The organism is Nostoc foliaceum FACHB-393, from assembly GCF_014698505.1.
Classification (GTDB): Bacteria; Cyanobacteriota; Cyanobacteriia; order Cyanobacteriales; family Nostocaceae; genus Nostoc; species Nostoc foliaceum_A.
Genome location: NZ_JACJTD010000052.1, coordinates 1 through 48228, shown reverse-complemented (window position 1 = coordinate 48228; position 48228 = coordinate 1). Strand labels below are relative to the sequence as shown.

The 48228-nt window shown below is 41.9% G+C and carries 42 protein-coding genes and 1 pseudogene; 20 read left to right on the top strand and 23 right to left on the bottom strand.

Going from position 1 to position 48228, the window contains the following annotated elements:
* Positions 1-274 precede the first annotated feature (274 nt).
* The 5 genes from H6G92_RS29290 to mobV all read right to left on the bottom strand — a co-directional run bounded on the left by H6G92_RS29290 (position 275) and on the right by mobV (position 6362).
* On the bottom strand, positions 275-505 hold the full coding sequence (locus H6G92_RS29290) for a hypothetical protein (RefSeq protein WP_190899030.1): 231 nt from the start codon (positions 503-505) through the stop codon (positions 275-277).
* A 143-nt stretch (positions 506-648) separates the two neighbouring features.
* Positions 649-753 (bottom strand): hypothetical protein, encoded by a 105-nt coding sequence (locus H6G92_RS29285; RefSeq protein WP_242059354.1) that lies wholly within the window; start codon positions 751-753, stop codon positions 649-651.
* A gap of 80 nt (positions 754-833) precedes the next feature.
* Entirely contained in the window at positions 834-3827 is a 2994-nt protein-coding gene (locus tag H6G92_RS29280) for a bifunctional diguanylate cyclase/phosphodiesterase (RefSeq protein WP_190899028.1), read from the bottom strand.
* Positions 3828-4142: 315 nt separating this feature from the next.
* Positions 4143-4553: a toprim domain-containing protein gene (locus tag H6G92_RS29275; RefSeq protein ID WP_199345024.1), complete on the bottom strand. Its 411-nt coding sequence runs from the start codon at positions 4551-4553 to the stop codon at positions 4143-4145.
* A gap of 390 nt (positions 4554-4943) precedes the next feature.
* Positions 4944-6362: a MobV family relaxase gene (mobV, locus tag H6G92_RS29270; protein ID WP_242059353.1), complete on the bottom strand. Its 1419-nt coding sequence runs from the start codon at positions 6360-6362 to the stop codon at positions 4944-4946.
* Positions 6363-6771: 409 nt separating this feature from the next.
* On the opposite strand from mobV, the gene H6G92_RS29265 reads away from it, so the two are divergent.
* From H6G92_RS29265 to H6G92_RS29235, 8 genes are all read left to right on the top strand, one after another.
* Positions 6772-7038 carry a hypothetical protein gene (locus H6G92_RS29265; protein WP_242059352.1) on the top strand — a complete coding sequence of 89 codons (267 nt, stop codon included), beginning with the start codon at positions 6772-6774 and terminating at the stop codon, positions 7036-7038.
* A gap of 673 nt (positions 7039-7711) precedes the next feature.
* Positions 7712-7966 carry a hypothetical protein gene (locus H6G92_RS29260; RefSeq protein WP_190899027.1) on the top strand — a complete coding sequence of 85 codons (255 nt, stop codon included), beginning with the start codon at positions 7712-7714 and terminating at the stop codon, positions 7964-7966.
* Positions 7967-8744: 778 nt separating this feature from the next.
* Complete coding sequence (locus H6G92_RS29255; RefSeq protein ID WP_190899025.1) at positions 8745-9053, top strand: hypothetical protein; 309 nt, start codon at positions 8745-8747, stop codon at positions 9051-9053.
* A 603-nt stretch (positions 9054-9656) separates the two neighbouring features.
* Positions 9657-11348 carry a group II intron reverse transcriptase/maturase gene (ltrA, locus tag H6G92_RS29250; protein WP_199345023.1) on the top strand — a complete coding sequence of 564 codons (1692 nt, stop codon included), beginning with the start codon at positions 9657-9659 and terminating at the stop codon, positions 11346-11348.
* Between the two features lie 30 nt (positions 11349-11378).
* Positions 11379-11537 carry a hypothetical protein gene (locus H6G92_RS38925; RefSeq protein WP_199345022.1) on the top strand — a complete coding sequence of 53 codons (159 nt, stop codon included), beginning with the start codon at positions 11379-11381 and terminating at the stop codon, positions 11535-11537.
* An 88-nt stretch (positions 11538-11625) separates the two neighbouring features.
* Entirely contained in the window at positions 11626-14265 is a 2640-nt protein-coding gene (locus H6G92_RS29245; RefSeq protein ID WP_190899023.1) for an MASE1 domain-containing protein, read from the top strand.
* 418 nt (positions 14266-14683) lie between these two features.
* The gene (locus tag H6G92_RS29240; RefSeq protein WP_190899021.1) at positions 14684-15163 is read left to right on the top strand and encodes a hypothetical protein; all 480 of its coding nucleotides are present in this window, start codon (positions 14684-14686) and stop codon (positions 15161-15163) included.
* Between the two features lie 270 nt (positions 15164-15433).
* Positions 15434-16021, top strand: coding sequence for a hypothetical protein (locus H6G92_RS29235; protein WP_190899019.1), 588 nt, complete (start codon positions 15434-15436; stop codon positions 16019-16021).
* Positions 16022-16086: 65 nt separating this feature from the next.
* Here the strand turns inward: H6G92_RS29235 and H6G92_RS29230 are convergent, their stop codons facing one another.
* Positions 16087-16464 (bottom strand): hypothetical protein, encoded by a 378-nt coding sequence (locus tag H6G92_RS29230; protein WP_190899017.1) that lies wholly within the window; start codon positions 16462-16464, stop codon positions 16087-16089.
* A 332-nt stretch (positions 16465-16796) separates the two neighbouring features.
* Here H6G92_RS29230 and H6G92_RS29225 point away from each other — a divergent pair, with 332 nt between their 5' ends.
* The 5 genes from H6G92_RS29225 to H6G92_RS29205 all read left to right on the top strand — a co-directional run bounded on the left by H6G92_RS29225 (position 16797) and on the right by H6G92_RS29205 (position 19581).
* Positions 16797-17402, top strand: a complete 606-nt coding sequence (locus H6G92_RS29225) for a GIY-YIG nuclease family protein (protein ID WP_190899015.1) — start codon at positions 16797-16799, stop codon at positions 17400-17402.
* A 369-nt stretch (positions 17403-17771) separates the two neighbouring features.
* Positions 17772-18365, top strand: a complete 594-nt coding sequence (locus H6G92_RS29220) for a ParA family protein (protein WP_190899013.1) — start codon at positions 17772-17774, stop codon at positions 18363-18365.
* The gene (locus H6G92_RS29215) at positions 18362-18760 is read left to right on the top strand and encodes a hypothetical protein (RefSeq protein WP_190899012.1); all 399 of its coding nucleotides are present in this window, start codon (positions 18362-18364) and stop codon (positions 18758-18760) included. Before H6G92_RS29220 ends, H6G92_RS29215 begins: the two co-directional genes overlap by 4 nt.
* A 135-nt stretch (positions 18761-18895) precedes the next feature.
* Positions 18896-19135 carry a DUF2281 domain-containing protein gene (locus H6G92_RS29210; protein WP_190899011.1) on the top strand — a complete coding sequence of 80 codons (240 nt, stop codon included), beginning with the start codon at positions 18896-18898 and terminating at the stop codon, positions 19133-19135.
* A gap of 2 nt (positions 19136-19137) precedes the next feature.
* Positions 19138-19581 (top strand): type II toxin-antitoxin system VapC family toxin, encoded by a 444-nt coding sequence (locus H6G92_RS29205; RefSeq protein ID WP_190899010.1) that lies wholly within the window; start codon positions 19138-19140, stop codon positions 19579-19581.
* An 88-nt stretch (positions 19582-19669) separates the two neighbouring features.
* Here the strand turns inward: H6G92_RS29205 and H6G92_RS29200 are convergent, their stop codons facing one another.
* Entirely contained in the window at positions 19670-20662 is a 993-nt protein-coding gene (locus H6G92_RS29200; RefSeq protein ID WP_190899009.1) for a tyrosine-type recombinase/integrase, read from the bottom strand.
* A 145-nt stretch (positions 20663-20807) separates the two neighbouring features.
* Positions 20808-21215 carry a four helix bundle protein gene (locus tag H6G92_RS29195; RefSeq protein ID WP_190899008.1) on the bottom strand — a complete coding sequence of 136 codons (408 nt, stop codon included), beginning with the start codon at positions 21213-21215 and terminating at the stop codon, positions 20808-20810.
* A 527-nt stretch (positions 21216-21742) separates the two neighbouring features.
* Here H6G92_RS29195 and H6G92_RS29190 point away from each other — a divergent pair.
* Together H6G92_RS29190 and H6G92_RS29185 are read left to right on the top strand one after the other, a co-directional pair.
* A complete protein-coding gene (locus H6G92_RS29190) occupies positions 21743-23470 on the top strand; it encodes a pentapeptide repeat-containing protein (RefSeq protein ID WP_190899007.1) in 1728 nt (575 codons plus the stop codon).
* 89 nt (positions 23471-23559) lie between these two features.
* Positions 23560-23751 (top strand): annotated as a pseudogene (locus tag H6G92_RS29185) (tyrosine-type recombinase/integrase); the annotation flags it as partial.
* A gap of 23 nt (positions 23752-23774) precedes the next feature.
* Here H6G92_RS29185 and H6G92_RS29180 read toward each other — a convergent pair.
* From H6G92_RS29180 to H6G92_RS29115, 15 genes are all read right to left on the bottom strand, one after another.
* Complete coding sequence (locus H6G92_RS29180) at positions 23775-28457, bottom strand: hypothetical protein (RefSeq protein ID WP_190899006.1); 4683 nt, start codon at positions 28455-28457, stop codon at positions 23775-23777.
* Positions 28458-28469: 12 nt separating this feature from the next.
* On the bottom strand, positions 28470-28904 hold the full coding sequence (locus tag H6G92_RS29175; RefSeq protein ID WP_010994163.1) for a hypothetical protein: 435 nt from the start codon (positions 28902-28904) through the stop codon (positions 28470-28472).
* Between the two features lie 172 nt (positions 28905-29076).
* Complete coding sequence (locus H6G92_RS29170; RefSeq protein ID WP_190899004.1) at positions 29077-31032, bottom strand: NACHT domain-containing protein; 1956 nt, start codon at positions 31030-31032, stop codon at positions 29077-29079.
* Between the two features lie 98 nt (positions 31033-31130).
* Positions 31131-33113 (bottom strand): pentapeptide repeat-containing protein, encoded by a 1983-nt coding sequence (locus tag H6G92_RS29165; RefSeq protein ID WP_190899001.1) that lies wholly within the window; start codon positions 33111-33113, stop codon positions 31131-31133.
* A 150-nt stretch (positions 33114-33263) separates the two neighbouring features.
* Positions 33264-33485, bottom strand: a complete 222-nt coding sequence (locus H6G92_RS39760; protein ID WP_242059351.1) for a response regulator transcription factor — start codon at positions 33483-33485, stop codon at positions 33264-33266.
* A complete protein-coding gene (locus H6G92_RS29160) occupies positions 33425-33934 on the bottom strand; it encodes a response regulator (RefSeq protein WP_242059350.1) in 510 nt (169 codons plus the stop codon). Before H6G92_RS29160 ends, H6G92_RS39760 begins: the two co-directional genes overlap by 61 nt.
* A 209-nt stretch (positions 33935-34143) precedes the next feature.
* Entirely contained in the window at positions 34144-35967 is a 1824-nt protein-coding gene (locus tag H6G92_RS29155; RefSeq protein ID WP_190898999.1) for a hypothetical protein, read from the bottom strand.
* Complete coding sequence (locus tag H6G92_RS29150) at positions 35964-36542, bottom strand: hypothetical protein (RefSeq protein ID WP_199345021.1); 579 nt, start codon at positions 36540-36542, stop codon at positions 35964-35966. Before H6G92_RS29150 ends, H6G92_RS29155 begins: the two co-directional genes overlap by 4 nt.
* Before the next feature lie 72 nt (positions 36543-36614).
* Positions 36615-37286 carry a hypothetical protein gene (locus H6G92_RS29145; RefSeq protein WP_190898997.1) on the bottom strand — a complete coding sequence of 224 codons (672 nt, stop codon included), beginning with the start codon at positions 37284-37286 and terminating at the stop codon, positions 36615-36617.
* Between the two features lie 8 nt (positions 37287-37294).
* Positions 37295-37834 (bottom strand): hypothetical protein, encoded by a 540-nt coding sequence (locus H6G92_RS29140; protein ID WP_242059349.1) that lies wholly within the window; start codon positions 37832-37834, stop codon positions 37295-37297.
* Positions 37834-38028 carry a hypothetical protein gene (locus tag H6G92_RS29135; RefSeq protein ID WP_190898995.1) on the bottom strand — a complete coding sequence of 65 codons (195 nt, stop codon included), beginning with the start codon at positions 38026-38028 and terminating at the stop codon, positions 37834-37836. The genes H6G92_RS29140 and H6G92_RS29135 overlap by 1 nt, the downstream gene beginning before the upstream one ends.
* Positions 38000-38275: a hypothetical protein gene (locus H6G92_RS29130; RefSeq protein ID WP_190898993.1), complete on the bottom strand. Its 276-nt coding sequence runs from the start codon at positions 38273-38275 to the stop codon at positions 38000-38002. Before H6G92_RS29130 ends, H6G92_RS29135 begins: the two co-directional genes overlap by 29 nt.
* Positions 38272-38517: a hypothetical protein gene (locus H6G92_RS29125; protein WP_190898991.1), complete on the bottom strand. Its 246-nt coding sequence runs from the start codon at positions 38515-38517 to the stop codon at positions 38272-38274. The genes H6G92_RS29130 and H6G92_RS29125 overlap by 4 nt, the downstream gene beginning before the upstream one ends.
* Positions 38514-38747: a hypothetical protein gene (locus H6G92_RS29120; RefSeq protein WP_190898990.1), complete on the bottom strand. Its 234-nt coding sequence runs from the start codon at positions 38745-38747 to the stop codon at positions 38514-38516. The genes H6G92_RS29125 and H6G92_RS29120 overlap by 4 nt, the downstream gene beginning before the upstream one ends.
* A gap of 3 nt (positions 38748-38750) precedes the next feature.
* A complete protein-coding gene (locus H6G92_RS29115; protein ID WP_190898989.1) occupies positions 38751-39866 on the bottom strand; it encodes a ParM/StbA family protein in 1116 nt (371 codons plus the stop codon).
* A gap of 239 nt (positions 39867-40105) precedes the next feature.
* Between H6G92_RS29115 and H6G92_RS29110 the strand changes: the two genes are divergently transcribed.
* From H6G92_RS29110 to H6G92_RS29090, 5 genes are all read left to right on the top strand, one after another.
* Positions 40106-40285, top strand: a complete 180-nt coding sequence (locus H6G92_RS29110; protein WP_179076071.1) for a hypothetical protein — start codon at positions 40106-40108, stop codon at positions 40283-40285.
* A gap of 224 nt (positions 40286-40509) precedes the next feature.
* On the top strand, positions 40510-41232 hold the full coding sequence (locus H6G92_RS29105; protein ID WP_190884685.1) for a hypothetical protein: 723 nt from the start codon (positions 40510-40512) through the stop codon (positions 41230-41232).
* Between the two features lie 276 nt (positions 41233-41508).
* Positions 41509-41748 (top strand): hypothetical protein, encoded by a 240-nt coding sequence (locus H6G92_RS29100; protein ID WP_190898988.1) that lies wholly within the window; start codon positions 41509-41511, stop codon positions 41746-41748.
* Positions 41748-44738 (top strand): DUF5906 domain-containing protein, encoded by a 2991-nt coding sequence (locus tag H6G92_RS29095; protein ID WP_190898987.1) that lies wholly within the window; start codon positions 41748-41750, stop codon positions 44736-44738. Before H6G92_RS29100 ends, H6G92_RS29095 begins: the two co-directional genes overlap by 1 nt.
* Positions 44739-45951: 1213 nt before the next feature.
* Positions 45952-47376 carry a calcium-binding protein gene (locus H6G92_RS29090; RefSeq protein WP_190898986.1) on the top strand — a complete coding sequence of 475 codons (1425 nt, stop codon included), beginning with the start codon at positions 45952-45954 and terminating at the stop codon, positions 47374-47376.
* Positions 47377-48228: the final 852 nt, after the last annotated feature.

The window sequence follows — 48228 nt, the reverse complement described above, 5'->3', positions numbered from 1 at the left end:
CCTTTCTACCAAATCATCCAAACTTTCTTTAACTTCTATTGAGGTGACACCAACCATCGGTAGAGGTATCTTAACAACGATTCTCAGTTTACCTTATCTGCCCTGTATCCCATTTAAATTGGTATCAGTACTACATAAAGAATACAAAAGAGACTGAATGGGTTACAATTCCAACGTCAGACCTGAGTTTTTGTAGTTTATTGAGTGACAAGAAATGACATCCAGGGTACTTGCAAGACCTGGGATTTAAAAAAAGCCTCTTTCTGTTAAAAACTCAAGTCCTGCTCCAAGTTGCGCTGTTGCTTATGTTCGTGTAGATAATCGAGTAGCTGCTGATTCCAATCTGTCGCTTTGCACTTGAGCCGCTTGGACTGTAGCAGTAGTTTCTTGACAACTCGTGCAGCAACTTAACTTCTCCTTCTTCCGAAGGCTCAAACGCCACCTGTACAGTAGGAATATTCTGCAATTGGTTCACTGGCAAGCTATTGGGGTTGTCTAGTGGCATATAATATACACCGATCACGCTTTTGGTATCGCGCCTGTGACCTGATACTCTAGCATGACAAAAGACATGGCATCGATAGGAGAAAAACACAGCACCACTTTATAGACTTGGTTTGTTGGCTGTCCGCCCAAGTGGAAGTAAAACTAGATATCATGGCGACGAGTTCCTTTCTCATCTCTCTTGAAGTTGTTTTCTCCCCATGTCCCCCTCAAAAATGCACCCCTGACTTTACTAACTATATTCTTCATGCCAAATACAGCGTTTGCCTTTGCATCAGCGTAAACTAAATAAGAAAAAAAGAGTGGAATTATTTGAATTTATCAAAACCTCACCATTGAGGATTTGCCATAATTAATGCTGACGCATCTGAGGTACCCAATGGAGGCGAGAAAAAATATCCTTGAGCATATTCACAGTTTAACTTTCTAATAAAAGCTAGTTGGTCTTTTGTCTCTACTCCTTCGACGGTCACGTTTATACCCAGTTTGTGTGCTAGGGTGACAATGATCTCAATAATTTCTAAATTTCTGCTATTAGTATCCATCGGATTGAGGAAGGATTTGTCAATCTTCAACACACTAATCGGAAAGCTAGAAAGACGGGCCAATGAAGAGTAGCCTGTACCAAAGTCATCAATTGATATTTCAACGCCCAACTCCCGAATTTGTGAGAGAGTAGCAGTTGTTTCATCGCCATTTTCCATAATTACGCTTTCAGTAATCTCTAGAATTAGAATGTTGGGGTCAAGACCAGTTGAGTGTAAAATATGCTCAATCTGCTTAATCAAATCCGATTGAGAAAACTGCTTAATAGAGAGATTAACAATAATTTTCTCTAGCAAGGTGGGATGCTCGTTGAGTCGCCAAGTTTGCATCTGGAGGCACGCCTTATGCAGTGTCCAGTAGCCAATCTCGATAATTAGTCCAGTTTCTTCTGCTAAAGGAATAAAATCTGCCGGATTCAGCAAACCACGTTCTGGGTGTTGCCAGCGCAGCAGAGCTTCAAAACCTATAATAGAGCCACTAGTGAGCGAAACAATCGGTTGATAATAAACTCGGAATTCTCGACGTTCAATTGCACGGCGCAAATCGGTTTCTAAATGCAATCTGGCTATAGCCGACGCATACATATCTAAGTTGAATAGCTCATAGCGCGCTCTGCCCAATGCCTTGGCTTGATACATCGCTGTATCAGCATCTCTAAGCAGGTCTTCTGGTTGGTCATAGTCTACTGTTGAACTTAAAGCGATGCCAATACTGGCCGTCGTGAACACTTCTTGCCCATCAAGCTCAATAGGTAACACCAGTTCCTGTTGAATACGTTCAGCTACTTTGATAGCGTCTGAGGCATCTTGAATTTGCTCAAGTAAAATAGTAAATTCATCTCCCCCAAGCCTTGCCGCTAGATCGGTGGGTCGCAGACATACTTCTAGCCTACTGGCGATAGCAAGCAAGAATTGGTCTCCAATTATGTGTCCAAGACTGTCATTAATTACCTTAAATCTATCCAGGTCAATAAACAGCACAGCAAATAAATAGTTCTCCTGTAGTTTAGCTTGCTGGAGTGCATATTGTAAGCGTTCTATAAACAAAGCTCGGTTTGGTAAACCTGTCAGTGCATCATGAAAAGCATTATGCAACAATCGTTCTTCTACTCGTTTGCGCTCGGTAATATCATAAGTATGCGCGAGAATTTGATAAATTTCCCCATGTTCATTCAACAGTGGAACGTAAGTAACAACTATAGTAAAAGTCCCATCAGGCAAGTGAATCTTACACTCTTTAGTTTGTAAGGTGCATGTCTCTACAGTTTTTTGAAGCAGTGGTAAATAAGTATTTGTAACTTCAGGCGGGAATAATTCTTCATCTGTATGACCAATAAGTGCTTCCTCAGAATAACCACTGCGGTTAACGCCAAAAGCATTGACAAACTGCAACCGCCGCTCGGCATCATAAATTACAAATGGATGGGGGATATTATCAATTGCCAATCGGAATCGCTGTTCGCTCAGACGCAAAGCTTCCTCTACCTGCCTACGCTCGACAATCTCAGTTTCTAGTTGCTTGTTAGTCTCTAATAGTTCAGCAAATGACTCTTGTAATTGAGTAGCCATTTGGTTATGAGCCTGAGCAAGAACTCTTAGTTCTTTAATACCCTCTACTGCAACAGTTTGGTCTAATCTTCCATTAGCAATTTCCTTAGAAGCTGAACTTAAGCGGATAATTGGTTGGGTAATCCAATGAGAAGTAATCACTCCCGTTACTGTAGTCAGTATTAATGTTCCTAAGCACAGCAAAATAGTGATTCGTGTATTGGCTTCGATATGTTCCATAAAGTCGGCTTCTGGAACCACTACGACAATTACCCAATTTAGTCCGTAGCCATCTGTGAACGGCATTAGCTGTATGAATTGCCGCTTACCGTCAATTTCAAAGTCGAGCTGCTGGCTAGAATGAATGTTGTTAAAGTTAACAAAGCGTGCATTCAAATATTTTGCTGTCAAATGAGTTACACGATCTCTACTGGCGAGAGGTGTAAGGCGTCTGTGCTTCCCCTTGACTTCCCGATTGTTAAGTATAAAAAGTGGCTCAATTGTTGAACTTGCTACCAAGTTTCCAGAGCGCTCGATAATAAATGTCTTTCCTGAACGTCCGATTTTTAAACTATGCAAAAACTTACTTAGTTGAGATAGAGGTAATGTTGCATTTGTCACGCCAAGCAAAGTGTTTTTCTGTCCATAAAGAGGTCGGGTAGCGCTGATTGCTAGCCCTGATGAAGAAAAATACGGATAAATTTGAGTCCAAGTAGTTTTACCTGCTTTTACAGCTTCTATGTACCAAGGACGAGTGCGAGGATCAAAGGTTGTGCTAACTTGAATTAAATTAGTGCGATTACCTTGGCTATCAGTGGTATAGGTATGGTATTTACCACCTGTTAATTGATTTTGGATTCGGATTACTAGTGAACCATCATTCAGGCGATCTACTGAATAAATTTCTCCCTGTTCACTTGCAAAAGCGATCGGGCTGAGAGATTTGAATAATTGCATTTGGTGCCAAAAATGGCGTTCTAGACTTTTGGGTTCTTTCAAATTCAGCTCACCAAAACGAATGGCATTGGCGTTAATTTGAGTGAGGAGTTGGGGTTTCTCCATGTAATCTGTGACATATTGATGAATCCGATTTGCTAGTTCATTTCTCAAAGGAATAGCAACCTCATCAACAGATTTCTGCCCATTTTTTAACGAAAAGAATGCTGTTAGTCCTACAGATGCAAAAATTTGCAGTACAAAAGGTACTATCACCACTACACGGAGCGGCATTCTCATAAACCCAATAAAAATTGGAGACGAGAAATTTCGCCATGTCATCAGCGGACAAATCCAAAAATTATTTTATTAAAGATGAATTCTTGAGAAGTTTTCCTATTTAACATAGCGATGTCTCCATTCTAATTAAGCTTATTCGACAAGCGGTAGTTCGTACACCATGCTCATAAAAAAGGAGAAAATCAGCCCTATGCTACCCCCTAAAGATAGAGGTTTAAACTATTAGGTTGGCATGATGTGATGGAAGACAGATATTTTTCGTCATATCTCAGCAATCACTAGCAATTTTTGAGATAAGCATTATAACTATTAAAGACTCAAATCCTGTTCTTGTCTTAGCTGTTGCTTTTTCTGTTTCAAATAATCTATAAGCTGCTGATTCCAATCGTCAGCCTTGCATTTGAGCCGCTTGGACTGTGGCAGTAGTTCCTTAACAACTCGTGCAGCTGCATTACCCTCATCGTCCGAGTCAAACGCCACTTGTAAATTAGGAATATGCTGCAATTGCTCTACTGGCAAGCTTTTGGGATTATCAAGAGCCATGTACAAAGTTCTATTGGGTGGCACGTCGCCTCTAAGCTGATACTCCAGCATGGCAAAAGACACGGCATCGATGGGCGATTTCAAAAGCACCACTTTCTCTACAGGATCAGTTGGCTGTCCGCCCAAGTGAAAGTAAAACCAGCCCTCACGCCGCTTAGGTATTGAGCCGAGATACAAGTAAAAAGCAGCAATATGGTCTGAGAAAGCTTGCTGTATATAAGTTTGAGCGTTTTTGAAGCGAAAGTAGGATTTTGCTTGAAGATACTTGCAGTCTGAGGGTCAATAATTGCTTTTCGCCTACCAAAGAGAATTATAAATACTCTGTGGTAGAAGGCTAATATTTTGGGCTATAATCCTTTGCCTGTAGGAGTTACAGACAATTCTTTGCGAAAGATACTCAAAGTCCTTGCTGTAAAACCTGTAAATAAAATTAATAAATACTCCAGTTTTTGTAGCGATACATACCCAAGATTTGCGCTCTCCTGTCAATTTTACTTATAAATGGCTGAACCCTATATATAGTAGGAGTTTCCAGACTATCTTGCAGGTTTTTACTCATATCTCGGCTCAATACCGCTTAGTCCCAAACTCGTAGCCTTTGAAAGTGTTGTTTTCTCCCCGTGTTCCCCGCAGGAATGCTCCTATTGCCTGGGGTTCTTCGCTAAGATTCCGCATGACGAACACAGCGTTTTGCTGGTCATCAGCGTAAACTAACCCCCTTTTATGCAGAAGTTCCACAAAATTTGATGGTATTCCCCGTTTCTGGGTGAGGTAGTTGCAGACAGAAGACCACTTGCTTTTTTCCTCAACAGGTAGCTGAAACGGGGTTCGCGGTTCTAACTCTATAATCTCAGCCGCCACTTGACGAGTTTTTGCGATCGCTGCACGTTCTGCCCCAGCTTCACCAAAACGCTCATGCAACCAGACGACCGCCTGCCGTAGATTGCAATAGTTAACGTGCATTACCAAGTCAATCGCACCACCGCCACCCTTTTGTTGATCGGGTGCGAAGTCGTAAAATTTGGGCCCATCTATATTAATGATGTGTCCGTGACCCTTCCATCTGCTCTGATGAGTGCGATCGCAATTTAGCCCCAACTCCCAGGCGACATCCTCCAGGGGCAAATCGCGCAGTTGTTGGGTTTTCAATTCCAGCGTTCGCACAATTTCTTCTAGCCGTTGTCGCTCCTTCTCGCTGGCTCTCGCCCGTTGCTCTGCCCTCTCCAATCGCTCTGCCATGAAGGAACGGTCAGCCAGTTGGTGGTTGATCGCTTGGAAGTGTTCATCAGACTGAATCCTGGTTACATAACTACTAGCTGATTCAAATGGTGTCGGTGCTAATTGGTTATTTGTAATGACTGCGGTGAGTGGTTCACTGTTAACCGCTTGGTAATATTCCTTTACTTTGGTGTGGGTTGCCTTACTGCCCTTGACCCCTCGTTCAATGCCCAAAGGAGCAAGTGCACCAGCATAACTGTCTTGGAGTTTGGATAACTTAATTCTTCCCTGTCCACCTCTGCCGCCGAACATCGCGTCATGGCTTACTCTGCCAGTTTTTTCATTCACTGGCACGATGTAGGCGTGGATGTGTGGGGTACTTTCATCTAGGTGAAGCTCTGCCCTGACGCACTTTGACCCATAGTTTTGATCTAGCCAGTCACGAGATGCGATCGCCCATTGCTGCATCAGTGAATCAGACCACTGCCCAGAAAGAGATGGATCAACGGGACGAAAATATTCAGGTGATGCCGAGAGAAACATTTCCGTGCATAACACCGCATCATGCCGAGGGCGATGCTTGAGCGTAGAGATTTTTTCTTTAACTATTTCCTCTAATGCGCGGTCGTCTTCCCCAATTAACCGGACATTCTCTTTAGTTGGATCTGCGTTGGGTGTTTCTCTATTCCTGGTAACATGGTCATCACTTCCCGCAACGTTGCCGAATGTTTTTAGTTTTTCAATTCTGAGAATTGTTAGTGGCGACATAAAAAAATTATGCTACAAATGCAGTATTTTTGTATTACGAAAAAAACCCTCCAAGCGAACGGCGGTTTCATGTCATGAGCGCAGCGAGAGATGGCGCAGCCACCCGCAGGGCATGAAACCATAGTGAGTATGGTATCACTTATACAAAACCCTGAAATCCACTTTTTGGGGAGAAATCGCGCTTACTGCCGACTGTCAAAATACGCCCAAAAGCACCTCTAGGGGACATAACGACAGTCGTTTGACAGTCATCGGGTTTTTGGGCAATGACTGTCAAACGACTGTCATTTGGTACAGTAGAGGGGTACTAGGGGTAGTTTACGGCGCATTTTGACAGTCATTGGAATTTGGTATCAATCAACACGATGCCTTACACACAATCTCCTTTAATTCGGTAGGAATGCAGGACATGGAGCAACCTAATTTAGAAGTGCTTTCGATTAAGCGCAGTCACGACAGTAGCGATGGCCAGTTGCTGCAATTTTTACGAGAGCGTGAGCGTCGAATGTCGGGCAGAGGTCTGACTAAAATTGTTTTGAGTACTTTAAGGATGTGCTGGGGGCCTTTTGTCATAAAGCGCATTGGTGCTGACAGCGACACTCTCAAGACTGCTGTGATTTACTCTATCTCACAGTTGGAATTACAGATTTACTTGCTTAAGCAGTTACTTGAGTAGACACTTGCTTTAACAAAGTCGCAAGTGAAGAACTCTCAAACGGTTCAGTTTAAGTCCCAGGCTTCTATCAAGCCGCAAGTATGTGTTTGCGGGGTCTAAATCCCCGTTACAAAACTTACTTGCGACTGCGAAAAAGTCACTTGCGACTTGAGTTTGATGGTGAGAGCGATTTGCAGTCTATCTCGAATGCTGGGTTGGCAAGTTGAAGTTAGGGAGAGGGATTTTTGAAGTATAAGTGCAACACAGCCGTAATATAGAAAAACCGCCCGAAATTGGGCGAAAAAGTAGCTCCAAGCTAGTGGCAACAAGGATTATAGGCTTTTTTCTAAGAAATAGCAGATGCTTTTGGCTTAGTGCAGACTAAGCCCAGGCTTAGTCTACAACAACTTTTTTGAATGACAAACAGAAATTACTCAAACCCTAGAATTAGTCTAGGCTTAGTCTACGACTATCCTGGACTAAGCCTAGACTAAGCCAAAAGAAATTGTGATTGGATATACAATTTGGTGATTTAAAGACCACTAATTGCATAGACTTAGTGGTGATTATAAATGTGTAGCTAGTGTCCACTGATAATGACCAAACCTGGGATGAGGACAGTGACGGTTTGATCGATTTAGAACTGTCATCGGAAATGAAACAGAAATACAAGCTGTTTGGTGTCGAGTAGTAGTTGAGAAAAAGCTCATTTCTTCAATTCCCTTGGACATTTCCTCAAACACCCCTGGGTGTGTTGCTGAGGAGCAACTTGATTCAATACGAGAAGATGCTGCACATTGGGCATGATTTTCTTTCACTGGTTATCGAGTCGCGCTTCAATAGCGAAGAACTAGAGAAGAATCGCCCCAGTTTTCAGAGGGGTGAACTCATTGGGGGAGACCGCTTTCACTCCTATACCAGCCGTGTTTCGAGTTTATTCGTTGTGTAGCGTGGATCTTGGTTGTGACGGCTGGTATCTTTTTTCAAGGCTTGTGCCTTGGTGGCTTTTGTCGTGACTGTGTAGTTCTTCAGTAGTATTTTTTGATGGCTATTGCTTATGCTTCTGCTTTTCAATTTTGGCTCTCAAAAACTTTCCGCCAAATATGGCGTACTGTGCGTCAGAAAAAGATGGATTAGCGGGCTTAAAAGCTTTTAAGTGATTTTCAGGGTAATTGACCAATTATTGGGAGCAAATGGGAGACTTCTTATAAGTATTGGGAACTGTTCGGATTTATTGGGAATTTTTGAGCTAATGAGAATTCCGTTACTGGATGATGTAAAAGGTGTAAAAAGGTAAGAAAAAATTGGAGATTTGGGAGATATTGTCTAGATATTGGGAGATGTTGAATGTAGTTGCTAAGAATTGGGAAAATGGATGTTTTGTGGAGGTTTTATCTCAGACGCACGAATTTAGTCAAATCAATCAACTAGTGCCAAAACTGTAATATTTCTTGATAAATGTGTCAAAAATCACGGTTTGGGCGGTTTATCTTGAGAGTAATTATCAATTAGATAGACGAAAAAAGGGTCAAAAACAGGGGTAAATTTTTTTTGTGGATTTTGTTTTTTAATGTTGAGTCTTGGTTCTCGTTCAAGCCGAATGCTCAACGTTCAATTTGTTTGTGATCAACTACGATAGTCAAGCGATCGCGCATCTTGTGGTCAACCTAATCCAAGATAAAATCAGGAACGAAAAAATGAAATTGATGATGAGCTAGGGGTAAGCGATGGAAGCCAAAAGTGAAGTGACAATAAAATTTAGCGGCTCACTACCAACAGCCACACCAGCAGAGAATAAGAAAGTTGCAATCGAGTTGACTGATCAGAACGGCATAGTCTTTACCGCTCAAGTTAATGCCAAAAGCTGGCGCAAGGCTGAAACTAGCGCCTCAGAATTTGCAGACTGGGCCGGGGCCGTTTCGGGCAAGCTTGGTCAACGAACAGAAAACGGTTTTGAAGTGATTGACGCGGGAATTCAGATTTTTGAAAAGAAAGTGCGATCCGTTGACGAGAAATCAAGCCAAGTCCCGGCTTGAGGGATTCGTCGCTAGGTTAAAAAAAAAAAAAAAAAATTTTTTTTTTTTTTTTACAGAACCTAGACAACTGTAAATCCGTGCAAGTGTAATTCTTGCCCTCCTTGGTGAGGGAGTGAAAGCAATACCCCTGAGGTAGCGACTAGTCATCAATCCTCAAAGCGGGGTGTAATGGAGGTAACTGGGAACCTAACCTAGAATCCCTTCTAGCACAGATGTGTATGGGTAAAGTGAGTGAAGGCGGTTTACTGTCGTAACGAATAACCAGCGAAATTAGGTTGAGACGCTGGAGCCAAAAGGCAATGGTTATAAGAAAGTCCATTTCTGCGACATTCAAGGGCTGGTCATATTTCTTGTGACAAGCAATCACCCCACAGATAATCCGGCAGGGTACGCCACCCTAAATACATCGCCAAACGGATATACGGAACGGAGTAAACCTTGAAATGCTCTCAGGCAAAAGGTCGATGACCTGAGCAGGTGCTAACCGTATGCAATCAAGGTGAAGATTGAGTCAGAAGCTAAAGCCCCGTTGTAATAACGAGGATATGCTGACGGACTCACGGTTGATTGAAAGAAATAGCTACTAAGTAGAGTGGAAATGTTATGGACACGGTGTCACCACCGATGTATAGATGGAATACAATCCCTTGGCGTAAGCTAGAAAGGACAGTATTTAAGCTCCAAAAGCGGATATTTCAAGCCTCTCAACGTGGAGATGTCCGAGCAATCCACAGGCTACAACGTCTTCTAATACACTCCAAAGCAGCTAAATACTTAGCGGTAAGAAGGGTAACACAGGATAATCAAGGTAAGAAAACCGCAGGTGTGGATGGAGTAAAATCTCTAACCCCAGAAGCGCGTTTGAAACTGGTAAATAACCTGAAATTGAAACCCTCCGGTAAAGCAACGCGACGCGTTTGGATTCCCAAGCCAGGCAAAAACGAAAAACGCCCATTAGGAATACCAACCATGTATGACCGGGCATTACAAGCATTGGTCAAAATGGCAATGGAACCCGAATGGGAAGCTAAGTTTGAAGCAAAAAGCTATGGTTTTAGACCCGGACGTTCAGCCCATGATGCAATACAAGCAATATTTTCGAGTATTAAGCAATGTCCAAAGTACGTTTTGGATGCTGATATATCGAAATGCTTCGACCGCATTAACCACTCGAAACTGCTCCAAAAAACTGAGACATTTCCAAAACTCAAACGAATTCTCAGTCAATGGCTCAAAGCAGGCGTAAAGGATGGAAACAATTGGTTGACAACAGAAGAAGGCACTCCACAAGGAGGTGTCATCTCACCTTTACTAGCGAATATAGCCCTTCATGGACTGGAAACAGCAGTGAGGGCAGCTATCCCTGGTTCAATTACCGTTAATGGTAAACGCCAACACAATTGGAAACCAGAAGTTGTTAGGTATGCCGATGACTTTGTAATCCTACATAGAGATGTACAAGTTCTCAAAAAGTGCCAACAAGTAGCACAAGAGTGGTTAAAACAAATTGGGTTGGAAATTAATTGGGAGAAAACACAAATTGTTCACTCCCTGGAATCCGGCAAGGGCTATCAAACAGGTTTTGACTTCTTAGGGTTTGAAATCCGGCAATATCACACTGATAAACATAATTCAGCCAGAAATTACCAGAACGAACCTTTAGGGTTTAAAACCATCATAAAACCTAGCTTCCAAGCCATACAAAGGCATTATGAACACTTAGCCACAATCGTAGATCAACATCGCTCGACACCTCAATATGTCTTAATACAGCGACTCAACTCAGTGATAACGGGATGGACTAACTACTATAGAACTGCTTGTAGTGGAAAAACTTTCCGTAAGCTGGATGAACTGATCTACAAGAAATTGCTGGCATGGGCAATCAGAAGACATCAAAATATAGGAATCAGGGAAGTAGTCAATAAGTATTGGCGACAAATTGGTAAGGCGAAATGGACTTTTGCAACTACAGAAGGACTATATCTGGGAAGGCATTCAGCTACACCCAAAATCCGACATTTAATTGTCAAAGGTTCATCATCCCCATTCGACGGTAATTGGCAATACTGGACTACTCGATTAAGAAAACACCCTGAAATAAATCCAAAAGTAGCAAAATTACTTAAACTCCAGAAAGGAGTTTGTGTACATTGTGGATTGCTCTTCAAATCGGGAGATTTAATTGAAGTCCATCATCAGGACGGTTGTACCTCAAACAACCACGTCAATAATCTCATGGCTTTACACCGTCACTGTCACGACCAAATTCACGGACAGAAGGTTTATAAATAGAAGCCAAATCTCAACCAACCAGAGGTATACATGACAGGTATCAATCGACTGAGGAGCCGTGTGAGTTGGAAACTCTCATGCACGGTTTTGAAGACCAGTGAGGTTGGCGACAGCCTCACTGAGTTTAATGCGAAGGAGGTAAAACCAGATGTAGGATCTGCGGTGGCTGAAGCTGGCGCTTCTTCATAGACAGATTTTCTGTCGCGTTTCGGTTTTCTTTAAAAGCGATCACAATAGTATGGTTAGTGTTTTCAATACACCTTGATGGGAGCAACGCATGATAGACTCCAGGAAAATTGCCACCATGCGTCGATGGGTGATGATTTCACTGTTGGGCTTACTTGCCCTGATCATCGGTCATGGGATGGCATTGATTTACCGCATTCAGCCTGGAGTCTCGCTGTGGTTCCCCCCATCAGGGGTAGCGATCGCCTTAACTTTCTGGTTTGGCCCTTTTGGTATTATTCTCACCGGACTAGCATCTTTTTTGATGTCCCCCGCTTGGGGGTTTCATGGTTGGGAGCGATTAAGTGCTTTGGCGGATATGATAGAACCTCTAGTTGCCTGGTTGCTTTACCGTCGTTTTTGGAGAGGTTCTCGAACACTAAATACCCTCAAAGATGCTGCCGTTTTTATTGTCAGTGTACCTCTGATTGCCAGTGCTACCTTGGCGATCATTGGTAACTTAACTTTTTTCGCAATAGGTAAAATGCCTATTAGCAGCTTAGGTACTAATATTCCCCATTGGTGGTTAGGCAATGCAATGGGAGTCATGGCTATTGCACCTACTGCCTTGTTAGTCATCACCCCTTATCTCCAGTCTCAGGGCTGGTTATTAAATGCTGAACCATTAAACTCTTCATTTGTTTCGCCCATTTTTCCACGTTCTCGTCGCTTTATACTAGAATTCAGCACTATAATACTGCTTTGTGTAGTAATAGCAACCATCACTGTTGCCGAAACTAATCAGAATGGCTTTAGATTTCAGCAATTATCTTTTTTGAGTTTTGTGCCTGTAATTTGGGCAGCAACTCGCTTTGGTGTCACCTGTGGGATGTTAACCTCCACTTTTTGTGTACTGGTGACGTTGTTTTCCTATCTAGTTGCATACCCCAACGCTATATCCTTGTCCACGTTTCCCTTAGAGGCGGAAGTACTGCACGTTCACAAGTTGAGTTTATTGGTACAGTGTATTGTTAGTTTATTAGTGGGCATTGCCATTACAGAACGGTCAAAAATTCAAGTAGAGTTAGCAGTAGAAAGAGTCAGACTGGGGGAATATCAGTCCCGTGCTGAATTATCAGAACAACTTATCCAACTCAATAAATCACTGGCGCAAACCAATACTTCCTTAGAAGAATCCCACCAAGAAAAAGATGAATTAATCAAGCGCGAACAAGCCCTCCGCAGCCGTTTGAGTAATATTTTGTCAAGCATGACTGATGCTTTTATTGCCGTGAATCGAAATTGGGAGATTACCTATGCTAATCACCAAGCGGCAAAAATTCATAATTTAGCACCAGCAGACTTGATTGGTAAAAATTACTGGGAACAGTGGACTGGGGCTAGAGGTACAGAGTTTGAGCGAGAATATCAGCGATCGCTTTTAGAAAATATCCCCGTTCATTTTCACGCATTATACGCACCGTGGGATATGTGGTTGGAAATTCACGTCTACCCTGCTGAAGATGGACTGGGGATATTTTTTAGAGATATCACTGAACGCAAACACGTAGAACAAGAACGTGAATATCTGCTCATGCGTGAGCAGATTGCTAGAAGTGAAGCAGAAAAAGCCAATCGTTTAAAAGATGAATTCTTAGCAGTTCTTTCCCATGAATTGCGTACTCCCCTGAACCCAATTTTGGGTTGGGCAACGCTGCTGAAAAAGAATAATTTGGAAGAAGCTAGAAAAATACGGGGAATAGAAACTATTGAGCGCAATGCTAAATTACAAATTCAACTAATTGATGACTTATTAGATGTCTCCCGCATCCAACAGGGGAAAATGGCTTTAAATATGCAGCCTGTGAATTTAGCTAATACTATTGAAGAAGCCAAGGAAACTGTAAGACTAGCAATTGAAGCTAAAAACATTAGTCTGGAAACTGTACTAGACCATAATATCGGCATGATTGCAGGTGATTCAGGTCGTTTACAGCAAATTATCTGGAACCTGCTTTCTAATGCCGTTAAATTCACTCCCTCAGCCGGAAAGATAAAAATCATATTAGAACAAGTTAATAGTTATGCCCAAGTTCAAGTTCAAGATAATGGTAAAGGCATTAGCCCAGAATTTCTCCCCTATGTATTTGATTATTTCCGTCAAGCAGATGGCACAACCACAAGACAATTTGGAGGGCTAGGTTTAGGGCTAGCTATTGTTAAGCATCTGACAGAATTACATGGTGGTACTGTGAAAGTAGACAGTGCAGGAGAAGGCATGGGGGCAACATTTACAGTCAGATTACTATTAATGCCTGATAGTGCCCAAATAATACCAAAAATCCGACAATCCAATAATGCTTTAAGTTTGCCAGGGTTGCATATATTAGTGGTAGATGATGATCTAGATACAGGTGAATTTCTCACCTACATATTGGCACAATCTGGAGCAAAAGTGACAGCGGTTGCATCAGCAGGTGAGGCTTTAGAAATTTTAGCCAAAACTAAAGTAGATTTACTATTGAGTGATATTGGTATGCCAGGAATAGATGGTTATATGCTGATGCGATTAATTCGAGCTATGCCGTTAGAAAAAGGAGGGAAAATCCCAGCGATCGCACTCACAGCTTATGCTGGAGAAATTAACCAAAAACAAGCATTAGCTGCCGGATTCCAAATCCACTTAGTTAAGCCTGTAGAAACAGAGAGATTATTTCAAGCAATATCAGAAGTTTTAGCTACATGTCTATAGGGTTATCGGCATTCCTGAAGATACCCACGGGGGGGGGGAACTGGCATAGAGGTTAGGCGAACGCTGAGAAATGAGTCGAGCTTGATGTTACCCAAACAGGTGATAACTCTTACACTACCAGGATTACATCTTCACCAATATTGAAAAGTTGTTGTGAAGCGATTTTGAAGAGTCAGCGATCACCGAAGACATTCACCGACAGTTCATTCTAAGATGGGCATATATACAGAAATCCTTATAGCGAACTCGAATTATTCGATTGTGTCCTTTTAGGCACATCAACCACATCAATCGCCCCCAGAAGGGGGTATTTTTATGGCGGTAGTGGCTCAAGCAGTGCCTCGCAATATTGGGCTGTGTTAGCGTCTGGTACATAGTATTCTAGTTAGACACTCATGGTAATAATAGGGGATGAAGTATGGGAGAAGCTAAACGCAGAAAACAGCTTTTGGGCGATGTCTACGGTTCACGAGTTAATTTAGAAAAATGCCCCATACCTTCAGAAATTAGCCTTGGATATGTCAGTGATGAAGCATTGGCAACCACAAAAGCCCAACTGCATAGGATGCCTAATGATTTTAAATCCACCTTTTTCATCGCCTTGACAAAAGCTAAAACTATAGTTGAGCCAGGAATTGTTTTCTCTGAAGCTCTAAAGTTTTCTGGTGGGGTTGGTGTCGAAGTTACATTCCGCTCCGACATTGAAACTTTTATCAAATCCCGGTGTAATACTCCAGTTCTGGGTTTACGCCTGATACAAAAGCTCAAAAGTATAGACTACAATACTCATCGAGTAATAGCTATCCTTGCTGGCTCTGATACTCCCATGCTCCCGATTAACGTCTATTCTGTTCAGCAAATCGAAACTCTGCTTAAGTACCTCAATGAAGACAGATAAACACAACTTTAGTGGCAATAAATAGAAAACCGCCTTCTTCAGATGAAAAATCGTTGACAGATACTCAAAGACACAGGGGCGGCGCGAACAATATAATTTCTACCTCTGCCATGAGGTATTGGCAGAGATAGAAGCACTTTCAATAGTCTATTCCACGAATGACTAATTACGTGGAATCCCTAGAATCTAAGAAAAATTAAGGTTTACTGGGAAGCGATCGCTTCTGAGCAAGCCTCTATGCTTGAAGGGTGAATGTGTTGAAATCGATCGATGCTAAATGTTAATCCAGAACGAGGCATTGCATATACTTGGGGGTCTACACCACAAGAGCGACTGATGTCCTTCCCTTGCGATCGCTACATGTCGAATGCTGACGAAGCATATTTTCGAGCTATTGATGTGCAAGCACCAGCGCCGGTATTATTTCGGTGGTTATGCCAATTGAAAGTAGGTTCTTACAGTTATGACTGGCTTGACCACCTCGAACGAATATTTTTTCATGGTGCTGAGTCAATTCCCACTCATCCCAGTCCAAAGCAACTGCTTTCGGGTGTGGAAAATTTAGCTGTTGGTCAAACAATCATGGGCATTTTTAAATTAGTTGAGTTTGAACCAAATCAACATTTGACGATAGTAACTGATGATGAGCAAGCCATTTCTATTTTTGGTGATATCGCTGCAAGCTATATCGTAATCCCAAGAACGGCAAATGCTTGTCGCCTTATTCTTAAGGGGAATATTCGCTATCCCAGAAATCGCTTTTGGTCATGGATACGCTATTTTTTGCCGTGGGCAGACTTATTAATGATGCGTCAGCAATTTTTGAGATTAAAAAATTTAGCTGAGAACCAAGTTTGATAAGTGGCTATTTGCCGTGTCCACTTGTTTCCCAACAATATATAACGTTATGTATGAGGAAATAGCTAATCCCACCAAGCATATAACTGTTGAGAATTAATCTCTAATTCATCACAACCCCAGACGAATTTTACAAATTCACCTGCAAAGTCTAAGTCTTTCACCCCTTTAACTGTAATTGCATCAATCACCAAATTCGGGCCGTCTGTATCATTGATGACTACACCATCAAAAATCGCTGTCGCTTCTAATATTTTGCAACGTTGTCCAAATTCAATAAATGAACCGACTGATGGAGCAGCATTAAAATGAGTATCTAGTGTAGTATAGCCTGATTGAATAACTTGCTCTAATGATTCTAAAGATAAACTCTGAAATTTGACCGCGTTGGGAGTATATTCAGTAATTGAGTTCCCTAAAATTTCTTCAATCCGTTGAACCATATATTTATATTCATATTAAATAAATTGTCAGTATAAGCATATTCCTTAGTCTAGTAGATGCAGATGGTAACGAACTAGAGGAATACAAGGTAAGTTTACCAAGTTGGCTAAGACCAGAGATATTTACAAACTCTTCAATGGTAAACCTATTATTTTTAAGGATTAATTATGGCTCAAGATTTCATTAAGCTAAGTGATTTACTTAATCAATTATAATTAATTTTAAAGGAAATAAAACAGCATACCGACTACAAAAAGGTAAAATATTCACTAGATTTTACAGTTGCAGACGCGATTGCAGCTTTAGAAGAACTACGAATAAAGATACAAGAATGAAACCAGGGTACATTTATTTAATTCATAGTGTAGGCACATATAGATACAAAATAGGGCTAACTGTAGCACCACGGACACCAGAGGAGAGATTAAAAGAACTGAATAGCCGTCAAAGTCCCTACCCTTTGAAACTCATTCATTATGTGTTTGTTACTGACGTTTACAAAGTAGAGAAAGAAATTCATCAAGCTTGTAAGTCATTTAATGTTTATAGGGAGTGGTTTGAATTTACAAAGAACGCATATTTGCAACAAGCTATTCAGTTAATGGAGCGTAGTAATGTAGCGCAAAGATCAAATAATAATTATCAGGCTTACGGTCAAAATCATCAAAAAATAAATGTTTATTTGCCTATAATTCCTAGAGATATTGAACGTGCAAGTCAAGAGAGAGAGGAAATCCCAAAATATTTAATATCCAGACGATATGAACCCCAGAATCGTTTGAGACAAGGCATAGTCGGGGAGAAAAACAAGAAGAAGAAAATTAAGAAAAGGGAACCTACTGTTTTAGGTAAAGTTTTCAATAATAATTTTTTATTTTTAGTAGCAATAGTCATTTGTATTATTTTATTTTTATATGTTGTGAGTAGATTGATTTAAAAGTGCGTGAATGGGATGATACAGCAAGGGTTTGAAGTCCTTAAATTTTAGAAACTTCAATTGATACAGTTTTATCCCTAAGTTAAATTTTTCGTTTCAACTCTTAGTAGCTGGCAAATAAACTCACAGACACTGTACTAACTAATAGACCATCCTCAGAGAGCTAAATAACATGACAGTTAGGCATAAAGTCAAACTGTCTTCTGTTCAGGTTTAGTCCGTCCAAGCTGACGGTTGCTACTTAGGATATTTTATATTTTTGAATTGGCGAAATGTTATATTGTCGCCAATTGAACATTCTATAAATAAAGAAATACAAATTTTCGCCATTTTAAGAGTAAACTAGCAGCATTTACTGGAGTACATCTCGTGATAATCACCCTTGCCAGTTTCAAGGGAGGTGTCGCTAAAACGACAAGCGCCATCCATATTGCTTGCTTTCTATCTCAGCTAGGCAGTACTTTGCTAGTTGATGGCGACCCAAACCATAGTGCTACAGGATGGGCAAAGCGAGGAGCATTACCTTTTAAAGTTGTGGATTTACTACAGGCTCCTATGCACAGCCGTAATTTTGACCATGTAGTTATTGACACAGCCGCTAGACCAAGCCACGAAGATTTGGAAGCACTCGCTGATGGGTGTAATTTATTAATCTTGCCCACTACCCCTGATGCTTTAGCGATGGATGCACTGTTGCAGACTGTAGGCGCACTTAAATCATTGGGCAGCTCGCGCTATCGTGTGTTGCTCACAATTATTCCCCCTGCCCCTCGCTTAACAGGACAGCAGGCACGGGAAGCATTAGAGGCAGAGGGAATACCACTATTTCAACATGGGATTAGACGATTTGCTGTTTATGAAAAAGCGGCACTGGAGGGGCTGCCAGTTTACCAAGTAAAAGACCGCAGCAGCAAAATAGCATGGCGGGAGTATCAAGAGGTGGGTAAGGAGATATTGTCATGAGCAACCCTAAACCTAGCCCTTTTAAAAAGTTATTTGAAACCAAAGAGGAAGCACAAATTGAGCCAGAACTTCCGACTGAGCCAACTACAGAGAGTAACGTGACACAGACTCCAACACCACAAAAGACAGCGCCAATTCAAGAAGAACCCCGTAAACGTGGCAGACCTGCAACAGGTAAGCGGTCTGATGATGCTTGGATTGGGCGCACCTATTATGTGAAACGCTCAACAGATTTAGATGTAGAGGAAGAGTTACTTAAACTAAAAAGACGTGGCGTAGAGATTGATAAAAGCGAATTGGTAGATTTTCTCATGGCTGTCTGGGTGAAATGGCAGCAAGGTGAAAATATAGATTTACTAATTGACGAATTTACGCCAAGGCGAAATTCTGAATAAAATTGAGTCTTTGCTGAATGAGGAGAGCGTGCAGGTGAACTAGCACGGGAGAAAGTGCGTCAGCAGCACAGCCCCTGAACCGCTATTCCTACCGTTTACAATGTGGAAAGTAAGGACAATGATTAGAGGTAGAAGATGACTAGCAAAGAATTATTAATCCAAGAAATAGAAACTTTACCACCAGAATTGTTAACAGAAGCACTTAATTTTATTCGAGAAATCAAAACCAGTCATACAGCAAAACAGTCAAATACAAATAACTTACGTGGTTCTACAGCTGAAGATTTACTAGAATTTGCAGGAACTTGGTCAGGTGATGATATCAGAGAATGTCTTCAGCTTGTTCATGATACTCGTATGCCACTGGAATTTTAAGAATGTATTTGCTTGACACAAATCATTGCACTTTTTTGATAGAAGGTGAACCAAAAGTTGTCAATCACTTTCGGGAACTAGGTAAGGTTACACTCGCCACCAGTGCTATTGTCGCAGGTGAACTCAGATTCATGGCACAAAACTCCCAACAAAAAACTGCAAATCTCATCAAAATTCACGCATTTCTCAACCGAATTGATATTTATCCAATTGATGATGAAACGGCAGAAATTTACGGAGATTTCAAGTCGGAAATTATTAAAAGATTTGCAGCCAAAGAAAAGAGTAAACGCAAAACAACTCAACTACAAGAAATTGGCATCGGTGAAAATGACCTGTGGATTGCTGCGACAGCTTTACGCCATTCATTAATTCTCGTTACATCAGATAGTGATTTTAAAAGAATGCGTCAAGTCAGGGAATTTCCTGTAGAAAGTTGGATTTGATTTATTTTATTTTATTTTATTTAATTCGCTAGTAGTCTGCCAAGGCAACTATTAATAATTCTTTAAATTCTAACTTTACCCCTATGTCCTAAATAAGTTCTGATATTGAATCGCTCATCTGCTTTTGCAAACGCTGGCGGTTATCATCATATTTCAAAACCGTCTGCACTTGGGCGTGTCTGCTGAAGCGCTGGGTAGCACGGTAGTTGCCATTATTCAGATCCAATACTGTAGTAATCGCACTGTGGCGGACACGATGCGGTGACATCTTCTTAGTAATTCCGGCTTGCTTACATAGCCCATCTACCAGTCGCCTGATTGCCTCCCCGGTTAATCTCGATCCATTCTTGTGGTATGCCAGCACGGTGAAAAGCGGTTCATTGCTACGTTTCTTCTTACTTGCTTTTATCCAACTGGCGATTGCGTCGGTGGTTCTGTCTGATAGGTCAAGAATTTCTTTCTGGCTACCCTTGCCTTTACCCAGGATTGCAAGAGTTTTCTCTTTGGGGTTAAAGTCACGCACATTTAGATTGACTATCTCCTGACGACGCAAGCCATTATCCCAGAGTAACCGCATAATGGCATAATCGCGCTTGCCCTTAAGGGTACTGCGGTCAACTAAAGCTATGACTAGGGCATAGTCCTCGGCTGGAATGCCCATTGTGTCACGGTAGGTTTCGACCTTTTCACCTTTGACATCATCCAGGGAGAAATTGCAGACTCCCAGCCGTCGCCCCATCTCAACCATTGACTTGATAGCACTAAGGCGACGATTCACCGTAGCTTCAGCCAGTTTTTTCTTAATCAGGTGTGCCTTGTATTTCAAAACTACAGCGACGGCATGACGCTGTTCCAAGTGCAGAAACTCTAGAACCAAATCCCGACTGGGTTCTTTCTTAACGACAAACAGAAAGAAATCTCTTAAATCTTTTTGGTATTCGCGCTTAGTGTTCTCACTACGCTTATCCCCAATTAACTGCTGAATAACATCGGGGTCATTTTCTAAAGAAAAATCCTCGCCGATCGCTAGGGCAAGTGAGTTTTCGAGAACGCTTAGGTTTTCGGGATGGATCGATGTCATGGTTTTAAGCAGGGGGGGCAGGGGGAGCAGGGGAAGCAGGGGGGGCAGGGGGAGCAGGGGAAGCAGGGGGGGCAGGGGGAGCAGGGGAAGCAGGGGGGGCAGGGGGAGCAGGGGAGGCAGGGGAGGCAGGGGAGGCAGGGGAGGTTTAACGCTTTATCAACCAAGGTGTTGGGTTGTTAATCATAGTCACCAAACCAGATAAAACACGATTGTAAGTACCATAAAGTTCTCTACCGATTTCAACATTTATGTAATTGCATTTAACAGCAAATTCAATCCATGTCTGCGTTTCAGCCGCTTCAGCTTGTCTACGACACGCTCCGCGAACACAGTCATTCAGTTTTGCTACAAATGCTGCTTCGTATCGACGTTTTCGCCATGCTTCTGCAAAATTGGCACACACAGACCGTGAAGACCGACGAATTTGGTCAGTTAACGAGTATCGTTCCTCTACTGGAAATTTTTTGGATACTTCAAAAATCTTCATGGCTGTGTCAAAAGCCATCTTGTAGACTTCTAAATCCTTATGGTCTTTAATTGCTTCTTTATTCATCTCCCCCTGCCTCCCCTGCCTCCCCTGCTCCCCCTGCTCCCCCTGCTCTCTCTACTCCCTAATCATAGTATTTTTTGCTCTAAGTGGTGTGAAAATCACTATTGTCGCACTATTGCTTGAAGCAGCTGGAGAAGGGAGTTGGGGAGTTATTGTCAGTTGATTGACATTGATTGAGGGCAATGAAGAGAAATTAAATTAGATGACAGTGTAAGGGCTGACGATTTGACTAAGTAATAATGCTGTATGAATCTGGAAATTGCGGTTTTGCCCTAAGCTCACTCAGGAGAGTCCCGATCGCTCTTTGTGGGGCTTTGATATCAATTGTGATATCAAAAGGAAATTCACCGGAATGTCGATAGTCATAAGCAATAGCAGCTTGTATTCCAGTGGGGTCAAAGTTTTGCGGTAGTGAGCATTGGCTGCTACTTTGGGCTTGATTCCGGGCAATATTTATATGTAGGGTTGCACAAAAACTACTGAGTTAACACTCAGTAGTATCAATTACACAACTGTTGAAGATAAATTTGATGAATATCTCTAGCTCAGAAATGGATTTAGCATCTTTAGCTGCACGGATAGAACAGTTGGAAGCGGAGCAAAACCTGCGAAGGAAAAATATTGTCTGGCTAAAAAACTATTTTGATGCCTTGAAACAGGAGTTCCAAGACAGACCTGAGTTACAGCAGATTCAATGTATGGAAGAGGCGATCTCGCAGTTAACTGCACAAGTTGCTGAATTGCAACAGCACTTCAATCATTCATCTAGTTTGAGTAACAGTTTGGATAATTTAAATAATAATGATGTTACGGGAACAACTACTGAGAAAGTAAATATTGATGATGACGAAATAGTAAAAAAGTTTTTTGAAAGGGTTGAGCAGCAAAAAGAAACACCAGTATTGACAGAGACAGCTACTATTATCGAAAATGCTAGCCTTACCGAAACAGAGCAAGATAATCTAATTAATATAGCTGAAGAACAGGCTCAAAATAGCAGAGCTTTTAACGAGCAAGACTTCAAGATTGAGAGAATGATGTGGCTAGCCAATAGAATTTATGCAGCCGAGGAGTCAGTCCAGGAAATACCTATTAACTCTGAAGAATTCTTCAGGTTATATGATGCTAGAGAACGTGATTTTAGTGAGAGGAATCTGAGGAGAATAAATTTGAATGGTAAAAATTTCAGCAGCCTGAATTTTAGTAAAGCAAATCTAGCTGAATCAAATCTTAGTGAGGTAAATTTATCTAGTACAAAGTTGAGTGAAGCCAACTTAGATGGTGCATCCCTTTATAAGATAAAACTAACCTCGGTAAATCTAGAGAAAGCAACACTAAGAAAAGCTAATCTCACTGGAGCTTATATTTATGATATCAACCTCAGCGGAGCCAACTTAAGCGGAGCCAACTTAAGCGGAGCCAACTTAACTGGTGCTAACTTGAGAAAAGCAAAGCTGAATGGCTCTGACTTGAGTAATGCTAATTTAAGTAATGCTAATCTTTTGGAAGCAAATTTGGAAGGAGCAAACCTAACTGGAGCTAATCTAGAACAAGCGATTTACAATGAAAATACTGTCTTTCCTAAAGATTTTGTTCCTGAAAAAAATGCCTATTTGATAGCTCCAGGTTCATCATTGACAAATGCTAATTTAGCTGGTGCTGACTTAAAACAAGTTAACCTAACTGGAGCAAACTTAAAATGGGCAAACATCAACTCAGCCAGCCTGGAAGGTGCAGATTTAAGTGAAGCTAACTTAAGTGGAGCGAATTTAACTAGGGCAAATCTTTCTCACACAAAACTAATTCAAGCGGATATGAGTGGAGCAAAATTGAATGAGATAAAGCTGGTTAGTGCTAACTTAACTGCTGCCAACCTCAATACAGCCAACCTGATGCAAGCAGACTTAAATTGCACTAACTTAACAGCCGCAGAATTGTGCCATGCAAACTTGAAAAACGCAAAACTTAATGCTCCAAATTTCAGCGGTGCTAACCTTAGTGGGGTAAATTTGGTTGGTTTAAGTATTAACGCTAACTTCAGTGGAGCAAATTTAAGTAAAGCAAATCTCTGTGGGGCAACTCTCTATGGATTGAACCTGATAGGAGCTAACCTAACTGGAGCAGACTTGCGTGGATCAAATTTGAGTTATGCCAAGCTAGAAAAAGCCAATCTAAAAGACGCAAACCTAAGTGGAGCTACCTTGGAAAATGCAAAGCTCACTGGTGCGATCATGCCGGATGGCACAACTCACGAGTAGCTTTATAGTATATCTAATATTTAATTCTGAAGTGATCCCAGAGGTGGACGACTCGCACGCATATCTTAGAACGATTCAAAACAGTCACCATGTCACCCCACAGGGTTAGGCACTCGGCGATTACTGCGGCGCTTGATGCAACTGATGGGAATATCAGAAAGGTGCAGAAGTTGAGCCGTCATGCTGACCCGCGAACGCTGATGATTTATGATGACAACCGGAATAAAGACCTGTGGGAGATGTCGGAATTGTTGACGGGTATGTTGAAGAATTCGGAGTAAGAAAAAGTTCTTAGTGAACTAATTTAACTAGAAGCAATTCTCTGCTGAATCTCCAACGCTAGTGTGTTTTGAAAATCAGCAAGTTTCTTGAGAATATTTTTAAATGCATTAAAGGAATCATTATGCTGACGTAGCTTTGATTCCTGATATCGCCAACAAACGTCAAGTAGAGATGCTAACTTTTCTTGAATGTTGTCCTCAGTCCAAAACTGCTCATTAGATTGACTAACAGTATAAAGCCAGGAAAGGCTATCGATCCGAAGTTCCTCAGCAGATGGCTTCAACAGAAATGCAACAAACTGCAACGCACACCCTGGTTTATTCAAGTGTTGTCTAGCCCATTTCTCGTAAATTTTATGCATTTGCTTGATAATCGGCTTATGAGCTATTGTCCACATATTGTAAATGCTGGAGTTTAAGCCAACTAAATGACACCACAACTCCTCTAAACCGTACTGGCGGAGTCTTGGGTCAAACTCCCAGTTGGGCGATGAGAATGCAAAATCTACCATTGCATGACATTCTTTAATAAATCTGTCAGAAATAGGTTCAGAATTAAGGCCATTAATAAACCACTGTGTCAAAAATTTTTCAATCCAGTGATCCTCTTCCATTCCTAAATCAAGGATTGGCTTCCAAAAATCCTCCGGTTTTTCTGTAGGGGGCAATTGCAAAATTAAGGAAGAAATATGCTGAGAAAGCCAATCATTCCAGCCACTAAGTGTTCTGTTTTTCTCTGGAATCTGAAGGGAATATTTGAGTGCCTCTTTCCAAAACGTAATCCATTCTTGACGCTCAGTTCTGCTGATTGCCTGATCTAGTGAAGGTAGCCAAGTATAAGCGGCTTGAATTAGCCTAAAATTTAAGCTAGGAAATTGGTTAGGTGTAATATCTCCAAAGAGACCAGGTTGGCTGTAATTTTGGTGAGGTTTCTTGTCTGCTAGTTCTTCCCAAACCTGGATTGCTACTTCTTCCCAACTAGGTAGGTTAGGAGAAATAAGCTTGTCCAGAAAAGCTTTTATTTCTCGATGTCGTTCAACCTCAATATCAAAGGAGTATTCCAAACCATAACGAGTGCTATCCCACTTCCACCTTACTGCTGCCCAACGAAAAAGTAGATGTTGGAGTCGCTTAAAGTCTTCATAAAAAGAACTCCTAAATTTAGCAGCATGAGCAAAGACAGTACTGACAACTGCATAGCGCGAGCTTGTAACCAACAACGCTACACATTCTCGCCATTTATTAGAGCCTGGAAACTTAAACCAAATAAGCGGGATTATTTTGGCACAGAAAACGTCCCACTCCCATTCTGAATTAATTTCTTCATAACCAAATTTGTTTGCTTTTGGTGGTTCGTGGATAATCTTGATAAGTTGCTCAAAGCACCATTCTTCTCTCTGTGGATATTGTTGAAGCCAATTCCAATGAAACTGAATAAGAACAGCTATACCTCCACAAATGCTGTTCTCGATGTCATATAATCCAGACTCATCCTCGACAGTTGTAAATCCTGCAATTTGTTGAAGGAAATTCCAAGACTGCTCAAGCTGCTCATCTGGTAGTGGTTGGCCTGCATTGAGGATTTGTTGACAACGAAAAGGAAAAGACAAAAGTTGTAGCCGACGCTCAGAGTCTTGTGTAATAGCTTTTTCCTTATCGTTTGGTTTTTTAGGAGATTCAAATACCCAAAAATCACCATACCCAGAGTAATTCTGAATTCTGTAATTCTCAATGTTGTAACTGTCAACAAGTTCCTCTAAAAACCATTTAAGTCCGTCTTCTTTAGAATTTCCCTGAAGGCGCTTGAGCCAGTGTGAACGAGCATCTTCAAAAAAAGTCTGCATCTCTAGAGTATTTAGGAAAAGGTATTGTGCCCATTGATGCAATCCCTGCTTTCGATGAGGCAGTTCGTACCACTCACGAACTAACTCGATAATCTCCTCGCTTTGCCCTAAGTAACGTCTCATCCCAGTTATATCTGGCACAGACAAAGGTCGATGTTGGTATTCCCAAAGATGAAATTCAGGAACTGTAAGCAGCAGTCTTAGCACTCCTTGCAAAAGAAAAGGAGCTTTACGAGCTAATGCACTTAGTAATCCCGCAAATGCTACAGAATTAGAGCGTTGCAGGATTAACTGAAGTACATCATTCACCGGTTTATTTGCATCAATTTCGTCATAAAGCCATTTTTCTAATGCCATTAAGGCTACGGCTATCGGATATGGGCATAAATGGTGGTTACAGTACCAGTAGTAAACTTCTTGATTACCAATCCATTTATATTCATTATTTTCTACATTTATTAATACTTCTGGAATTTTTTGGTTTTCACGTCGCCAACTATCTGACCATCTTTCCGTTGCAAAATTAACTAAACGTAGGATTAATTCTAGTCCTTCTTGAGGCTGATTTTTTAGGAAAAAGAAGAACGTCCCTTGATTATAGAGAGGAAAACCCCACTCTTGAATATAGACAATTTCTAATCGTTGTTTATGAATACCGGATTCTCTGCGATAGATATGAGGTTCTTCTATTAGCAGAGCTAATAGAACTTCGCGTGCAACGCTTGGGTTGGCAATAATTAGTGAATAGATAGCATCTGTTGTTAAGCAGACCTGGCGAAATGCAGAGTGTACTTTCTGACTTGGGCCATCCGGCCAAGCAACGGGTTCCTCTTCCTCCTCATCTCCGAATTCCCAGCTAAAGTTTCTGAAGATTATTGGATCTATTTCCTGCTCATCTATTCTTGACCAGGAGGATTCATCAAGTTCTAATTCATAGGTTCCATATTCTGGATCATCAATAATTCTTTTAATAAGAGGTTCGGATTGAGTTTCTGTTTCAGTCTTTTGTGCTGTGACTTCTTTCCTAGCACTAGCTTTTAGTGCAAAATTGGCTACACGGTCAGGAAGTTCATAAACTCCTGCAAGTGCAGCATGATAAATTTTTTTACTTAGATCATCTTTCTCATAGAAAAATCTGCCAGATTTTGTGGACTCTAAAAGTCGTTCAGCAGTGGCTAAAGCTAGCTCGGCAGCTTCCCGGCGCAGTGGCCATTTTGTATCCAATCGTCGTAGCCATGTGTTTGCTATCTCTGCAATATATCCAGGTGCTAGTTCAATGACATCTGTTAAATGTCGGTGGAGAAACTGAAGTATTGGTACCCAGTAGGGAAAGTATGGAATCCGCTGTATTGTAGCGGCCGTGGTTTCCAAGTCTGAATCAAGTTGGGAAGCAATAGCCAAAATCGCAGGATTGGGTAATGTGGCAATGAAAAGGAACCTGGCTAGTAACCGACGTAACAACAAACCATCGTTTGCAGCTAAATCAGCCCAGATACGCTCTAAAAGTGGAAGTGGGTTGGCAGCGAAAACAACCGCTTCCAAGAGTAAGTCCGAAGTTAAATCAGGAGTATTATCGTCTCCGCATAAAGAAACCAGCGCAGAGCGCCATTGTGCCGTATCTTCATTTTTCTCCAGAAGATGAAGTCCGTAAAGCCTTACAGCGCGATGCCAAAGAGGAGAAGAGACTCGATGTTTAATATAGTCCCGCAGGTTGTTTTTTTGTCCTAAGAGAACTCGCTGCCTTGCCCAATCACCATAGAGGTCATGACAAAAAGATAGGCGCTCCTCTCGTTCTTGACAGAGGCGATCTCTAATTAAACTGTCTACTTGCGCTAAGTCAGAAATAGAAAATGCGTCCGTTGCCGTTTCAGATTCCAAATTATCTGCCTGCTTTTCACCCAATGATTTTAGTAGACCAGCTCGCATTCTAGCATTGGGCTGTTTACAAACTTCTGTCTCCCAAAACCATTCAATCAAGTTAGATTCTCCAACCCACTGAGTAGTATCCACAGAGCCGCCAGTAGACAATTTTGTTGCTAGTAAGTCAAGGACTTTTGGCTTGAACAATAGGGACTGTAGTTGAGGTTGAAAATTTAAACGTTTCAAAGCAGGAAATGTTTCCCAGACTGGTTCAAAGTCATTAATAGAAGGAGCGCCAACTTGAAGCATTTTCCAGTCTTCAGTCAAGACATTGGCGCGTGCCAAAAGCATTTGAACTCTGTTCCACTCTTCTAACTGGCAAGGAATAAGGAGTCGCCAAGGGCTGTCCTCCACATTTAGTCGAAGTGTATGAATTAGCACAGATAAATTCTGAAATGCAGCTTCCGAGAAGATGCGATCTAGTCCATCAATTACCACATAGACGAGAGGAGCAGAAACAGCAGCTAGAACATCTCGAAGCGGAGAAGATAACCCTAAACGATTCTGAAAAGATGAAAAGTCTGAAACATCAAAGCTGCTAGCCTTCCACCAGATGGTTTTGTTAGCATTCTGTTCTTTTTCAGCCCAAGATTTAGAAATTACAGTTTTTCCACAGCCTGAAGCCCCCAAAAGAACAACTACCTTGTTGTTCTCAAAAGCTGTTTCTATTGCTTCTAATTCTACTAGACGATAAATAAAAATTTTATTACCAATTCTGTCTGGGATTATTGTGAGATTTTCTCTTGTTTGTTCTATAAGTTTTATCCAATCGGTTTGATAATTTGGAGAACTATTAGGATGAAAAATAAATTGAATCTGGAAATTACCATCACCGATTGCAGCCTGCATTCCACCACCTAATATGGAACTATCAGCCTGCTGCTTAATATTTGGCTCAGACGAGGGTAGTGGACTAGATTCAGGTTGCTCTGACTGATTCATTAGCTTATCTCACTAGAATCCAAAGAAACTTTTAGCGACACCCAGCCAGCCGGGTAGTTCCAACAAAATTGGTTTAACATTCTCCCAAAGGTTTTTAGTTGATGCTACAGTTTCGCTTGTAGTTTTCAGTGTTTCTGCCATCCGTTTTAGATTCCCAGATGCCAACTGTTTATCAGGTTCAGGAACTTGAGCTTCTTCTTTAGCGGCTCCTAGATATTTGAGTGACTTTTCTTTAACTGCTTCTGGTAGTTCTGGGTTTGCACCTACTAATTGTTCTATCTGCGCTAACATCCGAATTACATCTTCCTGAGTTAGCTGTTTTTCACCAGATGCGACTACATTGGTCTCCATTGTTTGCTGGTTTTTGTCGCCCTGCGCCGCTTGCATACCACCGTACACATTACCGCCGCTTACATTTTGGGAAATTCCACCAGGATTATTAGTCATTATATTTATCTTGTCTACTTAGATGCTTGAATAAAAATTGAGTATAGCTCACTAAGACAAATCCAGTGACGGTATCAGCTACATCAAAGCGCAGATTTTCACGGCTCAAGCCTTCGATAAATTTAAAGGCGACGGGATTGGCGATCGCCCTGCGTGAGTTGGTTGTATCTTCCTAATTTCGTTTGAATTCCATTTTGGCGAAGTGGTCTTGCAGTAGTTTGTGGATGAAGCGGTAACGACCACCAACACGCTGGAGAAATAATCGCTCGGTGCAGTAGTCAAGGAAACGGGCATAGTTCCAGGGGATGTAGCCGTTGAAGTAGAGGATGAGGCGTAGGGTGAAGTGTTGAAGGCACGTTATACCACCATAAATTACCCAAGAAAACAGCCCTATACCCAGCCCGCCACTCAGCCCGCCACTCAGCCCGTTACTCAGCCCTAAAATCAACCCAGAAATCAACCCTAAAATCGACCCAAAAAAAACAGCATTGGAAGCAGATGTCCAAATACCTTGATTAGTAAATTTTTTATTTTCTATAGCTGGGTCAGACTGAAATCCAATCATCCCAAAAATCACCCAAGAAAACAGTCCTATAAACAGCCCTAAAAACAGCCCTAAAATCAGCCTAGTAATAAGATATCCACTGTTCATTAGCCCTAAAAGCAGCCCTAAAAGCAGCCAAAAAATCATCTGTTGTTTATCTATTTTTCTTAGATAAATTTTTTCATGTAATTTTATTTTGTGAGACTGCACTCCAGCCTGCCCTGCAATTAGACAAATAATCAGACCAAAAATCAACCCAAAAATCAACAAATTAAGCAGCCCAAAAATCAACAAATTAAACAGCCCAAAAATCAACCCAAAAATCCAAGTATAGCTCTTTTGTTGACTTTTGCTCATTAAGTAATTAGGCTGTATTTCTTCAATAATAAAAAACTCCGTTTTAGATTCTCGCTGCATTTGTTGGGCTAACCAAACAAGCCACATTCGGGTTCGTTTAGCATTAGGTGGTTTGTTTTTATATGCCCTACTGTTAATACCCCGTGTCAACATTCGCCCTACATAAGCATCAAACAAATACTGACGACGGTCTGCTGTAGACTTTAACTGCTGCCATTCTTCAACAGATATTTCTTGAGACGTTAGAACAGTAATGCTAAGTAGTAAGGGAGTCTTTACTAACTCTAGTAAATCTAAGTCGCTACTGATGGTTAACCACAGTTCTATACAATTTATAGCGGTTAGATAATCACAAATTTGATTGTTGGTTAAAGGCTGTAAGTAGATAGCACCGTTAAGCTGTAGCTGAGTTGTGTAGTTACCATATTCCTCAATCCGGCTACAAACAACTAGATAAAGCGGTTTAGTTTCACTTGCTAAAAATTGATTAATTGCATCAACACAAAGTTCTTGGCGTTGTGGCTCAAGTTCATCTAAACCATCCAGCATTGGTAGTAATTGATGATTGTTTACCCACTCTTGACCAAGTTTAGTTGAAACACCATATTTAGATTTAAGTTCAGCCACTAACCAATCAGTTATAGATTGTCGGTCATCTTTCCACGAAGACAAGTTGAATAAAACAGGAACGGGATACTCAGGCTGTTCTTCTGCACGTTTAATTAATTCTTGAGCCAGTTCTAATTGTGTGGTGGTCTTACCTGCTCCTGGCGCACCCAGTATTAACAGCTTTCCTGCAATTTCTTTTAAATCAAAAACTTCTAAATTTGTTGTGGTATCTGGGAGAGGTTCAGCAGGCTTTATGCCACTTTTTATCTCAAAATACCAATCTGGCTTAACCTGGTGGGGTTGCAGCTCCTTCCCTAAATTAATCAACACGACATTGTGTAGAGATTGCCTTAATCGTGCAGTAACTTCTTGCTTGACTGCGGCTAATAGTATCCGTTCATTCTTTGGTCGAGCCGTGTTGCCTATTGGCGTTATCTGCTGCCCAAAGAAAAAATTTAAGGTATTACCTAACCAGTTATTGTTCCCCTGATTTTGGATATTATCATTACCTATTGCAGCCTGCTGTCCACCACCGAACGTTGAATTATTAGCCTCCTGTCTTATACCAGTTTCAGGCAAAGATACTTGATTATCGTCAGGAGACTTCGGCTGATCCATAGTTAAAATTTGATAGCAGTAAATAAAACGCTTTTTCACACCAAACCAATCTTGGATTGTTCTAAATTGGTCTAGTGTTCCTAATTCAACTTAATAATTTATTGATTGTTTTTATTCCAATCATCTAAAGCAGCAATGACAAAGCTGGCTGCGGGATGGCTAAGGGCTTGTTCTAGAGCCGCCGTACCACCAGCCCTCAACGCGCTGATTGTTTTCTGCATTAAAGTTGGGTTATTTTCGATGCGTTGCGTGGCTTCTGTTGCCAGTGCCATTTTTCCTGACATTGTTTCAGTAGGATAAGATTGACTTAATTGGTCTAGTAATTGCTGAATTTCGGCTGCGGCTTCTGCAAGGTTTTGTTTTTGTTCTGGTGAAGAATAAGTGGTTGAGGTTTGCACGTTATTATTACCCTGTGCTGCTTGCATCCCACCATTCACACTACCGCCGCTTACATTTTGAGAAATTCCACCAGGATTATTAGTCATTGTATTTACCTTTTCTATTTGGGTGTTTGAATAAAAACTAGGACGCTCAAGTGCCGTCATTACCATATTCTCTAATCTGCGGATTTGATTATCTTTTTCTGCTAAAAGTAATTTAATTTCTCTCTCTGGTAAACCTTTAAGCTGATTATAACTATCAAAATATTCTGCACTCAGTTGCGACTTGTCAGCCGTTCCTGCGGTTTTGGCACGAAGTAAAAACTTGTCCTGTCCCCGTTTCTCCATTGCCACAATTTCTAGTTCAGCTTCCGGGTGGTTCTCTGCTAACTGCTTAAAGGAAATTGCGATCGCTCTGGGGTCAACACCTTGGTTGTGGTAGAGGTCAAGGGTGTCGAAAATAGGTTGAATAAAATCGCCAAACTCACCATCTGCAAACACCTCCTTGTGGTTATCAGGTTTGCGAAGTGGGTCAGGATTTTCTTTTGTGGGCAGTCGCATATAAACGTATTCACATCGCACTCCATCAAACTTAGTGTCAGTGGTAATACCCCAATCTTGAATGTATGCCCCGGTGAGAGTAGCCCCTGTTAAATCTGTTCCATTAAGTTGTGTTTGTACTAATTTCGCCCTGGATAAATCTGCATCTTGTAAATTAGCCCCGCTCAAATCTGCACCAATAAAACTGGCATCTACCAAATTGGCTTCTTGAAAATTGACTCCTCGCAAGTCGTCACGGTCAAAATTCTTGTCTTGTCCCTGACCTGTAACTAGCACGTTTACCACTTTTGCTTTTTGCAGGTAAGTTGTTCCTGGACGAACAAGGTCAAGTTTTTTAGTTTTATTGAAACAAGTGCGAGTCAAATTAGCTTTTCTAAAATCTGTACTTTTTAGTGTCGCTGCGGTGAAATTAGCATCAGTTAAATCCGCGTTGTAAAAGCTTGTACCACCACTCGCTGCAAAAGCAACAGCTATATTCCAAATTAAAGAGTATTTTTCATCTCCCTCCATTGCTTGGAGAACAATGTAAGAAATGAATAAGCATCCGGCGCACATGATGGCGGCGGTGATATCATCAATGGCTGCGAGAATGGCGGTGCCGATGATTACGACAATCAATCCGGCTCCGACATCGACAATGGCTCCGGCAATGGCTCCGGCAATGGCGATGCCGATGGTTCCGACAAGAACTCCGGTCATGACTCCGGCGAAGACGATGGTTCTGGCTCCAGCAATGGCTCCAGCAATAGCTGCGGCGAAGGTGATGGGGATGGCTCCGACGACGGCTGAGTTGAATCCTTGGCGAAGAATAACTATAAAGGCAACAATTATTACTATTAAGGCAGCCCAGCCAGCAATCTGATTTTTTTGACTTGAACTGTCAAATATTATATTTATGAGTTCGTGAGCGAAGGCTAACAAAATTCCTGAAAATCCAGACAACAACAAAGATACACAGACTAAAAATATAGCCCAATGCCTTTGCAGCCCAGCAGTAGCATGACTGAAATTTGCACCTTTGAGATTCGCCCCTGTAAAATCTGCCCCTCGAATATCTGCACCGCTAAAATTTACACCCTCAAGGTTTTGACCTTTGAAAGAGCGCCCTCTGAGATTTCGACCGGAGAAGTCCTGGGACATGGCTGGGTGCTGTATACAAATTTCTTTTTGGATACAGATATACCATGAACAATTTCGTAATTACAAAGTTTTAAAGCGATTCTTTTTTCTTAACGCCAGTTTTTATGCTTCCATCCCCGACTTAATTGTTTCGCTCTCCTCACCGATAAATCATTCATTCACAATCAAGTTATAGTCAATATAACCCAGCATCGCCCCTCTTTTTATTGCCTCATAACGGTTCTTGACGTGCCACTTACTATACAAATCACTGGCATAATTTTTGACTGTACTAATAGAGAGAAACATTTCTTTGGCAATCTGTTCAAAAACTAAACCCTGAGCCAGTAATCGCAGGACTTGTATTTGTCGCTCAGTGGGAGGTTCAAACAAGTTTTTGTCAGCAAAACTAGGGTCGATATATCTGTTTTGATAAAGGCTTTATAACAGTTTTTTAGCCAGATCGGGTCAAGCAGGCATTCATCAAAGTAAGCTCTCTTGATGGCTAGTTCAATCAATTCTATATCAGCACTTTTGAGCATATAAGAATCAGCCCCATGACGGAAAGCTGAGTTAATAAAGTCTGAATGAGTCTGATTAGTAAAAATTACCACTTTACTATTAGTTTTCCTTTTGATTGAGCGAGTCAGTTCTAAACCACTCATGTCGGGTAATAATAAATCAACTAACACAACATCAGGGTTGGTTTGTTCAATTAACTGAAAACCTATCTTCCCGCAAGTCGCATCACCTATAACTTCTATCTCTGGAGATTGTGAAATAGCGCCTTTGATGCCCAAGAGCGTGAATATTTCTGGTTCAACAATTACTATTTTCAGCATAATTTTGATAATTCTCTAATAATAAATGGCTGTTTATTGGCGGACTTATTATTGATGCTTCTGCCGTGGGTGTCCGTGCTGCCGTAGCAGTGCCGTAGGCTACGACCTATAGAGGGCATGGATTGCCGTGATTGCTGCCGTATGCCGTGGACACTCAGGAAAGCCAGTAAGACATCCCTTTTTATGACCACGGCATTACGGCAATCCGTTTACCAATTAGGCAGAGAGTAGCTATCATTCCCATCAGGATTTACCCTCTCAGTCTTAACTAATTCAGCTAAACCATCAATTAATTCTGGCTCTGAATAACCAGATAACCTGTCTGCTTTCTTCAAATCGCGTAATGTTTTTGGTGTTTTAGACTTCACATTTTGGAAGTATTCATAAATCTTTTTAGCTACTTCAGATAATGGTTTGGGATGTACATTATGAGCAGCATTTAAATTAAATTCTAGGTCAAACACTCTATCTAGATATTCCTGCTCCGAAGCAATTGAATTGACTTGATTAGATAAGAGAGGCATCAATGCCACAACAAAACCACCAACGGAAGCAATCATAACTGGACGGAGGTTTTGATAAGAGACTGCTTTAATATCCAAGTACTTAGATTTGATTTGTTCTCTCTCTTGTTTACCCGGAATAATGTCACCTCTATTTAAAATCAACTCCAGCACCCCATAAGATTCTTGCTCCCTTCCGTTCTTGATATACCTGTTACCTAACAACAATAAATTGAGACAGAGACGAGTTTGAGCATCCATCTTTTCAATGCCCAATGCCGCCAGATTAAAAGACTGTAGGGAGGCAATGAACTTAGTATTAAACTCTCGACCAATCAGCAGAACATCAAGCAATTTACTCCCATAATTCCAATCAGAGTAATGCTTGCTTAATTGGTCAGCAATCACTAACCAATCATCCAGAATTAAAATCAATGGCGGTAAGGATTCGCGCTTTGATTCTGGTAGTTGCTTACGCTGTTTGTAGCTCAGGTAAAAGTTGTCAATTACCTCTTTGGCTAAATCTGGGTTTTCCCCGTCAAAGACAATTACCCTTTCTTTCTCCCGTAACCCGCAGAAACTATCATTCTTAGCACTAATTACCCAAATGTCCGCCTCTGGGGAATCAGCCAAAATCCGCCCAATTAAGTAATTGAGGGTTACTGATTTACCGCTTCCCGGTGCGGCAACTAAAGCAGTGGAACTATCTGCTCTGGCTAGGGCTTGCAAAGTATTCAGGGCAAGAGCTTCTGATGGGTCAAGGCTACCATTCGTATTTTGTTGTAATGTCTGCTGTTCAGAGCCAGTTACTTTATCGTCACCCCTGGCGATATCCTGCATTGACTGCCCCGGTAATGCTGCGGCTGGTTGTCCAGTTGCCTGTTGCAGTTGCACCCGTGCTTCGGCTTCTGCCTTTAACCTGACTTGCTCTTGAAATATGGCTAATTCTTCCGGTGTCATCTTTGATAATTGTGCTGCTCTTACCCGTCGATTCTCAGACCATTGGTGAAACTCGTAGTCTAGCTGTGCGGTGTAACTTTCCTTGTGCAGTCTCAAGCCGAACCGGAGCTTGCTGATTAACCAGTTGGCTTTTAGCTCATTCCTCAGTTCGGGTAACATCTGCATCAATCGCCATTCCCTAGCCTTAGACAATGCGAAAGCACCACCTGTGGCCACTACTGCGGCTAGACCCCAAAGCGGCTTATCTGGGTTACTTGGGGGAATAATTCTTAGACGGGTTGCCTTAGTTGGCAGAAAGCTATCACGTTGAAACTCTGGGTTAGCTGGTGCATAAGAAGAGGCATAAAACTCCGACTCTGGCATAATGTACCGCTTGTCAGGTGTGCAGTACCGCAAACGGTTAACTGGATTTTTTAGCGTTTGGGGGATGAAGCAATACTCAACCAAACTAATTTGAGTGCCAGTAAATGACTTTGCCCCACAAATCAACCCGATGGCCGCCAGCACCCCCACAGTAATATTGTTGGCTGTTCCCGAACGCAAGTATTCTTCAAATTGTTTGCGTTTCATTGGTTTGTTCCCCTGACGATTGCTGCAATCACCAACAACACAAAAGCACCTACCCCAATCCACAGCCAAGGTATTTCACTCTTGGGAGTTGGCTTAACTTCGTAGGTTTTAACCTCCTGATAGAACCGTGTCTTACCTGTATTAGTTGCTTCTGACACTGCCCTATATTCATCAAAGGCAATCCACAACGAAGCCCCTACACTCACCGTCTGAGCAGTGGCTACCATGAAGTCTTTACCAATGTGGATTCTGCCGTCATAGTGAATTTTAGTAAGGGTATCAGCGAAAAATAGCCCTAGTACAATGCTGCTTAAAGTGCCAGAAGCGATCGCGGAAATTCCCAAACTTGTTAGTAGGCTGACTCCAGCATTGGCAGTAAACACACCCAGAAATGTAGCCAGTGCTTTGTTTAGCAGTTGCTTGTTACTGAAGACATCACGAATGGATTGCTCTAACCGTTCGCCGTCTTCGCTCTCTGGGGTCGGTTTTTCTGAAGTAGTTTCACCCCACATTAACGGTGTGGACTGTTCACTGGTGTTTTGGAACTGTGATAATAGGGAATCAATTTCATTCATGTTTACCTCGCGTGGGTGAAACAGAAAAAGCCAGAGTTTACTGTCACTACTGGCTTTCGACTTACTTATGGTTTAAATGCCCATGAAGTTGCGGAACCACTGCCCTACTCGGCTAATCCCAGCAGTGCGCGAGTAATTGGGCTTGGGTATGCGGTCGGTTTTCGCTTCACTGCCATTAGTCCACAGTGCGCTAGTTACCGCAGTTTCATAAGCGCGATCTGCTGCATCTTGGGCTTCTGGGACTTTGTTAGAAGCTTTGATTAAATCAGCCTCATATTTTGCTAGAGCCATTAAATCCGCAGTGGCCCCAGATATCTGAATCAAGGATGAGCGTTGAGCGTGACGGGTGGCCTCGGCAGTAGTAGCATTGACGTGTTCCGCCTGCATCTCGGACATCTCGTTTTTGAAACGCTGCTCTCCTGTCTTACTGGTGTTGATAGCTTTCAGGGTTTGCGTACCGTGTTTTTGGGTGAGTTGCACCAATTCAGCGTAGGCTTGGTTTACATCGCCAGTTGTTTCAATAATCTTCCGATATGCCTCCAAAGCTTTAGGCAGATTAGCCTTAGCTGTGTCAGACAGTCGCGCCATGTCTGCAATTTTGGTGATTACCGTTTGATCTCCGTGTAAGGCTTTGTTGAACTCCTCAGCTGACACATCAAACAGTCTCCCCATTGCTCCTAACGTACCGGGGGCATTGTTGGGAATATGGTTTTTGAGTTTCGCTCCTCCAAAATTACGTGCCATTTAATCTCCTAATAAGGTATTAAGTCGTAGTTGATATCATCGTCATCAGAGGGCGCTTCATCCCAATAGTCCATGTCCTCAAATCGGCTATAAATTCTCGTTGCTAATTGCCTTACGGGGTCGTCAAAATCTTCAGAGATTAAATCAAATCTCTTCTCACCAAACGCCAAGATATTTGCAATGTCCGCGTCAATCCCATTACCCAAGAATTGACCAAATGCAGCAGAGTATGGATGGTCATCAATGGTTTTATGAGTTGCTAAGAATTCCGTTCCTGTAAAGGGTGGGTAATCTTCACTCTCGAATATTGGTGTGGAAAGTGCCTCAATATCAGACTCAATCCTTGCTGCCCATTGTTCAGGATTTTCTACTTTGAATTGCTGCTTTCTTAGGGCGGAGTCGGTCAGAGGTGAACGTCCCCAATCGTTGGGATTTTTGTAATCAAGTGCCATGTTAAAATCCTTCTGTACTTTCGTTTTTGCGGCGAGAGATACGTCCCCTAGTGAGGCGATTGCAATGATTGGTCGTCGGTGCAATCGCTTCATCATCAGTTTTCACAAAACTCAACAAGTTCAAAAACCTCCCTCTGCACTTGGTTTTGGCTTAATTCTTTGCGTCTGCCTTTGGAGTCATTAAATATGAAAGGGGCATTGACTCGACAATTAGAACGGTGGCTGTAGCGCAATTGTTGACCACGGAATTGGTACAAATGGTTACGCTGTAAGGCTGTCGTTAAAAGCATAAGTTTGTCCCTCAACTTGGGAATAGAACTCGATATTTAGGATGGCTTCATGAATCTCCATCAAGGCTTGGACAGCATCACCAATTTTTAGATCATTCGATGTACTGAACCGTTCAGAGGCTTCAATTTGTTTGTAATTTGGCGATGCTTGCACGAACCTTAGAATCTGTTCGCAACCGAGGATGATGGTCATGATTTCGGTTGTTGTTAGGCTTGGTTGTGTCTTTTGGGTGTCTTGGTCGCTCATGACTTCCTTCCTTTTCTTTGGGTTTTCATCGGTGTGGGTTGGGGTTCTGGCTGATTACTTGGGGCTTGTGGCTGGTTCGGTTTTTGAAGTACATAGCTGATGGCCCCTGCACCACCCACGGCTGCGGCGATGGTGAACATATTGTTTCTGCCAAGCTGCTGCACTCCGAAGTAGCCAACTGCGATCGCTGCTGCTGTTGCTCCAATGCCTAAAACCGTGTTTCTAAATCTGGATTTGGTCATGCTGCCCCTTTGAAATTAGTGACCATTGCGCTAAGTGCCGATTTATTGGGCTGTGTAGATGTTGCTGTTTCAACTTTGGGCGATGTTTGCACATTACCGTGTTGAAAAATCAGTTTCTCTACACCTGCTGAAAGGGCTTGTGTCGGTGCATCTTGGGGTAAATCAAACATCTTGCACAATTCAATTACTGCTAGGTAGGAGATGGTTATACGCCGAGATTCGTAATTCATTGATTAGGCTCCCAAAGAGATTTGAGTTAATAGTTTCAACCCCAAGGCATTGATGAATTGGGGATTATTCAAGACCACAAAGCCTAAACCGGCTAAGTTTTGATCCACCACTGGCAAGGAAACACCCCCACCCCAGGCGACAAGGTATTTAGCGCGGTCTAGATAATTGCCAGCAGTCACAAAGTTGGCGAATTTCTCAATCCTGTTTGACCACCACTCATCTAGACACTGGCTGTACTCTGCCTCGAACTTCTTGCCTGTAAGGTGGTTGCCGCCGTATGTGAAAGTGGCTTCGATAATCCCCTGGTTCACTAAGCTGGGTGAGTGCTTCACATCCTTGGACAGCAAGCTCACTCGGTCGTTCCGCTTGTCGAGCGCTTCTGCAATCATGCTGTGCAGTTCACCGGCTCCACCTTCAATCAAGTGACGGTCAATCACCGCACCGCTACCGTTGAACACGGTTACAAGCCAAGTTGATGAACCGATATCAAGAGCGATCGCTAATTCTGACGGGTCAAGTACCAGGGATGCTTCACCGAATAAGCAGTGGGCAATGCTTCCAAATCCTTCGGGGTAAATGCCTGTGACTACGATTTCAACTGTCTTGGTGACAATGGAACGAGTTACAGGATGCAGATGCTCAAAGGTATGAGTCCCTTCAACCCTGCGCTTAATCTCAGTCGCCCAGCGTTCCGGGTTATGGTTGCTCAAACTAATTGAAAGTTTGACACCATCGGGAATATTGAGAACTGCTAAGTCTGCAAGAATGCTTTCTAGTGCGAGTTCTGCTTTTTTGGCTTTGTCCTCGTGTAACAGGGTGTGGTCACTTTGCGCTAGAGCAGCACTGCCCCAAAAGAATTGAACGTCTTTTAAGTCTAGGCGCGTTCCTTCTACATATCGAACCCATGCCCCATCTTTTGAGATGGTTTCGTGGTGCATAATATTGCGATTGCGAACAAGTGAGTATGCAGCTGGCATCATGATCGAAAAATCACCGATGATTGCCTTGCCATACCCTGCACCTGAGTCTTTTCCGGCGATCAGGTCAGTTAGCCCGGATTTGGCTAACAAGTCTGCTTGAACTAGCCAATTTTTGGCATTGGAATATATAGCTGTCATGGTTCAGATGATTGTTAAAGTCTTGATTTTTCTGGCTTGGCGTTGATTTTTAGGCAAATCACGATAAATCCAAATATCCAGTTTGGGGCTTGCCATCACTTCGCTTTCCGGCTTCTATCACCTCTGTTCTGCGTCGTTTTTTGGCTTGCTAATGTTATGCTAACGCAACATTGCGCTGTTGCAACAGCGTGTTAAATGATGTTTTGTTATTGCAACAGTAAAATGAAGCAATAAATCTTATGAGTAATGGCATGGGGAGACGTAATAATCCAGACTATTCACAAATAACCGCTTTAATATCAAAAGATATAGCTAAAAAGTTTCGCCTCTACTGCACGGATCAGGAAATTCAGATTACAGACGCGGTTGAAGAAGCAATTAAAGAGTATCTGAGTAAAAGAGGTGTCTCACTAACTTGATGTTGCAACATTGCGCTAAAATCGCTGTGAAGCTGAAAAGCGATCGCAGAACATAAACAGACTAATCAAAACAAACCAGTATGACGATGACTATATAAAACGTTTGATACTGCCTGCACTGGATAAAGAGTCTAACAAATGGCTATTAGTTCAGAAATGCAGTGTCAAGCATTAGTATCAGTACAGCCCGTATTAATTTCACATCATTAATTTTGATGCTGCCAATGTTAGCCGTGAAAGACCCACAAAGCGATTTTCAACTCCCCCTGCATAACGAAGCAGCATTAAAGTGGATTAGGGAGACGAAAAATTACTACTCCACTGTTGCTCTAGCAGTTGGTGGTACTGCGCTGGTATCTGGCAGCTTCATTAATCCGGCTGCCTGGGCTGCTTTTGCATTGGCTTACAAACCGTTGGTGATCATTCAAAAACTTGCACGGTTGGAAAAATTAACCGACCTACTTTTACAAGAGTTTAAAAGCCAGGGGATAGAAATCTTTCCATTTCCGGGAGGAGAGAAAAACCCTATTGACTTGTTTATTAGATTTCCACGAACAACTCACCTGTTTATCTCCATTCGTTCGATAGGAGATAGGGAGGTAGTCTACAACGAAGCCAGGGAAGCTTTACAACTCAGAAAGAAGGATAAGAATGGTTTGACAACCTGGAAACCTTGTCCACTACTTGAGTTGGCTGATTACGAAAAGTGGCTTAACAAAAACAGAGACTTGTTCGCAATGTCTTCTCGTGAAGCTACAAAAACGCCAACAGCAAAAGTTTTAGCCCTATGGCCTCCTACTAGAGCGGCTTCAAATCTCAATGAACATTTATATTCGTCCGTGGGAAGTATGAGAATTCTGGCTCTTAGGAGAAAAGGTACTATGTTTGTGATTCAAGAGGGGGAAGTAATCGAGTTTGTTAGGGCTTGGTTAGCCCAATACAAATAGGCTAAAAGTTGAAAACCCCTTCGTCCAGTGTGGACAACGGGGCTTTCAAAATTAATTCCATTGGAATTGGGGATTGGGTTTCGCAGCCTAATTAGTATCCCTAATAGTAATTTTATCTTACACGATCAGGTGTAAAGCCAATGTAATACTGGCTCACCAGATGTAAAGAGCGTTTCAAGAATTTTAGCAAATTAGATTTTTGAACGTTTGTACTAGAAAATTACTGCCACGGGATAGCTCCAATTCCTCCAATACACATAATGGAGGATTTGTAAAGTGTCAAAAAAACAGCTATTTCATACCTCAGCTACCAACAAGCTGCTATTCGCAACTATTGCGAACCCTTGCCCCCACTGCGGTAAACCAGACTGGTGCTACTCAATAGGAGAATTTACAGTTTGCGATCGTGATCGCTTTCATCAGCCTAACTATGCACTGGCTCAACCTAAACAATCGCCAATTTATGTATTAAGTAATTGTCAAAAATTAAATAATGTTCAAGGAGGTATCGCGTAATGGTTGCACAATTCCCCAATCAACAGGCGTTCGCCTCCTTTGATATTCGCAATTTTGTAGACCAGCTAGAACCAGCCAAAGAGAAAAATAAATACATCTGCCCAGTTTGCGGTGGGCATAATTTATCCATTGTCCAAGAAACTGGGAAGTACAGCTGCTTTAACCAGTGTGAGTGCAAAGACATCCGGGAGGCGATTAAACCCTGGGCTGAAGTGGTGGCAGAAAGAGCAGGGGCTAATTACACTCCATCCCTAAACCGTTTGGCTGCGAAGCCCAAGAGAATCTTGCCCAAAAGTGCGCCAATTCCAGATGGTGAATTAGCACTGGTGATGTTGACCCAAGCGGCGACTGACATACCCCAAACTCAAAACATAACTTGCAAGCTCCCAAAGGGAATACCAGGGAATGCAACACAAACAATCTATCCTTACTCACAAACCCAATGGGTAATTCGCTATGAATGGGCGGATTACATCAAAGAGAAGGGTTATGATAAGTCCTTCCGCCAATGGCACAGGCTTCCAGATGGCACTCCAGAAATGAGAAAAGGGGATGAACCTTGGGGAGCATATCGTATTGATGAAGCGATCGCCGCCGCTAAATCTGTGACGGGAACCTCAGCACTACTCCAACACGAAGGGGAGGGGTGCGTAGAAGTTGGTCGAGAGCATGGGCTTGCTGGAATTACGTTTCAGGGCAGTGGGTGGGATAAGAAAACCATCACCCCAGAATATCAACTCTTGAAAGATTCAGGCATAGGATTAATCGTTTTTCTGCACGATGCCGATGACACTGGACTAAAGAAACTTGCGACCTGCCAAGAATGCGCGGCTGAAGTAGGAATCGCATTGATCGGAATTAACCCTCACGACATCTGCCCTGGCTTACCATATAAATCAAGTGATATCAAAGAAATTTTGGGGCAGATGGAAGTACCAGAGTTTATCCGCAGGCTAGAGCAGGAGATCCACGCGGCTGTGGCAGAACGGCAAGAAATAGAAGCTAGCGTGTCCAATGTCCAAAATAATGACTCTGTAGGGACGAACTTTACCCAGCAAGCTTTTCACGCTTTATATACAGATAAGCATTGGATTACTATTAACGATGAACTTTATTTCCACACTGGGAGCTACTACAAATTATCTCCAGACTCCAAAGAACGTAAGCGCATTACTGACTTCTGCGATTCTTACTCAATCGAAGATGCCAATGGTAAAAAAGATTATCCTTATGCAACACCAAACTGGGTTAAAAAGGTTCTTGAATGGGCGAAGCTACGAACAGAAATTGACCCAGAACTAGTTAACCCTCCCGGAACAAACTGCACTAATGGAGTCCTAAAAATTATTTGGGATAAAAAAGATTTTACTGTTGAACTAAAACCACACACACCAGAGGATTACTACACTTACAAGCCATTAGTGGAGTACAACCCTAACGCAGATGATACCTATTGTGAGCAATTACTATCATGTTTGGATAAGCCACAACAAGAGATATTTATAAGGATCGTAGCCGCATCTCTTGATTTAGAAACTGTCAGAAAATTTAAGGGTAGACAGGTAAGGGCATTATTAGCAGTTGGTCTGGGTTCTAATGGTAAAGATGCTTTACGTAGGTGTTTGTCCTCTATTTATGGGGAAGAGAAAGCCTTTACATCTGTTCCCCTGACTGACTTCCAGCTATACGATGAAGGTCGAAAATTTAATTTACATCCATTAATGGGTAGCCGTGTTAATTGGGCTTCAGAAAATGCCCAAACTTGCAGAATTGATAGAATTCAAAGTTTAAAGCTTTTCATTACTGGAGACAAATTACATTATGAACGCAAGGGGAAAGACCATACAGAATTTACGCCGAATGGAATAGGTATCTTTAACTTAAATGAAACCCCAGCAATTCAAGGAGTACTAAAAGCAATTGAAGATAGAATTGCAGTTTTAGAGTTTAGAAAGACTTTCACCGATAACCCTGACCCCAATAATCCAAACGAGTTAAAAGCTGACTCTCGATTTGTTTATGACTTGGATTTCATTAAATCTAACGTAGCCCCAGCATTTCTAAACAGGATGATAAAAGGGCTGAGGGATTTAATAGAACAAGGCATAGATTATAGCTGTACTTCTGATGCTTTTCGCAATCTCCAGAAAGAAAATAATCATCTTTTTGAATTCATTGAATCCAACAATATAGGTTACGTAGAGGGTGGAGAAATAGCGGTAAGCGCTTTGTGGTCAAGGTTGGAGCAATGGTATATCCAAAACGGGACATTAACTATGGACTCTGACGGCAACAGGAGAAGCTGGATAGACCAAGCCCGACCCAGTGACAAGAATGTTAAAGGGGCGAACCAAGTTGCTCCAAGATTTATGCAACTTTTCCCCAAAGCCATTAGAGGTACTAAGTACTGCAACGTTGCGAAAAAAGATATTCCTATACTCAAAGGAATTGGTATTACTGAAGTTACCCGACCCAGTTTGACCGAAACCCGACCCAGTTCCGACCCAGTTTCCGACCCAGAAAACCAGCTACAGCAAGCATCCCGACCCACCCGACCCACTTTTTCTAACTTTCATGAAAGTAACGTTGAAAAGGAAGATATGAAAATTGAATTGCCTTCTCTTCCAGTGCAAAAGGAGGAATACCCCCCCATAACTGGGTCGGGTGGGTCGGAAGTCTTACCCAGTAATGATTATTGCCCCGGTGAGTGGGTCGTAACTGGGTCGGATGACTTAGAAAGTGGGTCGGGTCAATCTGAGGATGAAGAGGTTGAACTTCTCGATAACCCAATCTCGCTGCTACAGGCTGAGAGCGAGGGCGACAACATCAATTTATATATTGGGCATCTGGTAGAAGTGCGATCGCTCGGTGGGTCAGTCAAATTTGCAGGTGAGATGACTAACTACGACTCTAAGAATGGAATTGTGACTGTGACCAACGAGCAGGGCAACCGAGATGCACTCCTCTGTGAAACTTTTGTGATTGGGTGAGACGGCATTTTAATCTTTCGGTTGGGTACTCTAACCCCAGAGTGCCTTAAAAAAACATGAAAAAAGCTGCCTTTCTATTTATTGCATCGATTTTAATGCTTTGTAGCCGACCCTTATTTTCTCATTTCCAATTACAGTTTAACCAGTCGCCAAGTTTATCTTTTCGATTTATACACATCCTATTAACTCTCTAACAGGTGAACGTCTGAATTGGCTTGATCTCCCAGTAGTAGACAAACTGTGGAATTCCAAACGTGCTGATAAAGGTGGATTTATTCAACAAGTTACAAATTGGAAACCTTCTATCCTTCAGCCCTATGTTTACCTGCCTGCATTAACGAATTTTTTGTAGACGTAAAACTTTTGGTGCGATTATCTCCATCCAAAAAGCTCACCATAGCCTCTAATAGGCATCAGCACAGAGCAATAAAAAACCCCTTCCTGGGGGACAGGAGAGGGAGATAGGGAAAAATAACCTATGGTAGCCTTGCCAGTATTCGCCGTGAGTCTGTTTGGGGTTCAGCCGGGATACGCGCAAAATAGGACACGTTGTAAATAAATGTTGCAGAGCGTGTTTTAGTGATTTACCAACTTGCCCATAAATGATATTGGGACAATCAAAATTTTGCACGAGGAAATCAACTCTTCACCCCAATAGCCCCTCAAGCTTGCCCATCAACAATCATTTTTGGGAATGTTTCAACTGGAGGAATAAAGTAAAGCTTGGGATTGAAACAACCGTAGATCAAGGGTTTGGCAAGATGTCCGTTACAGAACTTTACAACGTGTTCTGTTTTGCGCTTATCCCGGCTGAACCGCATCATCTTGCCAAGAGTAGGCTGGCACAGAATTTCTTACTAATGGTTGTTAAGTCCGGTGAAATCAATGCTTTTGGGAGCCAATGCAGCGCACTGTTCTTGCACTGTCGGGACTATTTCGCAAAATAGCCCCACCTAAGCTTTAGACGATGTTAGGCAGCTGAGGAGATGAGGCAATTTTCTTCAAGTATTTGGATTCACCCCTAGTTCTACCCGATTTATTTGTATCTATTGAATTACACAAGCAAATAAACAAGGAGAAGATTATGCAAAATAAAAAAACTCCAACCTCAACAGACTATTTCTGTTGAACTTCCACTTGAATTTACCCTTGTAGTTGCAAACATCAAAATTCACTAAATCATCAAATCAAATTTTCAAAAGGAGACATAGTTATGGCTTTGATTAAAGGTGATCCTTCGTGGCGGTTTTGGACTCGTGATGACTCTCTAAATGGTACTTCTGAGTCCGATCAAATTTACGGATATGAAGGGAAAGATACGCTCTATGGTAATGGAGGAAACGATCAACTCTTTGGAGGAAATGACAATGATAACCTCTATGGTGGTGATGGTTCTGACAGTCTTTTTGGCGAAGCAGGAAACGATCAACTCAATGGAGGTAATGGCAATGATTCACTTTATGGAGGCGATGGCAACGACTCTTTTTATGGAGGAGCAGACAGCGACTATTTAGATGGTGGGAATGGAGATGATTATCTGCTTGGTGAGTCAGGAAATGATCAATTGTTTGGCTGGTACGGTAACGATGTTCTGAATGGAGGCGATGGTTATGATTCCCTTTATGGCGAAGGAAATAACGACACCCTCTATGGTTACTCTGGTGATGATTACCTGAATGGAGGCGATGGTTATGACACCCTTTATGGAGGTGTAGGAAACGATACTTACATTGTTGACAGCCCTACTTATGACACAGTTATAGAATACGCTAACGAGGGAATTGATACTGTTCGTGCCAGTTCTGACTATACTTTGGGGGCGAACGTAGAGAACTTAGTATTAATAGGAATAACTGTTAGTGGTTCTGGCAATCAACTGAACAATTCAATTACTGGTAATGAAGCAAATAATTACCTGTCCGGCAATGACGGTGATGACAAACTAAGTGGTGCAACTGGTAACGACACCTTACTTGGTGGGAATGGCAACGATGAGCTTTATGGAGGAGCTGATAACGACTATTTAGATGGGTGGAATGGCAACGATAAACTCTATGGAGAAGTCGGTAACGACTACTTATTAGGATACTTCGGTAATGATTCCCTCTATGGTGGTGTAGGAGACGACATAGTTTTTGGGGAAGCAGATCATGATGATTTATCTGGAGATCAGGGCAATGACTTTTTAGATGGTGGAGATGGTAATGACTATCTATATGGTGATCTATATGGTCAAATTGGAAATGATACTTTGATTGGTGGTGAAGGAAGTGATTACCTTGTGGGTGGAGATGGTACTGATACTTTAACCGGCGGCAATGGAGCTGATGCCTTCAAATTCTCTTATGGAGCGAATGCTGGTATCGACAGTATTGTAGACTTTAACGTATTTGAAGATAAAATATATTTTAGCGATGTTTTTGGTTCTGGATTAGCTTGGGGTAATCTGAGTGGCGATCGTTTTGTCTTAGGTTCCGCAGCAGTTGATAGTAACAACCGATTTATCTACGACACTAACACAGGTGCTCTCTTCTTTGATTACGATGGAGCAGGTGGTGTAGCACAAGTGCAATTTGCTCAACTTTCTACAGGTTTAGCTTTAAGTGCTGCCAACTTCTTCATTACTCCTGCTGGTTAGTCCATCTTCAATACGTTCGGTTAAGAAATTTATCTGTAGAGGCGAGTTTTTGAAGCAGGGGTAGCTCTTATAGCTAGGGAAGATCAGAATCATTGAACAGTAACTTTCTTTTCTCCCCCCAGCCTCAAGAGCTTATTCAAATTGAAACTGGTTCTAGCTCTGCCAATACCTCATGGCAGAGCTAGAAATTTGCTCGTGAGCGCTTGACATGCTTCAAGAAGCGCCAGCTTCGGAAGGCATCAACAAAAAAAAGTTTTAGCTGAAATGGAATCACCCGATAAATTATTTTGGTAGATGAAATTCCTGGTTCAAGCGTCATCATCAGTATCAATTAATTTACATTCATTCTCTACTTGTAGTCACTAATTTTGTATTAAATTAATGCCAAACAACACCAAATATTTGCCCTTTAGGAGCAGAAAAATACCATTTTCTTACCAAACTGTTGCAATCTGACCAAATAGTTACCAAATCGTTGCGGAATTCTCACAAATTTTTGCTAAATCGAGTTTTTTCAAGGGTTTCAAAAACATTTTTAAAAATTGACGGGAGTCAGTGACCAAATCGTTGCCAGATTTAGACCGTTTGCAACTACGTAGCACCAAATTTTGACCAAATAAAATTTGGGATTTTGACGCACAGTACGCCATCTTTGGCTGAAAGTTTTTTTGAGCCAAATTTTGATTTGAGTGATTTTCAAATCACTTGGAGCAATTTTTACTACTTCATACCAATTTAAATGGTGTTTAGGGCAGATAGGGCATCAAGAATGAAGGAATACCCAGTAATGGACATAATCACGGATGGTGTTAACTCAGCCAAGAGTTGATCAACTTTGGCTTGCAGTTGATC

Excerpts from the sequence above, each read along its gene's own strand:
- H6G92_RS29245 (WP_190899023.1), top strand. The coding sequence starts at position 11,626 with ATGATAGACTCCAGGAAAATTGCCACCATGCGTCGATGGGTGATGATT.
- H6G92_RS29090 (WP_190898986.1), top strand. The coding sequence starts at position 45,952 with ATGGCTTTGATTAAAGGTGATCCTTCGTGGCGGTTTTGGACTCGTGAT.
- H6G92_RS29125 (WP_190898991.1), bottom strand. The coding sequence starts at position 38,517 with ATGACCAAATCCAGATTTAGAAACACGGTTTTAGGCATTGGAGCAACA.
- mobV (WP_242059353.1), bottom strand. The coding sequence starts at position 6,362 with ATGTCGCCACTAACAATTCTCAGAATTGAAAAACTAAAAACATTCGGC.
- H6G92_RS29255 (WP_190899025.1), top strand. The coding sequence starts at position 8,745 with ATGGAAGCCAAAAGTGAAGTGACAATAAAATTTAGCGGCTCACTACCA.
- H6G92_RS29105 (WP_190884685.1), top strand. The coding sequence starts at position 40,510 with ATGTTAGCCGTGAAAGACCCACAAAGCGATTTTCAACTCCCCCTGCAT.
- H6G92_RS29240 (WP_190899021.1), top strand. The coding sequence starts at position 14,684 with ATGGGAGAAGCTAAACGCAGAAAACAGCTTTTGGGCGATGTCTACGGT.
- H6G92_RS29190 (WP_190899007.1), top strand. The coding sequence starts at position 21,743 with ATGAATATCTCTAGCTCAGAAATGGATTTAGCATCTTTAGCTGCACGG.
- H6G92_RS29160 (WP_242059350.1), bottom strand. The coding sequence starts at position 33,934 with ATGCTGAAAATAGTAATTGTTGAACCAGAAATATTCACGCTCTTGGGC.
- H6G92_RS29110 (WP_179076071.1), top strand. The coding sequence starts at position 40,106 with ATGAGTAATGGCATGGGGAGACGTAATAATCCAGACTATTCACAAATA.
- H6G92_RS29215 (WP_190899012.1), top strand. The coding sequence starts at position 18,362 with ATGAGCAACCCTAAACCTAGCCCTTTTAAAAAGTTATTTGAAACCAAA.
- H6G92_RS29205 (WP_190899010.1), top strand. The coding sequence starts at position 19,138 with ATGTATTTGCTTGACACAAATCATTGCACTTTTTTGATAGAAGGTGAA.
- H6G92_RS29170 (WP_190899004.1), bottom strand. The coding sequence starts at position 31,032 with ATGGATCAGCCGAAGTCTCCTGACGATAATCAAGTATCTTTGCCTGAA.
- H6G92_RS29195 (WP_190899008.1), bottom strand. The coding sequence starts at position 21,215 with ATGAATAAAGAAGCAATTAAAGACCATAAGGATTTAGAAGTCTACAAG.
- H6G92_RS29135 (WP_190898995.1), bottom strand. The coding sequence starts at position 38,028 with ATGCTTTTAACGACAGCCTTACAGCGTAACCATTTGTACCAATTCCGT.
- H6G92_RS29235 (WP_190899019.1), top strand. The coding sequence starts at position 15,434 with ATGCTAAATGTTAATCCAGAACGAGGCATTGCATATACTTGGGGGTCT.
- ltrA (WP_199345023.1), top strand. The coding sequence starts at position 9,657 with ATGGACACGGTGTCACCACCGATGTATAGATGGAATACAATCCCTTGG.
- H6G92_RS29230 (WP_190899017.1), bottom strand. The coding sequence starts at position 16,464 with ATGGTTCAACGGATTGAAGAAATTTTAGGGAACTCAATTACTGAATAT.
- H6G92_RS29095 (WP_190898987.1), top strand. The coding sequence starts at position 41,748 with ATGGTTGCACAATTCCCCAATCAACAGGCGTTCGCCTCCTTTGATATT.
- H6G92_RS29200 (WP_190899009.1), bottom strand. The coding sequence starts at position 20,662 with ATGACATCGATCCATCCCGAAAACCTAAGCGTTCTCGAAAACTCACTT.
- H6G92_RS29115 (WP_190898989.1), bottom strand. The coding sequence starts at position 39,866 with ATGACAGCTATATATTCCAATGCCAAAAATTGGCTAGTTCAAGCAGAC.
- H6G92_RS29265 (WP_242059352.1), top strand. The coding sequence starts at position 6,772 with ATGGAGCAACCTAATTTAGAAGTGCTTTCGATTAAGCGCAGTCACGAC.
- H6G92_RS29155 (WP_190898999.1), bottom strand. The coding sequence starts at position 35,967 with ATGAAACGCAAACAATTTGAAGAATACTTGCGTTCGGGAACAGCCAAC.
- H6G92_RS29285 (WP_242059354.1), bottom strand. The coding sequence starts at position 753 with ATGAAGAATATAGTTAGTAAAGTCAGGGGTGCATTTTTGAGGGGGACA.
- H6G92_RS29175 (WP_010994163.1), bottom strand. The coding sequence starts at position 28,904 with ATGACTAATAATCCTGGTGGAATTTCCCAAAATGTAAGCGGCGGTAAT.
- H6G92_RS29180 (WP_190899006.1), bottom strand. The coding sequence starts at position 28,457 with ATGAATCAGTCAGAGCAACCTGAATCTAGTCCACTACCCTCGTCTGAG.
- H6G92_RS38925 (WP_199345022.1), top strand. The coding sequence starts at position 11,379 with ATGACAGGTATCAATCGACTGAGGAGCCGTGTGAGTTGGAAACTCTCA.
- H6G92_RS29150 (WP_199345021.1), bottom strand. The coding sequence starts at position 36,542 with ATGAATGAAATTGATTCCCTATTATCACAGTTCCAAAACACCAGTGAA.
- H6G92_RS29120 (WP_190898990.1), bottom strand. The coding sequence starts at position 38,747 with ATGAATTACGAATCTCGGCGTATAACCATCTCCTACCTAGCAGTAATT.
- H6G92_RS29210 (WP_190899011.1), top strand. The coding sequence starts at position 18,896 with ATGACTAGCAAAGAATTATTAATCCAAGAAATAGAAACTTTACCACCA.
- H6G92_RS29140 (WP_242059349.1), bottom strand. The coding sequence starts at position 37,834 with ATGATGAAGCGATTGCACCGACGACCAATCATTGCAATCGCCTCACTA.
- H6G92_RS29145 (WP_190898997.1), bottom strand. The coding sequence starts at position 37,286 with ATGGCACGTAATTTTGGAGGAGCGAAACTCAAAAACCATATTCCCAAC.
- H6G92_RS29225 (WP_190899015.1), top strand. The coding sequence starts at position 16,797 with ATGAAACCAGGGTACATTTATTTAATTCATAGTGTAGGCACATATAGA.
- H6G92_RS29280 (WP_190899028.1), bottom strand. The coding sequence starts at position 3,827 with ATGCCGCTCCGTGTAGTGGTGATAGTACCTTTTGTACTGCAAATTTTT.
- H6G92_RS29165 (WP_190899001.1), bottom strand. The coding sequence starts at position 33,113 with ATGTCCCAGGACTTCTCCGGTCGAAATCTCAGAGGGCGCTCTTTCAAA.
- H6G92_RS29290 (WP_190899030.1), bottom strand. The coding sequence starts at position 505 with ATGCCACTAGACAACCCCAATAGCTTGCCAGTGAACCAATTGCAGAAT.
- H6G92_RS29130 (WP_190898993.1), bottom strand. The coding sequence starts at position 38,275 with ATGAGCGACCAAGACACCCAAAAGACACAACCAAGCCTAACAACAACC.